Below are 57671 nucleotides of genomic sequence, written 5' to 3'. Positions count from 1 at the left end.
GCACCACCTTTAACGACACGGATAGCTGGTTTGCTGTTGCTGTCGAACAATTCTTTACCAACGAACTGGGCGCGCCAGTTCGGGTTCTCGATCTCACCACCAAGTCCAGGCGTTTCACCCTGCTCGTAGTAAGTGATACCCGCAAGCGTGTTACCGTCAGTTTCTACGGCGATAAATGCGTACATCATTGACCACAGACCACCACCGTGTACTGGCAGGATAAGTTTCTCGATGTTATCGTTCGCATCTTTCACTAGGTAAACTGTTGCAACATTTGCACGACGAATGATCTTCGCTAGATCTTGGTCACCTGATAGGCGAATAGACTGAGCTGGATCTTTCGCTGCGTCACGCTGGCTGTACTCAGATGCCGTAGCACCTTCTTCAGTTTGCTCGACAAATTCACCGGTTTCTAGGTTAACAAGCTTAGGTTCGATGAACTGGTCATACGCTTCAGTAATGTTCGTGCCATCTTGAAGAAGGCCCGCTACTGAAAGGATATTGCGCTGAACATCAAGCACCGCATTCTTCTGCTGCAGTGGACGCAGAGCAACCGCCGCTGCTGATACCACGATTGAGCACACTAGGCTCAGTGCGATAACAACAATTAGCGTCTTTTTAATGCTATCGTTATTACTTGACATGACGAGCTAGTCTCCGCTTGATATTGCCCTGAACTACTAGGTTGTCAAATAGAGGTGCGAATAGGTTAGCAAATAGGATTGCTAGCATCATACCTTCTGGGTACGCAGGGTTAACCACACGAACCATAACAGCCATTGCACCGATTAGCGCACCGTACCACCACTTACCTTTATTGGTAAATGAAGCAGACACTGGGTCGGTTGCCATGAACATCATACCGAATGCAAAACCACCAAGAACTAGGTGCCAGTGCCATGGCATGCTGAACATTGCGTTAGTATCAGAACCAATAATGTTGAATAGCGTCGCTGTCGCGATCATACCGATAAGCGTACCCGCGATGATGCGCCATGAAGCAATGCCCATGAACACGATCATTGCGCCACCAAGGATGATAGCTAGCGTTGAAACTTCACCGATAGAACCAGGGATACGGCCGATGAACGCGTCCATCCAGCTTACTGCATCGCCAGTTACAGTGTTCATCACTGACGCTTGACCACCGTTTGCCCACTGGCTTAGTGCAGTTGCACCAGAGAAGCCATCTGCCGCAGTCCATACTAGATCACCAGAGATCTGAGCTGGGTATGCGAAGAATAGGAACGCACGGCCTGCCAAAGCAGGGTTAAGGAAGTTACGACCAGTACCACCGAAGATTTCTTTAGCAACGACAACACCGAAGGTAATACCTAGTGCTGCCTGCCATAGTGGTAGTGTTGGCGGTACGATCAGTGCGAAAAGGATTGAGGTTACGAAGAAGCCTTCGTTAACTTCGTGCTTACGCACCATACAGAATAGAACTTCCCAGAAACCACCTACTGCAAATACAACAGCATAAATAGGTAGGAAGTAGGTCGCACCCAGTAGCATTTTACTACCCCAGCCAGCGTCTGCTGACATGGTGCCGCCTAGCATTTCTGTTAGCCAGTAGTGCCAGTCACCTGCAACAAGCGTTGCCAGTTGCTCACCCACATACATGTGGTTAAGCGCAGTGATAGCCTGGTGGCCTGTGTTGTACATACCCCAGAACATTGCTGGGAAAACCGCAAACCACACCATGATCATGATGCGTTTTAGGTCAACGCTGTCACGAACGTGTGCGCTTGTACGTGTTACTTGGCCTGGCGTATACATCAAAGTTGCAAACGCTTCGTAAAGCGCAAACCACTTTTCATGCTTACCACCTGGCTCAAAGTGGTGTTCAACCTGCTCGAGTAAATTCTTGAGGCTCATGAATTACCCTTCCTTCTCAATTGTGTCCAGGCACTGACGTAGCATAGGACCAAATTCATACTTACCTGGGCATACGAACGTACATAGTGCTAGATCTTCTTCATCCAGCTCTAGTGCACCTAGCTGCTGAGCACTGTCAACGTCACCTGCACACAGGTCACGAAGAAGCAGAGTCGGCTCGATATCAAGCGGCATTACTTTTTCGTAGTTGCCGATTGGCACCATCGCACGCTCAGAGCCGTTCGTCGTCGTGGTCATGTTGAATAACTGACCCGGGAAGAACTGGCTTAAGAAAGAGCGAGTAACAGAGAATTTGTTTTTACCTGGTACGATCCAGCCCAAGAATTCTTTTTCACGGCCTTCGCGAAGAGCAGAAATCTGCAGGTGGTAGCGACCAAGGTAGGCATGAGGGCCTGCGGCATTAACACCGTTCAGTACAGAACCAGAAAGAATACGCAGTTCGCCTGGCATCATTTCAGAGTCTGTGATCTGCTCGATAGACGCACCAATTTGAGTACGAACTAGACGAGGGTTGTTAACAACAGGACCAGCCAGAGATACCACACGATCAGTGAATAGCTCACCAGTCAGGAACAACTTACCGAATGCGATAACGTCCTGGTAATTGATGTGCCATGCTACGTTCTCGATGCTTGCACCGAACAACGTGTGGATGTGAGTACCGACCAGACCCGCAGGGTGCGGACCGTTGAATACATGCTCTTCCACATTGGCTTCACTGCAGCGAGGTAGGCTTGCACCAGACTTACAAACCAATACTTTACCGCTCGTTAGGCGAGACAATACTGTCAAACCTGCGATAAATGCATCGTTTTGCTCGTTGATAACAACTTCTGGGTTAGCTGCTAGAGGATTGGTGTCTAGAGCCGTTACAAAGATAGCCTGAGTCTCAGCATCGATCGCAGGGACCTTGCTGAACGGACGCGTACGAAGCGCTGTCCACATACCAGACTCAACAAGCTGATCTACTAGTACAGAGCGCTCAAGTTGAGCAATCTGACCAGCGTCATAGCTGTTGAATGTAACCTGCTCGTCGCCTTCTACATCAATCACTACGGATTGTAGAACACGCTTTGCACCACGATTGATTTCTGCAACCTTGCCACTGGCTGGAGCAGTGAACTTAACGCCTGGGTTCTTCTTGTCTTCAAAAAGAACCTGACCTTTTTTCACTACATCCCCTACGCGGGTATGCATTGTAGGACGCATACCAACATATTCTTCGCCAAGCAAGGCGACACGTGTGATGGCCTTGCCATCATTTATCGCCTGGGTAGGAGTCCCTGAAATTGGGATATCCAGACCCTTTTTTATTGTAATCATACGCACTTGCACTACATTAACGGGAAAAAAATTTTCTATTGCGCAATTTAGACACGACTTTCCTTCGTCCGAAGCCGGTTTGATCCAAAACCAGCAACGCAACATCCTATTCACTTACTCATCACACTTTAAGTGTCGAGTAATTTTGAGGCCAGAATTTTAGCACTATTTGGTTGGATTTTACCATGGCAAACAGCGCTAATCGGACTGAAAATCGGCTAACTCTTTAAACGCAATATCCTTGTTGGGTCATTATTTTGAACTGACACACAAAAGTGACAATCCTGTGCGCTTATCATTTCCATTACAGCCACACCAACAATTTAATAAGAAACCAACAACTGTCACACGGTCACAACAATGGGGCGAAATGCCCCATTGTTATATGTTTCAAATATGTCGCAATGTTAACCATCGTTAACATCTACTAAGGCATAAATAACCCCTTGGCGGTACGACTCTTTCCACCACAAAAACGGACAATTATCCTAAATTTATTCAAAGTCAGGCTCACTTGCCTATTGGGCTTGGTCCACACTGCAGCCATTGGTTTTTCGTTATATTTTTTAATGGCAACCTTTCGCTTTGCGAACTGACAGACCCAATTATAGACAGCAGAAGTCAAGTTATAGGCTCGAGCTGTCATTGCTGGAACGAAATCAAGCCAATATCCCCAAATCACGCCTAGGTGCTTGGGTATAATAGGCGGTATCTTTGCAATAGTACGAAATTGATTGAAGAAATGATGCGCCAAGTCTCAAACTTCAGTGTGAAAAAAAGCGCAATCATTGTGGTTTCATATCTAGTTCAGCTGTCAGTCAGCCTAATTTACTGCCACCACGGCACGCCGGCGATGCTGGCGCCCCTTCTTGCTGGCTCTGCCACTCACTTTCGGTATAGGTGTGAATCGCCAAGGCATGAATATGGTTGGCAAGCTCGTCAGCCAAGGCCGAGTTCACAGCGCGATGACGGCCAATAAGACGCATCCCCGTAAACTGCTCACTGACTACAATCACTTTGAAATGGCTCTCTGAACCTTCCGGTACATTGTGCATGTAACTTTCATTGATCACTTCAAGATGAAGGGGTGAGAACGCGTGCTGTAGTTTATCTTTTATACGCTCTTGGATCATGGTGTACCTTTTACAGAGAAATATCAGTACTACTGACGGCAACTTATGTGCGGTAGTAATATAAAGACTGACATAAAATGTGTTTTAAGTAGTGGCTGGTTTTGCGAAAATACCAGTCAATGAGTAAACATACCGTAAAGTAACCGTTAATGAAACCAGAGCTAACCCTTCATGAGCGTACGCTGATTCTACAGCGATACCCAGTAAGGAACACCGAAACCCTGCAGGCATGGGACGCAGCAGACGAGTACCTGATCAACCATGTCAAAGAGGCTGATATCACCCTCGACCCAGCGCGTCCGATCCTGATCCTGAACGATAGCTTCGGGGCACTTAGCTGCTGGTTTGCCAACGACGGTAAGATCACAACCGTCACTGATTCATTTATATCAGCACAAGGCTGTATGGCCAACCTTGCAGAGAATCAGCTTCCTGAAGTAAACATCATCGACGGCCTCGCGGAGCTACCAGAAAAACCACAACTGGTTTTGATGAAGTTGCCAAAAAACAACCGCTTTCTGGTATGGCAGTTACAAAAGCTTTGCCAATTACTGCCTGCTGACTGTACGGTGATTGCAGCAGCCAAAGCGAGAGACATCCATTCCTCGACCTTGAAGCTGTTCGAAAAACACCTCGGCGAAACCAAAACCTCGCTAGCCGTGAAAAAATCTCGGTTAATTTTCTGCCAAGCCAATCCTACACTTGCCCAGCCACTACCGGCTCCGCAGCAATGGGGTGTCCCAGAGCATGACATCACATTGAGCAACCATGCCAATGTATTTTCCAGTGATAGCTTAGATATCGGTGCCCGCCTGCTGCTCGAGCATATCCCAAGTGGCAATCAATATCAGGACATCGTCGATCTCGGTTGTGGCAATGGTGTGATTGGCATCAAGGCTGCTCGCCTCAACCCACAGGCAAATGTGGTATGTGTCGATGAGAGCTACATGGCTGCCGCATCTGCCCGCATGAACGCGGAGGCAAACCTTGATAATCCATCGCAACTGACAGCGAGAGTCAACAACTGCCTAGACAACTTTCCAGCCCAGAGCGCCGATTTAGTCTTGTGCAATCCTCCCTTCCACCAGCAGGCGGCTATCACTGACCATATTGCTTGGCAAATGTTTTGCGACGCCAAGCATGTGCTGCGCGGTAGCGGCAAGCTGATTGTTATTGGTAACCGCCACCTGGGATACGGTGGCAAACTCAAACGTTTATTTGGCAATGTCACCGTCATAGCCCAAAATAACAAATTTGTCGTTTATCAATCAGATAAGTAAATTACAATATCACTTTTTACGGGGAGCTTGCGCAGCCCCCGCCTATACCCAAGGATAGAATGACTATGAAGAAGCTTCTTGTTGCTGCCTCCGTGCTTGCCCTGACGGCCTGTTCTACCCCGTCTGAGCCTCAGCTGTCCATCAGCCCGGAACCGGTGATCGCCTCACAACCTCTGGTACAAGGCAAGAGCATTAATCTCGATAGCCGCGATCTTCGTACGGCGCAATTCATTGCTGTTGTCGATAATGGCCGTGAAAATGTTCAGCCGCTACACAGCAACGAAAACCTCCGTACCACAATGGAAGGTGCGCTATCACGTCAGTTGACCGCCCAAGGCTATACCATTGCTGAAGACAGCGAGGGGACCTTGCGCCTTGATATCCTTGAAGCGATGGTCAACGTCAAGCACAGCGTAGTAAGCCACGAACTGAGCAGCAAGCTCCAGCTGCAACTTGTCGTGGAAACGCCAAAAGGTAAATTTGTTAAACGCTATTCCGGCAAATCGGCCCGCAATGGTGCAATGAGCGCATCGGTTGAGGATATGGAACAGTCAATGAACCATTTAATCACAGCGGTACTTAAAGACATCTATGCTGATCCTGAGTTAAATGCTTATATGCAGGAGAACCTATAATGCGTCGCTTGCTATCTACCCTATTACTTTGCCTGGCAATTCCGGTCAGTGCTGCCACCCAAGTTTCGGTCACAACTAACCTGGGTGAGTTCGTCATTGAACTTGAACAAGAAAAAGCCCCGATTTCGAGCGAAAACTTCCTTCGTTATGTGGAGGATGGCAGCTATGAAGGAACGATTTTTCACCGTGTTATCCCGGGTTTTATGGCTCAAGGCGGTGGTTTTGACAAAGATCTCAAACGTCGTTCAGGCTATGAGCCTATTAAGAATGAGTCCACCAATGGCCTGAGCAATGCCAAAGCCACGGTCGCGATGGCCCGCACCCAAGATCCGGACTCAGCAACTCGCCAGTTTTATATCAACTACCAAAATAATACCTTCTTAGATGCACAAGGCAGCCGCCCGGGTTATGCGGTATTTGGCAAAGTTGTGAGCGGCTTCCCAGTTATTGAAAAAATGACCGAAATTCCCACGACAACTATCCGCTCTATGGGTATGAAAGATGTTCCTGAGCAGCCTATAGTTATTGAAAGTATCAATATTATTAAAAATTAGACACAAGCTAATGTCACCTGATCATTAGTTTGTGATCAGGTGACTGCTATGCTCAAACTTGTCTCTTCCAATCATGCAACCCATGCTGAGTTAATCAGCCAGCATATTGCCGACCATGCTCCGGCGATTGCACTCAGTGCCTTGGGGACGATTAACGGCGACGTCAATTATGACGCCATGAAAACGACCATCACCGAACATCTTCATGAATGGTGGCTGCTCTCTGTCCCTTCTGGCTCCCCAGACGATCACTACGAGTCTACCTACTGGTACTTAGTCCACTTACTGGAATCGTTGGAAGAGCATGAATTGCTGGGCAATAACTTTTTGCAATACAAAGTAGCTTCGGCTGCACAGTTTCTGCTCGGGCTCGGTGAACGGCAGGAAAAAATGCAGGGGATCCGTCCTTAATCTTCGCCCTATCTCTCCCCTTCCCACCGTCTCACCCAGCCGTGTTTCAGAGATATACAAGTTTCATACTTTGCGACCACCTTTTACTGTATTTTTACTTAATTACTCGGTAGCTTGCGGGTATACCTGTATATACTACTGGCTGCTAATTCAGAAATACCTGAGGGATCCATGGAGCAATCGATTGAAAATGAAAAACTTGGCTGGCGAGTATATCTAGAGAAAAAAGTCCTGATCATGTTGGCACTGGGCTTCTCTTCCGGCCTGCCTTTGCTACTGGTATTTGGGACCTTATCTTTCTGGCTTCGGGAAGCCGAAGTGAGTCGCACCGATATCGGTTTTTTCAGCTGGGTGGCACTGGCCTACGGCTTTAAATGGATCTGGTCACCGCTTATCGACCGCTTCCCAATTCCGATCTTGTCATCACTGCTAGGAAGACGCCGAGGCTGGATGATCTTCTCGCAGCTACTGATCATTGGCTCCCTGATCGGAATGGCGGTCAGCAATCCACAGGGCGACTTGGTTCAATTGGCTATTTTTGCCGTCATCGTCGCTTTTTCTTCGGCGTCACAAGACATTGTGATTGATGCTTATCGCATTGAATTAGCTTCCGAGCGATTACAGGCGGCACTCGCTGCTGCCTACATGACCGGTTATCGTCTCGCAATGATCATGGCGGGAGCTGGGGCACTGGCATTTGCTGCTTGGTTTGGTTCGAATACCGGCTACGATCCTGAAGGCTGGAAGTATGCCTATTTCATTATGGCAAGCCTGATGTCGGTCGGTCTTATTACTGCGCTATGTATTCATGAGCCGACCATTGATAGCTCAGCCATCGATAATGTCGAGAAAGAATTCCGCCAAAGCCTCATAGCCAAAGGGACCTCACCGCGCAAGGCAAGGCTCATCGCTTGGTTCTATGCCGCCGCTGTGATGCCATTTAAGGATTTCTTCGATCGCTATGGTAAACAAGCCCTGCTGATCCTGGCCCTTATCAGTTGCTACCGGATTTCCGATGTCGTCATGGGTGTGATGGCCAATGCCTTCTACGTCGATATGGGCTTTACCAAAACCGAGGTGGCCTCGGTGTCAAAAATCTATGGCGTTATCATGACACTATTAGGGGCCGGCCTTGGCGGGATCTTGGTCAGCAAATACTCCACCATGCGCATTCTTGCCTTGGGGGCAGTGCTCGCTGCTCTCACCAATTTGGCCTTCATGGTATTTAGCTATATCGGCAATAGCCTACCGATGCTGACCTTGGTCATTTCACTGGATAACCTCAGTGCCGGCATAGCGACTGCCGCTTTCATTACCTTCATGTCGAGCCTGACCAATGTGGCTTTCTCTGCCACACAATACGCGTTGTTCAGTTCCATCATGCTGTTGTTCCCGAAATTCATTGCCGGTTTCTCAGGCTTGTATGTCGACATGTACGGATACAACATCTTTTTCCTCACCACCGCCCTTATCGGTCTGCCAGTACTGGGGTTGATCTACATCGTCAACAAGCACAGTACCAGCTTCAGCACAAAGAACGACTAGCAACACAATTGCGCCTCCCCTAATATTCGGTAGCGCCTAAAGGAAGTATTCTGTTGAGCAGAAATACTTCCTTTTTTATTTTCTGCACTTTTCATCCCCATTTGAGATAGCAAAACCGCGCTTAGAGTACCCTCTTCACACTTAGTTCAGAAAATTTACTTTAAAACGCACAAAAAACACGCTAAAGATCACTTTTTCTTCAACTTGAAATCGATTACAGTCGATCGAGATCACATTTAGCAAAGGATTGCGCAATCGTTACATTCACAAAGGTGACATAAAGCAATACACTCTCCGCCAACAGAACACGGACAGACAAAAGTCCGGTCTTAAAACACAATTAGCGAGAGTTCACCCCATGCGTAAATCACTAGTAGCACTAAGCGTTCTAGCTGCCTCTGCTGTTCCAGCAGTTAATGCGGCTGATTACTCTGACGACATCCACAAAAACGACTACAGCTGGTCTCAGTTCAACCTGATGGCAGCCGTTGACGAGAAAGGTGCAGGCCCAGAGTCAACTCACGATTACCTAGAGATGGAATTCGGCGGTCGTTCAGGCATCTTCGACCTATACGGTTACGTTGATGTGTTCAACCTAACAAGTGATTCAGGCAGCGACAAAGACGGCGCTGAAAAAATCTTCATGAAGTTCGCACCGCGTATGTCTCTTGACGGTCTAACAGGCAAAGACCTGTCTTTCGGTCCAGTACAAGAGCTATACCTAGCGACTGTTATGGAGTGGGGTGGCAACTCTGGTGTTAACTCTCAGAAAATCGGTCTAGGTTCAGACGTAATGGTTCCATGGTTGGGCAAAATTGGCCTAAACCTATACGGTACTTACGATTCAAACGAGAAAGATTGGAACGGCTTCCAAGTATCTACCAACTGGTTCAAGCCTTTCTACTTCCTAGACAACGGTACGTTCATTTCTTACCAAGGTTACATCGACTACCAGTTCGGTATGGAAGATGACGCTGCATACCAGTCAAGCCACGGCGGTGCAATGTTCAACGGTATCTACTGGCACTCTGACCGCTACGCAGTGGGTTACGGTCTGAAACTATACAACAACGTATACGGCTTTGAAGACGGTGCAGCTCTACCATGGGCACCAGAAGCTGAGTCTTCAGGCGTTGGTCACTACTTTAGCGTAACTTACAAGTTCTAAGTTACGGCTCTCGTAGCTGATAGAAAAAAGCACCTTCGGGTGCTTTTTTTATGACTTTTGCATTACCCCGAACTTCCCCTCTCAAATCTAAGATAGAAATTACTTTCGAGACACCCTGTCTTTGTTATTCATTTTTGGCACATTTTTCCAGCAATAAGATTTCCGCACGCAAGAACCTTGCCGTAGTTGCAAGACAGGCCGCCCCCAAAGCACTAATCCGCTAACCTTTACTTAACACTGGACTACGCCAGACAACATGGTCGTTCAGTGCCCATAAGCAATGGCAAATGGCTAGCGAGACACTATCATGCATAAAACCCTGACCGCTTTAAGTATCAGCGCAGCAGCAATGCTGCCAACTGTCAGCTTTGCTGTCGATTATTCAGATGATATCCATAAAAACGACTATAAATGGCTTCAATTCAATCTCATGTACGCCCTTGAAGAGCTCCCAAGATCACCTGACGCACATTCCGGTCATGATTATTTGGAGATGGAATTCGGCGGACGCTCCGGTATCTTTGACCTTTATGGTTACGTTGATGTTTTTGATTTAACCGATCACGATGCCAGCGATAAGAATGACGGGGTTAAAATCTTTATGAAATTTGCCCCTAGGCTTTCCCTTGATGCCATGACCAAAAGAGATCTTTCAATCGGGCCATTCCAAGAATTTTACATCGCCACCTTGTTCAATTGGGATGGTGGCTATGCCAAAGAAAGTGATTTTCCCCCGGTCAACAACTCCTTCTGGGGCATAGGCTCAGACGTTCAGGTTCCTTGGTTTGGCAAAGTCGGCCTCAACCTTTATGGCCTCTATGATATTAACAACAAAGACTGGAACGGCCTGCAGTTATCAACTAACTGGTTCAAACCCTTTTATACGTTCCCCAATGATAGCTTTATTGCCTACCAAGGCTACATCGATTATCAGTTTGCAGCCGATGACACCTTCAAGGGTAATTCACAAGCCAACCATGGTGGGGTAATGTTCAACGGCTTCTACTGGCATTCTGACCGTTATGCCGTGGGCTATGGCTTCAAACTCTATAATGATGTTTACCTCATAGAAGATACCAGTAGCTTCGAATCCACTGGTATTAGTCATTACTTCTCTGTCACCTATAAATTCTAAAGCCACCTTTATCCGCTCAGGGAGGAGCGGACTAAATCTCTTCTTCCCCGCTTTAACGGTGTTATTATCCCGACATAGTCATCCAATACACGGAAGCAAATTGTGAACATCACCATTCTAGGAGCCGGTGCCGTCGGTAGGCTATGGGGCTGCAAACTCGCTAATCAACACAACGTCCATTTCTGGACGCGCGACAATCACCAAAAGTTAGCTATTCACCTAACAGGCACTGATGCGACTGCCAAGCTCACGCCGAAATCCACCTCTCTGTTTGAGGCTAACCAACCCCCTTTATTGGCGAGCAGTGATCTGGTGTTAGCCACCGTCAAAGCCTTTCAGGTCGGTGCCGCCATTCAAGCGATCAAACCGCACCTGAATCCCGAGACTGCAGTAGTGATCATGCACAACGGCATGGGTAGCCAGCAAACCGTATTGGACCTACTGCCCAACAACCCGATCATTTATGCCACCACCGCCCAAGCCGCTTTCCGCCCTAGTCAGGATGAAGTGCACCACACAGGTATTGGCCCTACCCTGCTGGGAAGCATTACGCCACACGGCATCCAGCACCAGCAACTGGCACACTTACTTGATGATGCCCTGCCCCCTTGCCAATGGGAGGACGATATTAACCAACCGTTATGGAACAAATTGGCTATTAACTGTGCTATCAACCCGCTGACAGCACTTCATCTTTGCAAGAACGGCAAACTGGCAAGGTCAGAATTCGATACCGAACTAGACGCTATTTGCCAAGAAGTCGCTTTGGTTATGTCCGCAGAGGGATACCCAGTTACCGCCTCAGTGCTCAGACAACGGGTCGATACGGTAATAAATGCAACGGCTGACAATTTTTCTTCCATGAATCAGGATGTTTGCCATCAAAGGCAGACAGAAATCGACTATATTAGCGGGTATCTCATTGCCCGGGCGGCAACACATAACATTGAAGCCCCTCACAACCATCGCCTGTGGCAGGCTATAAAAGAATTGGAGAGAAAATACCATGACCAATGACAGCACCAGCCCGAACCCTATCAAGGTCGCTGTATGCATTGCACCAGGAACGGAAGAGATAGAAGCCATCACGACTATCGACATGTTGGTTCGCGCCAATTTTTCGGTAACGACGGCCAGCGCTGCGTCCGACGGGGCGTTGATCATGGAAGGCTCGCGAGGGATCAAACTGGTTGCCGATACAGCCTTGGTCAATATTGCCGATGAACCGTTTGACTGTGTGGTACTTCCCGGTGGGCTTGGCGGGGCGGAATGCTTTCGTGACAGCCCGCTGTTGGTTGAGTTTGTCAAACAGCACAAATACGATGGTAAGTTAGTTGCGGCTATATGTGCTGCTCCAGCCCTTGTGCTTGAACACCACCAGCTCTACCCTGAAGCCCTGATGACATCGCACCCTAGCTTCCATGACCGTATTCCGGCAGAGCGTCTTCGCACCAAACGCGTGGTCTATGATGTCAACAACCGCTTGCTAACCAGCCAAGGGCCGGGCACCGCAATGGAGTTTGCGTTTGAAATCATCAACCACCTTGCCGGCAAGGAAAAGTCGGCCGAGGTTGCAGAGCCAATGGTGGTATGGCCGAACATGCACTACACGGTGTTACCAAGAAAATAGGTAAAACATAAAACTACCGACATAAAAAAACGAGAGCCAAGGCTCTCGTTTTTATACATACAGTTTTTACTGATTTAAGGACGGTAGACCTTCACGTTGTCAAAGCCGTTCTCTTTCAGGTAAAGCGCCTGTAGGCGACTCATGACACCACGGTCACAGTACAGCAGATAGGTTTTATCCTGCGGCAAGTCACCAAACTGGGTCGCCAGTTTGTAGAACGGAAGGTGCTTCACATCGACATTGCCGAGCTCAAGCGGGTTCTCGTCTTCTTCATCCGGGCTACGGATATCCAGTACCACAGCGTCCGTTTCGATCTGGTCTACCAGCTCGATTTCCGGAGCCTGCTCTTGGCTTTCTTTCTCAATATCTCGGATATCAATCACACGCGCCTCAGAAACCACTCGCTCTAGAACAGTGTAATCGAACTTCGCTTCCTCGGTTTCCAGCTTATGCAATACCGCTTTCACCGTCGGGCTCTTGGAGATCACACCGCAGAATTCCGGCATAGTCTTGGCAAAATCTTCGGTACCGATTTTACGGGCAACATCGATGATGTCTTCTTTGTCCCAGTTGATCAGCGGACGCAGGATCAGCGTATCGGTCACGTTATCAATATGGCGCAGGTTAGTCAGAGTCTGGCTCGATACCTGACCCAAAGCTTCACCAGTCACTAATGCTTGAATACCAAAACGCTCAGCAACCATACCTGCAGCACGCATGAACATACGTTTAAGCACAACGCCCATCTGGCCGTCATCAATGTTTTCAAGGATTTCGCCAACAACAGGTTCGAAGTCGATCGCAATAAACTTCACTTTAGCGGATGAGCCATACTTCTTCCACAAGAAGTGAGAAACCTGCTTTACACCGATTTCATGCGCTGGGCCGCCCAAGTTGAAGAAGCAATAATGCACTTTACTGCCGCGCTTGATGTGAAGATAACTTGAAACACCAGAGTCAAAGCCACCAGAAATCAAGCTCAATACGTCTTCCTGAGTGCCCAACGGGAAACCACCCAAACCTTTATGGCGGGCAAGGATCTGGTTCAGCTTCTCATTTTGCACTTCGACACGGACAGTCATATCCGGGTTCTTCAGCTTCACCGACGCCGACTCAACAGCTTGGTTGAGTCCACCGCCCACATAGCGCTCAAGCTCGATCGAAGTAAAATCATGCTTACCGGTACGTTTAGCACGAACACAGAAGGTTTTGCCTTCTAGAGTGTTACCAACATGTGCGAGAGTCTGCTCGTAGATGTCGTGCAAATCGGTGAAGTCAGTCTGCTTAACTTCCAGCACATGGTGGATCCCCGGAGTCTGGGTCAAGACGGTCAGTATCGCTTCACGCTGGCTGTCGTCTTTTGGCACCACTTCAATATGGCTGCGGCGATTGATCACCGCAATAGACTCACATGAACGCTGAAGGATAATGCGAATGTTACATTCTAAGATTCTGGTAAAACGCTTACGTACAGATTCACTCTTTACGAAAATCTCAGGATGGGGTTTAACAATAAATTTCATAACACGCTTCGCTACACTGGGCCAAACAATACCAAAAAGGCTGAAAGGCGCGGATTATACAGCAAGCAGGCTGTTGCTGAAACAAGGATATTATATCTAAGTAACTTCAAGGTGCTTAAATATAGTGTAGGCATATTTTCATTTGTCGTTAGGCAGTTGCTTAACGACGGATAAAACAAAGACCGCCTCCTACTAAGGAGACGGCCTGTAAAATCACGTCAAACATGGCTTACTGAGCACTTCGGCTAGAGATTTCTTCACTGTAGTGAGGTTCGCCTTGCATGATGGAAATTTCTACCCGCCGGTTGGCTTTGCGCTCTTCCGGTGTAGCATTCTCATTCAGAGGCTGGGTGCCAGCCAGCCCAACCACACGCAGACGCTGGGGATCAAACCCTTCAACCTGCTCCATTTCCTGAGCTACCGACACTGCCCGCTGGGCAGATAAATCCCAATTGGAGCGGTAGAGCTCGGAGTCCAGTTTCTGGTTGTCGGTATGGCCACTGATCCTGATCCCCCCGGGAACATCTTTCACCAAATCAGCAACCTGTCGGATCAATGGACGGAATTTGGGTTGTAGGAATGCCGAACCTTCAGGGAAGGCCCCTTTTTCCTTAACCCGAATCACCACTTGCTGGCCGAGGTTTTCCACCTCGATTGCCCCTTCGTCTATTTCACGGTTCAGGGCTTGCTTTAGCACTTCCAATACCTGCTCTTGGGCTTCGGTCATTTCCGATTCGTTATTCTGATTTTGCTGGGTCGCTACCTCAGCGCTCTGACCGCCAGTCATCTTTCCAGCATCTCGCTTGGTGCCGCCGGCACGGTCTGAATCACCGTCATGAAAATCCAACGTCCGTTGGGTCATATCAATGGTCTGCTGCATGATCACCTCAATCGGTGTCGGCTCTGGCCTGCCAGGGCGGAACTCCTGGGCGATCACACTGGTCCCTTTAGGGATGTCTTTCACTTCCAGCATGTTTTGTACACCAAAGGCGAATTTCATCGAACCGGCGATCTGCTTGAATTTCAGTACATCCATTTCGGAAAATGACAACAACAGAACAAAGAAACACATCAGCAGCGACATCAAGTCAGCAAAGGTGCCCATCCACTGTGGCTGACCCGGAGGGGGACATTTATGTTCTTCTTCCATCAGCCCTCCTTAATCATCAACGTTAATGGTACGTTTTTTCTCGTTGAGATAGTTTTTCAGGTAGCTGTCGATAACCCGGGGGTTCTGACCATCCTGAATAGCCAACACCCCATCAAGGATCAGACGGCGGTTAAGTTTTTCTTCATCTTTGCGCAGACCCAATTTTGCCGCTATTGGCAACATCACCATGTTGGCCATAATGGCACCATATAAGGTTGTCAAAAGGGCAACGGCCATCGCCGGGCCGATTGATTTAGGGTCGTCCATGTTTGACAGCATGGCCACCAGACCGATCAGGGTACCTATCATCCCCATCGCAGGAGCGACATCGCCAAGCGCTTTGAAGATACCAATCCCAAGCTCATGACGTTCATTGGTCAAGGCGATGTCTTTTTGCAGTGTCGCCCTTACCACATCGGCATCATGACCATCCACCAGCAAATCGACGCCTTTGCGCAGGAAACTATTATCCACTTCCATTTCTTCAAGCGCGAGGAAACCGCCTTTACGTGCGGCATCAGCCATCTCGACAATTTTTGCAATCAAATCTTCCGGATTGTCGTTCTTGAACATAAATGCCTTAACGGCAATTTTGGTGGCCCCCAAAAACTGGCCAACGCTGTATTGCATCAAGGCTACAAACAACGAACCACACAAAACAATCAAAATCGACTGGGTGTCAACGAACATGCCAAAGCTGCCGCCGAGCACCATGGCCATAATGACAAAAGCAAATGCCCCAATTAATCCTATAAGGGTCGCCAAATCCACTTGGTAGTCTCCAGTTCGTTGCACTTGTGAATCAGTATTGAACGGTACATTGTATCGAGCCCCTTGTGACCTTTCAAAGACACAATGCCAAAAGGGCTGCATTCGTTCATTATTCGTGCTTCAGGTGACCTCAATATGAAGCTAACACCAGCATTTTTCGTTATTGAAAGTTATTATCGGCACTTTGCTGCTTAGGTTTAGCTTTGTAGGGAGAAAAAAAGAAAAATCCTGTTTGCCACACAGATTACTGTGAGATAATTTGACCCAGATTACGCTCTACGCTATTTTTCGAGCACTTAGAAGAGAAATGACACCACTATGGCAGCCAAAAAACCTGAAAATATGGCCTTTGAAGCCGCACTGGATGAACTAGACGCAATCGTCAATGAGTTGGAATCCGGAGACATTGCGCTCGAAGATGCACTGAAAAAATTCGAACGCGGCATTGCCCTTGCTCGCACTAGTCAGCAGAAATTGACCCAAGCCGAACAGCGCGTTGAAATCCTGCTTCAGGCAGATGACGAAGCTCCCCTGACCAAGTTTGATACAAATAATGAATAACACGCCATCACTGTCGCAATCACTTCAGTTTTATCAAGCACGCAATAACCAACAGCTTGGACAGTGGATTGATGCCCAGCCTTTTGCTGAGCTACCACTTATCCAGGCCATGAAACATGGTACTCTTCTGGGTGGTAAACGTGCCCGTCCATTTCTGACTTACGTTACCGGAGAGATGCTAGGTGCCGATATTGTTGATCTAGATACGCCAGCTGCGGCGGTAGAGTGCATCCACGCTTATTCGTTGATCCACGATGATCTTCCGGCAATGGATGATGATGATCTGCGTCGCGGCCAGCCAACCTGCCATATTGCCTTTGATGAAGCAACCGCCATTTTGGCTGGTGATGCACTGCAAACTTTGGCATTTGATATTCTCGCTTCAGGCTCTCTAGGTACTGACGGTGAAGCCAATCGGGTCGCGATGATCCGCGAGCTGGCCAAAGCGTCTGGCGCCAGCGGCATGTGCATGGGCCAAGCCCTTGACCTAGATGCAGAAGGTAAACATGTCGGCCTTGAACAGCTTAAAAACATCCATCGTCACAAAACCGGTGCCCTGATCCGCTGCGCGGTCCGCCTTGGCGCATTAGCAGCTGGTGAAAAAGGCGTTGCCATTTTGCCTCAACTTAATGCCTATGCCGATGCAATTGGTTTGGCGTTTCAAGTCCAAGACGATATCCTTGACGTAATAAGTGATACCGAAACCTTGGGCAAGCCGCAAGGTTCGGATATCGAGCTGGAAAAAAGTACCTATCCTGCTCTTCTCGGGTTGGATGGCGCCAAGGCAAAAGCTCAGCAACTGTACCAACAGGCACTACACGCATTGAGTGCAATCCCTTACAATACTGAACAACTAGAAGTTTTTGCCCGATACGTCATCGAGCGCAATAACTAAAAACAGCAAAGCGCCGTGAATGTTATGACACTGGATATTTCGAAATACCCTCATTTGGCGTTGGCCAACACCCCAGATGAGTTACGCCTGCTGCCTGCAGAAAGCCTGCCAGCAGTGTGCGACGAGCTACGCACCTACCTACTGAATTCAGTCAGCCAGAGCAGTGGCCACTTTGCCTCTGGCCTGGGTGCTGTCGAGTTAACCGTCGCACTGCATTTTGTATACAACACACCGTTCGATCACCTGATTTGGGATGTCGGCCATCAGGCCTATCCGCACAAAATCCTGACTGGCCGTCGTGACCAGATGCCGACCATCCGCCAAAAGAACGGGGTGCACCCATTCCCGTGGCGTGAAGAAAGCGAATACGATGTGCTGTCTGTCGGCCACTCTTCCACCTCAATCAGTGCCGGGCTGGGGATGGCTATCGCGTCTGAAAAGGAAGGGATGGGTCGTAAGGTTGTCAGTGTCATTGGTGATGGTGCCATTACTGCTGGTATGGCTTTCGAAGCCATGAATCACGCAGGTGGCGTCCACTCAGACATGCTGGTGATCCTCAACGACAACGAAATGTCGATCTCAGAAAATGTCGGGGCGCTAAACAATCACCTAGCACGTTTGCTGTCCGGTAACCTCTATACCACTATCCGTGAAGGCGGTAAAAAAGTTCTGGCTGGTGCGCCCCCCATCAAAGAGTTGGTCAAGCGTGCCGAAGAGCATCTCAAAGGCATGGTTGTTCCGGGAACCATGTTCGAAGAGCTTGGCTTCAACTACATCGGTCCAATCGACGGCCATGATGTCGAGGAGCTGGTCAAGACCCTCAAGAACATGCGTAACCTCAAAGGCCCGCAGTTCCTGCACATTATGACCAAGAAAGGCAAAGGCTACGCCCCTGCCGAAGCGGATCCAATCAACTACCACGCAGTCCCTAAGTTTGATCTGAACCAGAATCCAATCCCGAAAGCGAAAAGCCAGCCAACCTTCTCCAATGTCTTTGGCGACTGGTTGTGTGACATGGCCGAGCAGGATGAAAAGCTGATGGCTATCACGCCAGCTATGCGTGAAGGGTCGGGTATGGTGCGCTTCTCCAAAGAATACCCATCACAGTATTTTGATGTGGCAATTGCCGAGCAGCATGCTGTAACACTGGCAACCGGTATGGCCATTGGCGGCTACCACCCGGTTGTGGCAATTTACTCGACGTTCCTGCAGCGCGGCTATGATCAGTTGATCCACGATATCGCAATTATGGATCTGCCGGTGATGTTTGCCATCGACCGGAGCGGCCTAGTTGGCGCCGACGGGCAAACCCACCAAGGAGCCTTCGATATCAGCTTTATGCGCTGTATTCCAAATATGGTGATTATGGCGCCAAGCGATGAAAATGAGTGCCGCCAGATGCTCTACACCGGCCACATGCACCAAGGCCCGAGTGCGGTTCGCTACCCTCGCGGCAGTGGGACGGGGATTGTGCCTAAGCGTGAAATGACGGCCCTGCCAATCGGTAAAGGAATGATTCACCGCGAAGGTGAAAAAGTCGCTATCCTCAGCTTCGGTACCATGTTGAGCTATGCACTGGAAGCCGCAGAGAGCCTCAATGCGACTGTTGCCGATATGCGGTTTGTGAAACCCCTTGATGAAGCCTTGATCCTTGAACTGGCCGCCAACCATGATGTGTTGGTGACGGTTGAAGAAAATGCGATTGCCGGCGGTGCTGGCAGTGGGGTCAACGAGTTCTTGATGAAACAGAAAGTACTCAAGCCGGTATTGAACCTTGGCCTACCTGACCGCTTTATTGAGCAAGGCACTCAAGCCGAGCTTCATGCAATGCTGGAAATCGACGGTCCAGGTATTGAAAAGCAGATCCGCGCTTATATCGACTAATCCTCAGCCGCACTGATTTACGTATAGACTCTGTGCCCCAAGCAATGTTCTATTGTTTGGGGCACTTTCTTATACCAATCTGGATAAGTAGTTGTTATGTAGGTTGGTATTAGGTTCAGTATTTATTTTTTCTCTATCGCCCTTTTCAATATCATTCCCTGGTAGCCACTGAGCGACACTTGGCTAACCGCGGGCCCTAGACTGCCATCAGCGTTCACCTGCTGATAATAGCCGTCAAGGCTAACTTCTCGCGGCTCGGTTGAAAAAAACGCCGCATTGTTACGCTCCCTTGCTCCTCGGTAAAGAACGAGTCCTTTGCTATAACGGCGGGCAATGACACCCTGTTCGGGAAGTTCACCAAACCAACCACTGCGTTGAAGCCAATACCACCCAGATGGCTGTAGCGGAATACCACCAATATTGGTTGCAGCAGAGTCAGCCTCCTTGCCTTTATCATCAAATACCACCAATTCAGCCCCTTCCGGCGCCGCTTCGGGAATGCCTATATCCACTTTAAGCATTGCCGTAGGTTGATAGGCGATATTCTTGCCGATACCGGCCTGATACCAATTATCAGGCGTAGTATTGCCACTACCATAGCGGTAACTCTGGTTCCAACTATGGTAAAAAGTCTGCCCGGGGACATTGAAGAGATAATACAATGTCAGCCCGGTTTCGATATCCTGCTGCCATGCCGCAGGCTCCGACGGTGAATACTGGCTTCGCCCCCCTTTCGTGGAGGCCATGATCAGGCTCTTGTCCTGCTGGCCCGCGAGCGCAAAACTATCCCAGTAACGCTGTAGGCGATCGAGCCCGATAGCTGGGGTCAGGTAGTGCTCACGCAACCAGACATCGATCACATCTCTGAGTTCTGGCGGCCAGGGTGCGTAGTGCCAAAGATTCAGCTCGGAAATATTAGCAGCCAGCCACTGTGTCCCGGTTAACGTTTTAACTTGCTTGAGGAAGTCGGCAAGCTGCTTGGCATACTCGTATTCTACCTGCTTGCTCCCCGCCATCATTGCAAGCTCTCGAACCTCGCCACCCGATATGACCTTGAACTGATTTTCCCCCAGTAGCTTCGCCATATCATCGTTGTATGCACCAGAAAGCCCTTGCTGCAGCCAGTCTTCTTGATACCACTGGACATGCAGCTTATTGAACGCACGATTGAGGAAGTTAACCCGATACCAGCATGTTCCCGGCCACATATAGCCTGCAGGGATCAGCCTCGCCTGATGGCGAAAGCGTGCCGATGCCTTTCGATTGGCTCTGGATGAGAACTCTCGCTGATTAATATAGCCATCACCATCAAGGTCGTTGGCAGGATCCCAGCCCGGAATGAACATGCGCTTCTGGCGTACCTCAAGCCATGGCGTTATAGCCAACGATTCAACCTCCGTGGGTTTTCGCCAAGCAAGCTCTAACATCCATACCCGCAGCCCGGCAGCGAGCCCCGGCTCGCCTGTGTTTAAATGGCGCCCTTGATACCATGCCTGGGCACTGTGCCATGCTCGCTCCAATTGGAGTTGCCCTTCATACCTGATCGCCAAATCATCTCTAGATTGTATGAGCCACTCCACCTCAAGTGAAAGCCACTTTTCAACACTCCCTTCATCGTTCGTCACGTGCCGAGCAATATCAGGGACCCCTCCGGCTTTGACCGACAATCGCTCAAACGGATAGGAAGCAAACATGACCAATTTATCATCCGGCTCTACCTTGATGGGTAAACGCGCTGTCGAGAACTGGCCGTTGCGGATCAGCAGTAAATGATAAGGTCGCCCTTCGAGCAAGTAATCCAACCCGTTATTGGGCCTATCCATTGCTAGTTGGGTATCTTCGGCAAAGTGCAGATAACCCTCTTCCACATCCATGCCTGAGTTCAAGGCTTGCTGACTCAGCCAGGCCTCTTGCTTGCTCGGCCGACAATCAAATTTATGGGCATACATGTATCCCATCGCATTCATCCGGCGGTTAATTTCAGGGTCCTGCATACTGCCAAACACCACATCGGCATGCTGACTTTCCCACGCTTTCACCTGGTCAGCAGTATGAGGCTTGCCGTCAATTACCGTCTCTTGCCAGCTGCCGGGCAACACCCACGCCGTCCCGGTAGAAGGATATACCTGGGCCAAACAGACCGGTGACAACAACATAAGCCCAACAAGCCAATAAACCCGATTCAGTACACTCAACCGCTGATCTCCCTATCTCTAGCCTCTAGCCTCTAGCCTCTAGCCTCTAGCCTCTAGCCTCTAGCCTCTAGCCTCTAGCCTCTTAAAGCTTAGTCCACTGAATTAGAAATAAAAAAGCCGCGCAATCGCGCGGCTTTCATCACAAGGTGTGGTAGGTAAGATTACCAGCCCAACCAATGGCCCAAGCCCCAAAGGGCAATCATCGCCATAAAACCGGCTAGGATATCGTCAACCATGATCCCCAAGCCACCGTGAACGTGTTTGTCCAACCAGCTGATTGGCCACGGCTTGACCATATCGAAGAAACGGAACAAAACAAAGCCCGCCAGCACCCACTGCCAGCTCACCACAGGGGCAATAGCCATAGTGATCCAGAAACCGACAAATTCATCCCAGACAATACTACCGTGGTCATGGGCACCCATATCATCAGAGGTTTTCTGGCAAATGGTGATACCGATAAGAGCAGCGACCACAATGATCACGAGGTAAGCAGTAAAGGGCAATTGTGCCATCAGCAAGTATAGCGGGATCGCTGCCACTGTCCCCATGGTTCCCGGAATGACTGGAGAAAGCCCACTACCAAAGCCGGTAGCCAAGAAATGCCAAGGGTTTTTCAGGTTAATTTTATCTTTCGGGTTTGCCACAATTTACTCCGCAAAATGATCATATCCGTGCAGTTTCCAGTTCAGCGGCTGGCGCTCGCGAACCAAGGTAATACCGTGTCCCGGCCGTAACTGGCCAATACAGGTTGCCCTTACGCCACTGCGAGCCAAGGCCGTGTCAACCGCGCCCCTGTTCTGCTCCGGTACGGTGAAGCACAGCTCATACTCTTCACCACTCGCCAAGGCCAACTGCAATGCTGCATCGCGCTCCGGTTCGAAGGCGATAAGTTCTGGCGAAAGCGGTAGTTTATCAACGTCAATTTCGGCTGCCACCCCAGATCGTTTCAGAATATGCCCAAGATCACTAATCAGGCCATCCGAAATATCTAACGCCGCAGATGCTAGACCTCGTAGCGCTTGGCCAGCAAGAATGCGTGGCTCTGCCTTATGATGCCGCTCAAGTAAGGTTGCTGCCAATTCAGGATCGTTGACTGTTTTCTGGCCAAGAAGCAACGCCAGACCCGCAGCGCTATCGCCGAGGTTACCTGTCACGTAAATCCAATCGCCAGAACGAGCACCACTGCGGGTCAGCGCTTTCCCTGTCGGGATAAAGCCATGCACTGTCAAGGTAATACTAAGCGGACCCTTGGTCGTGTCCCCGCCTACCAACTGGACATTGTAGTATTCCGCCAAGGCAAAAAAGCCGTTGCAGAACCCTTCTAGCCAAGCTTCATCTGGCTGTGGCATGGTCAGTGCCAGCGATACCCAGGCAGGGGTCGCGCCCATGGCCGCCAGATCACTGAGGTTAGAGGCCAGAGCCTTGTGGGCAACCCATGATGGTTCAGCATCGGCTAAAAAATGGGTTCCTGCCACCAGGGAATCGGTGCTCACAGCCAGTTGGCTACCATTAGGAACTTCCAGCAAAGCACAGTCGTCACCAATGGCCAAAGGAACATCTTTGCGTTTCACTGCCTGGTTTTCAAAATACCGGGCTATCAAATCAAATTCGTTTGCCATGTTCTTCTTTTTATAGATAGAAAAAAGGCCAGCATTGCTGGCCTTTTATAATAGCGATGTAATTACTTCTTGCGAAGTGATGGCGCAGCCTTATCCAGCACACCATTCACAAATTTGTGGCTATCTTCTGCACCGAAGGCTTTTGCCAATTCGATAGCTTCGTTGATAACTACCTTATATGGTACGTCATCACGCTTGGTCATCTCGTACATAGCAAGACGAAGTAGCGCTAGTTCCATCTGATCCAAGTCCTGTAGAGGACGCGACAGGTACGGACGCATTTTGCTGTCCAGTTCCTGATGGTTCAGCACTACACCTGTTAGCAGATCACGGAAATAAGCAACATCTGTATGTGGTGCTGCAAGTGCCGGGGCTTCCGCCTGGTGCTCTTCTTCTTCGAATTTATCGTCAGTAAGAAAATGTTGCTCGATATCAGCAACATTACCTTTGGTAATTTGCCATGAATAAATTGCTTGTACAGCAAAATGACGTGCATTACGACGTGCGGCTGGTTTCACACTAACCCCCATTAGGATTCAATTTGGGACAGGACATTAACCATTTCAAGCGCGCTTAGTGCAGCCTCTGCCCCTTTATTACCAGCCTTGGTACCGGCACGCTCAATGGCTTGTTCGATAGAATCTACAGTCAGAACACCGAATGCAACTGGAGTATTGTACTCTAGAGCAATCTGAGCCAGACCTTTGTTACACTCACCGGCAACATAATCAAAATGTGGCGTACCGCCACGGATCACAGAGCCAAGCGCAACAATAGCATCATAACGATCGCTTTTAGCAACTTGCTGAGCAACAAGCGGTAGCTCATATGCACCTGGGCAACGAACAACGGTGATGTTATCTTCACTTACTTGACCCTGACGTTTCAGAGCGTCTAGCGCACCTGAAAGTAGGCTTTCGTTGATAAAGCTGTTGAAGCGTGCGATTACGATAGCAACTTTTGCATTTGGTGCCGCGATGGCGCCTTCAATTACCTTCATGGGCCTTCCTGTGACTATGTCTTTTCCGGTATGAGAAACCGCGGGAGTCTATCACACTTTATGCGTTATACCAATTGGCATCTTCAAGCTCTTTCCCGCCCCATACCGGCAATGTTTGGGGTAAATTTTGAGTTATGCGTTATTCGCAAATATATTCAACCGCTTCGAGGCCAAAGCCTGATAGTGAATGGTAGCGCTGGGTGCTGGACGACAACAGCCGCATTTTGGAAACGCCTAAATCAGACAAGATTTGCGAACCCACCCCCACCTGGCGAGACTGATCCTTCGGGTTCAGCTTCACTCCAGGTTTACCTTCTTCCTTAGCTGCCATGCTCTGGACTTTGGTGATGATCGATTCTTGGCTTTCGGCCTTGCTTAACACCACTAATACCCCGCCTTCTTCAGCAATACGCTTCATTGCCGATGGCAGTGTCCACTGGGTAGCACCCGAGTGAAGAATATCTTTAAATGTATCTTGCAGGTGAACACGTACCAAGGTTGGTTCACCTTCGACCACATCGCCTTTTTGCAACGCGTAGTGGACTTCGTTGTCGATGGTGTCACGATAGGTGATCATCTCAAAGTCACCGAATTCTGTTGGCAGAGTACACTGCGCGACACGTTCGATAGTCGTTTCGTTATTGTTACGGTACTCAATAAGATCTGCGATCGTGCCCAGTTTCAGGCCATGCTGCTCAGCAAAGAGCTCGAGATCCGGACGACGTGCCATAGTACCGTCTTCATTGAGGATTTCGACAATCACACTGGCTGGTTCTAAACCAGCAAGGCGTGCAATATCACAACCTGCTTCTGTGTGGCCAGCACGGGCCAAGACTCCACCGTCTTGCGCCATCAGCGGGAAAATGTGGCCTGGCATCACAATATCAGCCGGCGACGCATTGGCAGCAACAGCCGCCTGTACGGTAACAGCACGATCGGAAGCCGAAATGCCGGTAGTCACCCCTTCTGCCGCTTCAATCGATACGGTGAAGTTAGTGCTAAATTGTTCGGTGTTATCTTGCACCATCAATGGCAACTTCAGTTGCTGACAGCGAGATTTAGTCAAGGTCAGGCAAATCAACCCACGGCCATGGCGGGCCATAAAGTTAATTGCTTCAGGCGTGATTTTTTCCGCCGCAATGATCAGATCGCCTTCATTTTCACGATCTTCGTCATCCATTAGGATAACCATCTTTCCTAGGCGGATATCTTCGATGATGTCCTTTGCGCTGCTTAGAGCCATATCGCTACCTTATTCTTGTTTATATTCTGTCTGTTTATCCAAGGAACCCGCTGCGGGCCAGCAAATCCATAGACACTTCAGTTTTTGGCTCCGCCGCCTTGTCACCCAGCATCAAGCGCTCGAGATAACGGGCGATCACATCCACTTCCAGATTGATCTTACGACCCGGCGTAAATGCTTCCATCGTGGTTTCCGATGCCGTATGTGGCACGATGGTTAGCTTGAACTCATCACCACGGATAGCGTTAACCGTTAGGCTGATCCCATCAACCGACACTGAACCCTTCTCCGAAATATATTTCGCCAAATGGGCCGGTGCCTTCAACCAAAACTCAATCGCACGACCGGTTTGATTGCGTTCAATGACTTCTGCCACATCATCAACATGACCAGACACCATATGGCCACCGAAACGTGTGGTCGGCAACATGGCTTTTTCTAGGTTTGCCTTCTGTCCCGCACGGTATTCCACAAATGCGGTACGCTTGAGTGTTTCCAATGACAAATCGGCTACGTAGCCTGATCCAGTCAGTGCAACAACGGTCAAACACACGCCGTTGGTTGCAATGCTATCCCCCAATTTTACATCGGATAGGTCTAGCTTGCCGGAGTCCACCGTCACAGAAATGTCTTTGCCTTTAGGGGTCAGGGCAGTAATTGTACCCACGGCTTCAATAATGCCTGTAAACATGTCAAACCTTTTGCTTTGTCTGATTGAGTATATCTGTTTGGATATGGGCTTGGACACGGGATGTGATACGAATATCCCCTCCTACCATACGCACATCCGTCACGCTCAGTTCGGGAACCTGATCCATCGACACCAAGCCATTGAGATCAATTAACCCGCGGCTATCGCTGCCCATCAATTTAGGCGCTTGGTATAGGATCAGCTCATCGACCAATCCAGCTTGCAACAAACCGCCCGCAAGGCCAGCTCCAGCTTCAACCCAGATATGGTGAATATTGTTCTTTACCAACTCAGCCATCAAGGCAGGAAGGTCAACGCCCTCCCCTTCTTTAATGACCAGTTGTTCAACATCTTGCGGCCATTGTTGCATGTCAGCCTGTTTTCTCGCCAGTACCGTTTTGCCCGGCAGGCTAACCAAATGATGCTGCGGTGTCACTCTATTCCGGCTGTCAATCACAACCCGAACCGGTTGGCGCAATTCTGCCTGCGGGTAGGCTTGCTGGACCTTATCACCCAGCTCTATCCAACGTACATTCAGCGATGGGTCATCAGCAAGTACTGTTGCACTGGTTGACAATATAGCGCCAGCTCTGGCGCGATAGCGTTGAACATCAGCCCTTGCTGCAGGGCCGGTGATCCATTTGCTTTCGCCATTCGCCAACGCGGTACGGCCATCAAGGCTTGCGGCCAGTTTCAGCTGGACAAACGGGAGGCCGGTTTTCATCACTTTGATGAAGCCGGGGTTTAGTGCTTCGGCATCTTGCTCGAGCAGGCCTGTTTGCACTTCGATGCCCGCTTGCTGCAGCATCGTAATACCACGACCAGCCACTTTCGGGTTGGGGTCAACCATGGCGCAAACTACGCGCTTCACTCCAGCTTTTACCAACGCTTTAGCGCATGGCGGGGTGCGGCCATAGTGAGAGCAAGGCTCCAAAGTGACATAGGCAGTCGCCCCCGCAGCTTTGCTACCAGCGGCGCGAAGGGCGTAGACTTCAGCGTGAGGTTCGCCTGCACGGTAATGATAGCCTTCACCGACAACTTCATCGCCATGAGCGATGACACAGCCAACATTGGGGTTTGGGGTAGTCGTGTACTGACCGTTCTTCGCCAACGTAATAGCACGTAGCATCATGGCGTGGTCGATAGATGAGAACATGAGACTTCAGTATTGGTTAGAAAAGCCGGCACATCACGTCCGGCCTCAATTATTTTTCTAGTTTAGCGATTTCTTCACCAAACTCACGAATGTCTTCAAAACTACGGTAAACAGAAGCAAACCTGATATAGGCGACTTTATCTAGCTCTTTCAGTGCTTCCATCACCAAATTACCAATCATTTCCGATGGTACTTCTCGCTCACCGGTCGCACGCAGGCGCGACTTGATAGTATTGATAGCACTCTCGATATCATCGGCGCTGACTGGGCGTTTTTCCAACGCACGCTGGATCCCACCGCGCAATTTATCTTCATTGAACGGATCACGGTTACCATTTGTCTTGATCACCCGTGGCATCACCAACTCAGCGGTTTCAAACGTTGTATAACGTTCACTACATGCTAGGCACTGACGGCGACGACGAACCTGATGACCATCGGCCACCAATCGAGAATCTATTACTTTGGTGTCATTAGCACCACAAAAAGGACAATGCATCTTGCCTCCTCAACTTCGTCGCACCAGTGTAACCCATTTCAATAACAGGGGGAGACTATTACCATAAAATTTCTCCTTTATATTCCGCCAAAAAATACATAAAAAAGGGCCTGTTATCTGCAGGCCCTTTTTATATTGGGTTATCGTCGCCAAATGGCATTGGAGATTACGCGTAAACAGGTAGGCGTTTACAGATTTCCAGCACCTTGACTTTAGTCGCTTCAATCACTTCTGGGTTGTCGATGTTATCCATCACATCACACATCCAGTTAGCCAGTTTCTTGGCATCTTCAACCGTAAAGCCACGGCGAGTGATCGCTGGCGTACCAACACGGATACCAGAAGTAACAAACGGGCTACGCGGGTCGTTCGGTACACTGTTTTTGTTCACCGTAATATTCGCTGCGCCCAGTGCCGCATCCGCTTCTTTACCTGTAATACCTTTGTCAATCAGGTCGACCAAGAATAGGTGGTTCTCAGTGCTACCAGACACGATCTTATAACCGCGCTCAAGGAATTCACCCACCATCGCCTTGGCATTTTCAACCACGCGTGCTTGGTAATCTTTGAACTCAGGCTCCATCGCTTCTTTGAAGGCCACCGCTTTTGCTGCAATCACGTGCATCAGTGGGCCACCCTGGCCGCCAGGGAATACCGCAGAGTTCAGTTTTTTGTATAGGTCTTCGCCCGCCGTTGATAGGATCAGGCCACCACGAGGACCTGCCAGTGTCTTGTGCGTCGTTGTTGACACAACGTGTGCATGTGGCACCGGGTTAGGATAAACGCCTGCGGCAATCAAACCGGCAACGTGCGCCATATCAACAAAGAAGTACGCACCGACTTTATCTGCGATTTCACGCATGCGCTTCCAGTCAACAATCTGAGAGTAGGCAGAGAAACCACCGATGATCATTTTTGGCTTGTGCTCAAGCGCCAGAGCTTCCACTTCGGCATAATCAATCTGGCCAGCTTCATCAATACCGTAAGGAATGATGTTGTACAGTTTACCCGAGAAGTTGACTGGAGAGCCGTGAGTCAGGTGGCCACCGTGTGCCAGGCTCATACCCAATACAGTATCGCCGGCATTCAATAGCGCCATGTAAACAGCGTTGTTCGCCTGAGAGCCTGAGTGAGGCTGAACGTTGGCGTACTCAGCACCAAATAGTTCGCAAGCACGGTCAATAGCTAGTTGCTCAGCCTTGTCGACGTACTCACAACCACCGTAGTAACGCTTGCCCGGGTAGCCTTCCGCATACTTATTGGTTAGCTGGGAGCCCTGGGCTTCCATCACGCGTGGGCTGGTATAGTTCTCAGAAGCAATCAACTCGATGTGCTCTTCCTGACGCGCCGTTTCTTCCTGAATCGCTGCAAATAGTTCAGCATCGTAATCGGCAATATTCATGTCGCGCTTTAGCATCTGTCTCTCCTAACTCAGATTGTTTTTAGTCCTTTTTGTCTCTGTAAACCCGTTAATAGCCGCGCTGACAAAAAGGCAGTAAACACACAAAATTGGCGAAGAACGGAAAAGCCTCAAAGCTAGGCGCCACGGGGACGCAAACGTTTTCGTCTCGCCTGTAGATAACGCAGTATTTTACATAATTTGATCTAAATCAGATACCCCTAATGTGACTTTTTATTGGTATTTATTTCATTTTTGATATGAATTGTTTTCAAGTTGTTCACCTCCCCCGCATGGACAACCAGAGTTAAAATACCCACATTACAAGTAATACATGAAATTAAATTTTTACGACTGCGTAATATATTTTGTACACCTTCGAGTAAACAGATTTGCCTCCTTCTATCACGCTCGTCAGCAATGGTCTATATCATGCGCGTATAAACATAAGGAGTGTTGTCTTGAGCGGTTATCATCATTCACTGAAAGAAAATATCATTGCTATTCTTACCGGTACTTTCATCGTTGCCCAAGGGGTTTTCTTTCTCCAACAAGCCGACCTTCTTACCGGAGGTACAACCGGTCTGGCCCTGCTGGTCAGTCAGTTTGTCGATCTGTCTTTTGGCCAGCTGTACTTTATGATGAACTGCCCGTTTTACCTGATGGCCTGGTTCAGAATGGGTAAAAGCTTTGCTATTACCAGCATTATTTCTGGTGGACTGGTTTCGATTATTACCGACAACATGCACCATGTGCTGGAGATCAGCCGTCTCGAACCACTTTACTGCGCATTGATCGGCGGTTTATTGATGGGGCTGGGTATGCTGATCCTATTTCGCCACAAAACCAGTCTTGGCGGCTTTAACGTCTTGGTACTGTTTCTACAGGAAAAAATGGGGTGGTCAGCCGGCAAATTGCAGATGGGCATTGATATGACCATCCTGGTCGCCTCCTTCTTCCTTGTCAGTCCTATGGTATTGCTGTTCTCGATCGTCGGCGCATTCGTGCTGAATTTGGTTTTGGCGATGAACCACAAACCGGGTCGTTACAGTGGCGAACTGAAGCCGCAAGCAAGTTAAGATCTCGGCTAGAGGCTAGAGGCTAGAGGCTAGAGGCTAGAGGCTAGAGGCTAAAAATAAAAAAAGAGGTCGCTTCCTGCGACCTCTTTTTTGTGTTTATTTAATGGCTGTATGCATTAAGTATCCACATCAACTTTTCTTGCTCGCGGATATAATCGCCCATGATTGCGGCAGTCCCCTCATCACAGCGATGGGCGACTCAGGATTGTGGAATAACTTTCCCCAGTCAAGCTCTTGCTCCTGCCCTTTGCTCTTCCACTGGCCGATAGCCACCTGCCAATGGCCAATTGAGATGAGGGCAAAGGGATTTCGCTCAAGAACGCAGAGGGAGCGCGGAGTTTATACGCATAAATGAGCACTTCCGATACCGCCAGAGGATGAAACTGTGACGACAGAGAGGATTTTAGATGGCGTCCTCGTCCTCTTCGCCAGTCCTGATCCGCACCACGCGCTCAACATCAAATATGAAGATCTTACCGTCACCGATCTTGCCGGTTTGTGCGGTTTCGATAATGGTATCGACACACTGCTCGGCAACGTCATCGGCGACAACAATTTCCAGCTTCACTTTCGGCAAGAAGTCGACCATGTACTCTGCGCCGCGGTATAGCTCGGTATGGCCTTTTTGACGGCCGAAACCTTTGACTTCGGAAACGGTCATGCCGCTAATACCGACATCGGCTAGCGCTTCACGAACATCATCAAGCTTAAACGGCTTGATAATGGCTTCAATTTTTTTCATTCTCATCATCCTTTGCTGAGCATGGTGCTGTTGGCAGAAATAAGATTGGGGCTCTGCCAGCGACCTGATTAATTTAAGTGAAGTATATCAAAAGCCTGATGCTGAAAGATCAGCGTTTCAGTATTTTTCTATCGAGAATATGACATCATTGTCCATCATTTTCAGTAACAGCAGAACAGAAAAAACTAGCACACTGCTATTGAGGAAAAAGATCGCCATTCCCCTAAACTCAGGGCTAAACAACTGAGGCAGATAGGGGATTATGCTGTAGTTGAAGAACATGGTGATTGCGGGAATAAAAAAGTAGAGCGGGATAAATCCCCAGCGATTTCCACGGCCAAGACCGAGTATCGCACCGACACCAGAAAGCAGAACCAAGATAGCGATATAGCTTGGTACAATTCCGACCTGATTTAAGCTAAAAATCAGGGCAAAACTGTCGGCATATCTTACTAGGCAGATCATTACTAGTACTGCGAGGCCCTTGGCAGCCAGGAGCAGTCCACGACGTGTTACATCCATTATTGTCTCTCTTCCATGAAAGCGGTAATGATAGTCTGAAAAAATAAGCGCATATTCTATGCGGGTATTTTATCCAGTACAACAACTATTCAATTTTTGAACGATTGAGTTTTTTTCCTCCATATTTTAGACCCTGTTATAGCAATAGGTTCCCAGTAAACCCGAGATGGTCCTAACCCTACTGGCTGCAGTGGCAGCATGGGTGATTGCCGATATGCCAGTACGCTAGGCGGCTCCGACCTGCTCTTCACTGAGCGGGCAACGGAACAAGGCACTGACCCTTGCCCGGTGCGGGCCTTCAATATTGAGTGCTACAGTCCACCTTTGGGCTTATGCCAAATGAATAAATCACCGGGTGGATAACTTCAGCTTAATCATACAATTGCATTTAGTACTAACTTTTTTTCCTAAAAATGATACCGACAATAAAAAACCGCTCACTGGGAGCGGTTTTTTTCATCAATATTAAGCGATTAGCTTAGCCGATATTCACTCGGGCATTGCGGAACATGCGCATCCATGGGCTGTTCTCGCTCCACTCATCTGGGTGCCAAGAGTTCGCTACAGTGCGGAATACACGCTCTGGGTGAGGCATCATGATAGTCACACGACCATCTTGCGTTGTCAGACCGGTAATCGCATTCGGTGAACCATTCGGGTTATTCGGGTACTGCTGCGTTGGGTTACCGTGATTGTCCACGTAACGCACCGCGACTGTACCAGATGCTTCAATCGCTGCTAGGTGGTCTGCATCACGAACTTCTACACGCCCTTCACCGTGAGATACCGCGATTGGCATGCGAGAGCCGGCCATGCCGTCGAAGAAGACAGAATCAGACTTTTGTACTTCAACCAGGCTGAAGCGTGCTTCAAAACGCTCTGATTCATTGCGAACGAATCGTGGCCATAGGTCAGCGCCTGGGATCAGCTCTTTCAGGTTCGACAGCATCTGACAACCATTACACACACCTAGCGAGAAGGTGTTGTCACGGTTGAAGAATGCCTGGAACTGGTCGCGAGCTTGTGCGTTGAACAAGATAGACTTCGCCCAACCTTCACCTGCACCCAGTACGTCACCATAAGAGAAGCCACCACAAGCCACTAGGCCGTGATACTCATCAAGGGCGGCTTGACCAGTCAGGATATCGCTCATGTGGATATCGGTTGCTTCGAAGCCTGCACGGTCAAAGGCTGCTGCCATTTCAACGTGTGAGTTAACACCCTGCTCACGCAAGATTGCCATCTTAGGCTTGGCACCGGTGTTTACCATCGAACCGGCAATGAACGGCGCGGCAACATCTTCGTTGATATCAAAGCTTAGCTTAGCGTTCAGACCTGGATCGGTGTTGTCTTTCTTCGCCGCGAACTCTTGGTCAGCACAAGCTGGATTGTCACGCAGGCCTTGCATCTTGTGTGTGGTTTCAGCCCAAATAGTGCGTAGCTCGATACGTGAACGTTCTAGTACCACAGCGTCGCCCGAGGTGATCACTACGTTATCCGATGCTTCTACGCTACCGATAACGTGAGTACATGTCGCCAGACCGTTCGTTGCCAATACCGCTTTCACCGCGTCTAGGTCGTCATTCTTAACTTGAACAACGGCACCTAGCTCTTCGTTAAACAGCGCCGCTAGCGTGTCTTCGCCAAGACCCGCAATATCAGCTTTCACACCACAGTGACCGGCAAATGCCATCTCTGCCAGCGTGACGAATAAGCCGCCATCGCCTTTATCGTGGTAAGCAACCAGCTTGTCATCACGAACCAGTGTTTGCATTGCATCAAAGAAGCCTTTTAGCTGCTCTGCGTTATCAACGTCTGCTGGCTTGTCGCCAAGCTGCTTGTAAACCTGTGCCAGTGCAGTCGCACCCAAACGATTCTTACCGTTACCCAGGTCAACCAGAACCAGTGAAGAGTCACCTTTATCGGTACGCAGCTGAGGCGTGACCGTTTTGCGGACATCTTCAACACGGCCAAAGGCAGTGATAACAAGCGAAAGTGGAGACGTCACTTCTTTGTTTTCGCCGTTCTCTTCCCACTTGGTCTTCATCGACATGGAGTCTTTACCCACAGGGATAGTCAGACCCAATGCTGGACAAAGCTCTTCACCGACCGCTTTAACAGCTTCGTAAAGGCCAGCATCTTCACCTGGGTGACCCGCTGGCGACATCCAGTTGGCAGACAGTTTAATGTGCTTGATATCACCGATATCAGTACCAGCGATGTTGGTTAGCGACTCACCGACAGCTAGGCGTGCAGACGCACCAAAGTCTAGTAGTGCAACTGGCGTACGCTCACCCATCGACATTGCTTCGCCGTGGTAAGAATCGTAGCTGGCCGCGGTTACAGCACAGTTAGCGACCGGCACCTGCCATGGACCAACCATTTGATCGCGAGCCACAAGACCCGTTACGGTACGGTCACCGATAGTAATAAGGAATGTTTTCTCAGCAACGGTAGGAAGGCGCAGTACGCGTTCAGCCGCTTCGTTGATTTCAATACCATCGCGAACAATCGCCGGGCTATCAACTTTTAGCGTCGTTGCATCACGGTGCATCTTCGGCGTTTTGCCCAATAGGATGTCCATTGGCATGTCGATTGGCGTGTTGTCGAAGTGTGAATCTTCAAGTTTCAGCTCACGCTCTTCGGTGGCAACACCCACAACGGCGTACGGTGCACGTTCACGCTTACAGATAGCATCGAATGCTGCCATATGCTCTGGCGCAACAGCCATTACATAACGCTCTTGCGATTCGTTACACCAGATCTCGAGTGGGCTCATGCCCGGCTCATCGTTTGGTACGTCACGCAGTTGGAAGATACCACCACGCTCGCCATCGTCGACAAGCTCAGGCAGTGCGTTAGAGATACCGCCCGCACCTACATCGTGGATAAATGCGATTGGGTTATCATCACCCAGCTGCCAACAACGGTCGATCACTTCCTGACAACGGCGTTCCATCTCTGGGTTTTCACGCTGTACAGATGCGAAATCTAGGTCTTCTGCAGATTGACCTGACGCCATTGACGATGCAGCGCCGCCACCAAGGCCGATGTTCATCGCAGGACCACCCAGAACGATTAGGCTTGCACCTACTGGGATCTCTTTCTTTTGCACGTGCTCGTCACGAATATTACCCATACCACCAGCAATCATGATTGGCTTGTGGTAACCACGTACTTCGACACCGGCGTGAGAGTTCACTTTTTCTTCGTAGGTACGGAAGTAACCCAGCAGGTTTGGGCGACCAAATTCGTTGTTGAACGCAGCACCACCCAATGGGCCTTCTAGCATAATGTCTAGTGCGTTAACGATACGACCCGGCTTACCGAAATCCGTTTCCCATGGTTGTTCGAAACCAGGGATGCGTAGGTTAGAAGTCGTAAAACCAACAAGACCGGCTTTTGGCTTACCACCGATACCTGTTGCGCCTTCATCACGGATTTCACCGCCAGAACCAGTAGAAGCCCCCGGCCATGGAGAAATAGCCGTTGGGTGGTTGTGCGTTTCAACCTTCATCAGGATGTGCGCATCTTCGTTATGGTAGTTGTACTGACGAGTCTCAGGATCTGGGAAGAAACGACCCACTTTAGAACCTGTCATTACGGCGGCGTTATCTTTGTAAGCAGACAGAACATGGTCCGGCGTGGTTTCGAACGTGTTCTTGATCATCTTGAACAGAGACTTTTCTTGCTTAACGCCGTCAATTGTCCAATCTGCGTTGAAAATCTTGTGACGGCAGTGCTCTGAGTTCGCTTGGGCAAACATCATCAGTTCGATGTCTGTCGGGTTGCGTTCAAGCTTAGTCACAAAACTTTCTAGTAAGTAGTCAATTTCATCTTCAGCAAGGGCAAGGCCTAGCGTCACGTTGGCCTCTTCAAGTGCTTTACGGCCGCCAGAAAGGAGATCGACATCAGCAACAGGCGCTGGTTCAGCAACTTGGAAAAGGGCGACTGCTGAATCAAATTCAGTAAAAACAACTTCCATCATGCGGTCATGAATCAGGCCTTTTAGCACGACCACTTGCTCAGCTGATAGCTCAACCGAGGTTTCGATGTAGTAAGCCGTACCACGCTCCAGGCGCTTGATCTGCTCAAGGGCACAGTTGCGGGCGATATCAGTGGACTTCGATGACCATGGGGAGATTGTTCCCGGACGAGGGGTAACCAGCAGCAATAGGCCAGACGGCTCGTGCTCTGCAATCGTAGGGCCGTAAGTCAGCAAGCTTGTTAGCTTTTCTTGCTCTTCCGCACTCAGTGGCGAAGACAAGTCTGCAAAGTGCATGAACTCAGCATAAATACCTGACACAGGCAGATCCAATTCACGGCAACGCTCTAGTAGCTTATTAACGCGAAACTCAGACAGTGCGGGTGAACCACGCAAAATTTCCATGTGCGAACGTCTCTCGATTAGCAGTTGAAGAAAGGTGATATTGGCCTAACCCCCGGCCAGATGCCGAGACAATTACGTCAATGTCACCTCATTTGCCATTACCCGTTTAAGGCGAGCAGCTCATGATGGGGCGTAGTATAAGGGAATTTTTTTTGTGACGTAACACCTGACGCAACCGTTTGCGTGTTTTTTTTTCAATCCGAGCCAAAAACAGAGAGATATGAGGGGCAGCAGATCCGTTATGGTTCTTTTTGCAGCGGTTTGTGGTCATATTCTGACAAGTCGGCCTTGTTATGAGAGTGCCGCGCTGACGTCAGTAAGCGGTAATGCCGACGAAAAGCGCCACGAGAACCGCCCGTTGTAATTACATTTTTTTACGATTTATGATTTAAGAAATGTGCCATACCACGGAAAACCTGCCGCCAAAACACTGTGATTATTTTGCGGATCGGACGAGCTTTGGTATAAAGGACGTCCTGTTTTTATCAAGAGCATACATCGTTGAGCACTCTTCGACCGAATCCAAGTTTTAAACAATTCATTGCCTTACTATTGAGCCTCTTCATGCTCAACGGTTGCTTGTGGCAGGAAGATCCCCGCACGGAACTAGAACGGATCCGCGAAGAAGGCGTCTTGCGCGTCGGAACACTCAACAACCAACTTTCTTATTATATTGGTAATGAAGGTCCAACCGGGTTGGATTACGAACTGGCCCACCGCTTTGCCGACAAGCTTGGCGTCAAGCTGGAAATGAAGGCCATGTTCACCCTATCCGGCCTGTTTCCTAACCTCAATCGTGGTGATGTTGATATCCTGGCCGCTGGCCTGACCATGACCGATGAGCGCTTGGCGCACTTTCGCGCCGCACCGGCATACTATTATGCCAGTCAGAAAGTGGTCTACAAAAAAGGCCAATGGCGCCCTCGCAGTGTAGAAGATCTGGCCGAAAACAAAGGTTCGCTAGCTGTGGTCAGCGGCTCTAGCCATGAGAAAACATTACAAGCACTCAAGCAAGAACACCCTACCCTTGAATGGCAGTCGCTTGAAGAAATCGACAGCGACGAGTTACTGCGCCAAGTGGCTATCGGTGAGCTCGACTATACCTTGGCCGATTCAGTCGATATTGCTCTTAACCAGCGGATCTTGCCGGATGTCACCACTGCACTGGAACTGACCGAAGATGAGCCTATCGCTTGGTTCGTCAACCAGAATAGTGATGACAGCCTGTATGCTCTGCTGATCGAGTTCTTCGGTGAAATCCAGCAAAACGGTGAGCTGGCCAAGTTGGAAGAGAAATACCTTGGCCACGTCGACAAGTTCGACTATGTCGATACTCGAGCCTTCCTGCGTGCTGTAGAAGGCAAGCTGCCAAAGTGGGAAGGTTTGTTCAAACAATATGCCAACGAATTTGACTGGCGTTTGATTGCAGCCCTGTCGTATCAGGAGTCACACTGGAATCCACGCGCAGTATCACCAACAGGGGTTCGCGGGATGATGATGCTGACCTTGCCGACAGCACGCTCGGTTGGGGTAAAAAACCGACTGGATCCGGAACAGAGTATCCGCGGCGGTACCGAGTACCTGCGTAAGATGATAAACAGGATCCCGGACAGTATCGAAGAGCACGAAAAGGTATGGTTTGCCCTGGCGTCATATAACGTAGGCTTCGGCCACTTAATGGACGCCCGCCGCCTCACCCTGTCACAGGGCGGTAACGCAGATGCCTGGAGTGATGTGAAGCAACGCCTGCCACTGCTGCGCCAGCGCAAATACTACAAACAAACCCGCTATGGCTATGCCCGTGGTGATGAGGCGCTACATTATGTCGAGAATATCCGTCGTTACTACCAGAGCATTATCGGCTACGAGCAAGCCCACAGCCAAGAGCCGCAGCTTGATGACATCGAATTGATTGATGGCTTGCATACCATAACGCCATCAACAGAGGTGCTTGCCCTGCAACTTCCAGACGGTGAAGAAATAATACCGTCTGATGCGACAGCACCGAACAAAACAGCCAGCAACTAATCTGCACTTCCCCCCTGCTCTGGCAGGGGGATCTTGCTCACACCTTTCTGTTCTTATGTGTGAAAAATGATCGAAAAGCGTGACCGCTACCGTTAGAGAGATAACAGGGAATAAGAGATACTAGCCCTAATACGGTTTTTACTCGCTCCTATTCCGAGCGGCTCTAATACCAACCTACATAAATATTTGATCAGTCTTGCAGGTTAAAATCGCTGTTCTCTGCGTTAGATATTTTGTAATTAGAGCCACTAGTTACTGCAATATCTGCCTTAATAACAACGATTTTTCCAGTGCAAATACTTGATCAACGACTTATCCAGATTGGTATAAAGGAGAGGCTCTATGCGCTTTTCGAACAAGAAAATCAGTAATAACATGCGCATGCGGATAGCATCCGCTGCCACTCGACGCAAGCGACTTAACGCGAATACCCGCAAGAAAATTCTTTGGCGTCAACGAAGCTATATCATTAACAGTTCGGCAGGGATCTAATCGCTTCAATCGACTGAAAAATATGGGGGGAGTGGTTAGCTAGATTTATCAGCGGCCTGCTGGCGCGCTTTCTTTTCAGCTTTTTTCTCGGCCCGACGGCGCTTGAAAAAAGCCTGCAACTGATGACGGCACTCATCGGCTAACACCCCAGACTCAATTAACACATGATGGTTGACCTGCTCGTAGCTAAGCAAGTTCATGATGCTGCCTGCTGCGCCAGTTTTCAGATCATGGGCACCAAAAACCACCTTGCCTATACGGCTGTGCACCATGGCACCAGCGCACATAGGGCATGGCTCTAGCGTCACATACAAAGTGGCATCGATCAGACGGTAGTTCTGCAGCACCTGACCGGCTTGGCGCAGAGCCATGATTTCGGCATGGGCAGTGGCGTCATGCTGGGTAATGGATCGATTCCAGCCCTCCCCGACAACCCGCCCCTGATAGACCACCACAGCACCGACCGGCACTTCACCGGCCTCTTCGGCACGGGATGCGAGCTCCATGGCACGGCGCATAAAGTCTTCATCGTTAAATTCAGGGGCTGCATCTGTCCTGGTTGGCTCTGACATAGATCGCTCTGACATGAATGATTTTACTCGCTATTACTTGTGGCCGCTGATTATACCCAAAAGCCCGAGGGATGCGAGGTATTGGGCCTCCCTGCGGTTATCCTACGCCAATGATTCGGCCAAAAAATCCACCAGTAAACGAACCTTAGGCGATAAGTGCCGGTTATGGGGATAGAGCGCCCAGATCCCTTCATCAGGCTCACGGAACGTATCCAACACCGTAACCAATGCACCTTTCTCCAGATCATCACTGATGTAGTAATCAGGTAACTGCACCAAGCCAATTCCCTTCAACACGGCATCACGCAAAGCATGTCCACTAGCACAACGTAAAGTACCGTCAACCCTCATACTGCGCGCTTTACCTGCTTCTTGAAAACGCCAATGATCATAATTACCCATCAAGCAATTATGGTGACGAAGTTCAGACAGCGAGTGCGGTACGCCAAATTTTGCCAAATAAGCCGGTGAAGCACAGACAAACTGAGTACGACTAGCCAAGCGCTTGGCCATCATGGTCGAGCTACTGAGCTTGCCAAGACGGATCGCCAAGTCATATCCCCCCTCAACCAAATCCACCGTTTGATTAGTCAGCACCATATTTACATCTACTTCGGGGTACAGCTGCATAAAATCGACCACCAGCGGCATGATGTACTGCTCACCATAGGTATAAGGTGCCGTTAGTTTAAGGCTCCCCTGTGGGGTATCGCGTCGATCGCTGATCGCCCTTTCGGCTTCTTCCAGCCCATCCATCAAACGGCGGCAATGCTGGTAGTAAATGGTGCCTTCTTCGGTCAGCGAGACCTTACGGGTTGTACGGTAAAACAACTTGGTATTGAGTCGGTTTTCCAACGCACTGACCTGGCGACTAACTTGGGCCGTGGAGATACCGAGCTGCTTGGACGCGGCCGTAAAACTCTCGGATTCTGCTACCGCAACAAATTCACTCACCCCTTCCCACAAAAACATACCCCACCATTATTACACAATGGAAAAAGTTATTTGCATTATAGAGCAATTATCATCCACCAAGAAACAAATATACTAAGCCCATCACAACGAAGCAGCACCACACACACTCGCTGCACCATCGGTAAACATTCTCTCCTACTGTTATAGCAACCGTAGGAACAACATAGGGCTTAGCCCAACGATCATAAGAGAGAAATGAAATGTCTGAGCAATTTATCAAATCCAAAGCTGCCATCGCATGGGGTCCGAACCAGCCTCTTTCTGTTGAAGAAGTTGATGTGATGCTGCCGAAAAAAGGCGAAGTACTGGTTCGCATTATCGCAACAGGTGTCTGCCACACTGATGCATTTACACTATCAGGCGATGATCCAGAAGGGATCTTCCCGGCAATCCTCGGCCATGAAGGCGGCGGTATTGTTGAAATGGTTGGTGAAGGCGTGACGAGCGTAGCAGTCGGCGACCATGTTATTCCGCTTTACACCCCTGAATGCGGCGAGTGTAAGTTCTGTAAGTCAGGCAAAACTAACCTATGCCAGCAGATCCGCGAAACCCAAGGGAAAGGCTTGATGCCCGACGGTACCACCCGTTTCTACAAAGATGGCCAGCCAATTTACCACTACATGGGCTGCTCGACGTTCTCCGAGTACACGGTACTGCCTGAGATCTCACTGGCTAAAGTCAACAAAGAAGCACCATTGGAAGAAGTCTGCCTGCTAGGCTGTGGCGTCACTACCGGTATGGGTGCAGTGCTGAAAACAGCCAAAGTACAAAAGGGCGATACTGTTGCTATCTTTGGTCTTGGCGGGATCGGCCTATCGGCAATCATTGGTGCAACGATGGCTGGTGCAAGCCGAATCATCGGTGTCGATATCAACGAAAGTAAATACGCATTGGCGAAAGAGCTCGGTGCGACAGACTGCATCAACCCTAACGACTACGACAAGCCTATTCAGGAAGTGATTGTCGAAATGACCGATGGTGGCGTGGATTTCTCATTCGAATGTATCGGTAACGTCAACGTCATGCGCTCAGCCCTTGAGTGCTGCCACAAAGGTTGGGGCGAGTCGGTGATCATCGGTGTTGCCGGTGCTGGTCAGGAAATCTCTACCCGTCCGTTCCAGTTGGTAACTGGTCGTGTATGGCGCGGCTCTGCGTTCGGTGGTGTGAAAGGCCGCTCAGAACTACCTGAGATTGTTGAACGCTACATGGCAGGTGAGTTCAAGTTGGATGACTTCATTACCCATACCATGGGTTTGGATGCCATCAACGAAGCCTTTGATCTGATGCATGAAGGTAAGAGCATCCGCTCAGTCATCCACTACGACAAATAATGCTACCGGCTAGGCTCCCGCGGGAGTCTAGTCTAGTAACTTAGGCTACGAAAGAGACGCTAATGACTATCGAAAACATAAGTTGGAACAAAAGCTTTGGCGGCTGGCACAAACAATACAGCCATCACTCTGCAGTACTGAACTGCGACATGCGCTTTGCCATTTTCCTCCCGCCGCACATAGCCCAAGGGGCAAAAGTCCCAGTACTTTACTGGTTGTCGGGCTTGACCTGCACCGATGAGAACTTCATGCAAAAAGCCGGTGCCCAGCGCCTGGCAGCAGAACTAGGTATTGCTATTGTGACGCCGGATACCAGCCCACGCGGTGAAGGGGTACCGGATGATCCCGAAGGGGCCTACGACTTCGGCTTGGGAGCAGGCTTCTATGTCAATGCAACCCAGGCACCATGGAACCGCCACTACCAAATGTATGATTATGTCGTGAATGAGCTACCGGCGTTGATCGAAGAACACTTCCCGGTGAGTGATAAGAGAGCGATCAGCGGCCACTCAATGGGTGGTCACGGCGCTTTGATGATTGCCTTGCGCAATCCATCTCGCTACAGCTCAGTGTCTGCCTTCAGCCCGATCAGCAACCCGGTAAATTGCCCTTGGGGTGAAAAAGCCTTGAGTGGATACCTTGGTGACGATCGCACCAGCTGGCTGCAATACGACACCACAGAGTTGCTCAAGAATAACCAGCAGCCCGTTCCTGCGCTAGTTGACCAAGGGGATCAAGACAGCTTCCTAGAGGAGCAGTTGAAACCTGATTCTCTTGCTGAAGCCGCTCAAAGCATCGACTACCCGCTCGAACTGCGTATGCAGGAAGGCTACGATCATAGCTACTATTTCATCGCCAGCTTTATTGACGATCACCTGCGCTTCCATGCCCAGCATCTCCTGTAAGCAGGTGCCTGAGGTTATCGACTGACATAAAAAAGCCCCAATCAAGGGGCTTTTTGTTCAGCAAAGTAAATTACATGCCGTAAGTATAAGGTGCTTGGATACCTAGAGGAATACCGATTGCCCAGTAGATAAGTAGGAAGATAGTCCAACCAATCAGCATTGCAATCGAGTAAGGCATCATCATTGAAGCCAGAGAGCCGATACCTGAGCTCTTCACGTAACGCTGCATGTAAACAACAACTAGCGGGAAGAACACCATCATTGGAGAAATGATGTTAGATACAGAATCACCAACACGGTATGCCGCCTGAGTCAGCTCAGGAGAAATACCAACTGCCATTAGCATCGGCACCATGATAGGACCGATCAAGGCCCACTTCGCAGATGCTGAACCAACCAGTAGGTTAACGAATGCTGTTAGTAGAATCATACCAACGATAGTTATCTGACCTGGTAAGTTCATCGCTTGAAGAAGCTGAGCACCAGAAAGAGCGAGTAGCGTACCAAGGTTAGATTGAGTAAAGGCAACAAGGAATTGCGCGATGAAAAACGCCATAACCATGAAGCTACCCATGCTGCTCATCGTGGCAGACATTGACTTGATAATATCGTCACTTGCTTTGAACGTACCCGCAACCTTGCCGTAAACCACACCAGGGATCACAAACAAGATAAAGATTAGCGGTACGATAGACTGCATTACCGGTGCGTTGAATGCGGTGATTTCACCTGCTGGGTTACGCAGTGGTGATGTCTCAGGGATCAGCGCCACAATCAGTACGGCAATACCGGCCATCATCGCCCAACCAGCACGAGAGAAAGCTTTACTTTCTAGCTCTGTGAAAGAGCCCATATCCGGTGCTTCTTCTGCATCATCATCAATAGCCGTCTGAGATAGACGAGGCTCGATAACGCGATCAGTGATGTACCAACCAATGCTCACAATAAGCAGTGAAGACAAACCGGTGAAGAATAGGTTTGATAACGGGTTAACAATATACTCAGGGTCAAGAATTTGTGCCGCTTCTTGGGTGAAGCCAGCCAATAGTGGGTCGATACCTGAAGGAATAAAGTTTGCTGCAAAGCCACCTGATACACCCGCAAATGCAGCTGCAATACCCGCTAGTGGGTGACGGCCTGCTGCGTGGAAGATGATACCACCCAGAGGGATTACCAGTACGTAACCTGCATCAGCAGCTGTGTGCGATACGATAGCAACTAGAATCAATACCGGAGTAATGAATTTAGCTGGTGTTACGTTCAGCATCTTCTTCAAGCCAGTATTGATAAAGCCAGAGGCCTCAGCAACACCCACACCCAGCATTGCTACAAGCACAATACCCAGTGGTGCAAAACCGGTGAAGTTAGTCACCATGGTCGCAAGGAAGTTTGCAAACGCTTCACCCGTCAGTAGGTTGTTAACTTCTACTGCTTGGCCAGAAACGGGGTGAATTAAGCCAAATTCGAACTGAGAGAAAACTGCAGATAAAACCCAAACAAGGATCAATCCCCAGAAGAAGAGCAAGGCAGGATCAGGGATCTTGTTACCTGTACGCTCGATAAAATTAAGAAACTTATTCATCGCACTTGGCGATTCATTCGGTGTCTTGTTGACAGCTTGATTGCTCATGGGAACTCCATGGTCATTAGTGATGTTGTAAGTTTGCGGCGTTAGATTGTGGTTTTATCGCCGTCAATCCGTTTTTTCTGCAACAGAAAAAGCTTGCGGCGAATTGTAATGAAAAGTTCAAACAAAAACGCACGATTCACCATGCATTCGGCAAATTCAACAATAGCATATTGTAATAAAATATTAACGCAAAACATTACACTAACAAGCACGTTACAAGCCCCATCCCAAAGCACAACAATACTTTCATTTGTGTAAATTATTTCCTTATCTCATTCCTAAGTCATCCCCACGGGTATCACATCTATTCGAATACCACACAAAGCAACTTTTCGTCACTACAGTTTAGCCAAAAAAAAGAAGCACCCGAGGGTGCTTCTTGTTATTCAGTCAATCTAAGCAACGCTTAGTATTCGCGAGAGGATTATTCCCACTCGATCGTCGCTGGTGGCTTACCCGATACATCGTAAACAACACGTGAGATGCCGTCGACTTCGTTGATGATACGGTTAGACACCTTACCCAGGAAATCGTATGGTAGGTGAGCCCAGTGTGCCGTCATAAAGTCGATAGTCTCAACCGCACGCAGTGACACAACCCAATCGTACTTACGGCCGTCGCCCATTACACCCACAGAGCGAACAGGTAGGAACACAGTAAATGCCTGCGAGACTTTGTTGTACAGATCCGCTTTGTGCAACTCTTCGATGAAGATAGCATCAGCACGACGTAGCAAATCACAGTATTCTTTCTTCACTTCACCCAGTACACGTACACCTAGGCCAGGACCCGGGAACGGGTGGCGGTAAAGCATGTTGTAAGGCAGGCCAAGCTCAAGACCAATCTTACGAACTTCATCTTTGAACAACTCTTTTAGCGGCTCAACCAAGCCCATTTCCATATCATCAGGCAGGCCACCAACGTTGTGGTGCGACTTGATAACATGCGCCTTACCGGTTTTCGATGCTGCTGATTCGATAACATCTGGGTAAATCGTACCCTGTGCCAACCACTTCGCATTGGCTAGTTTCTTCGACTCTTCATCGAACACATCAACAAATACGTGGCCGATGATCTTACGCTTAGCTTCCGGCTCTGCCTCACCCGCAAGTGCATCGAGGAAACGATCTTCGGCTTTGACGTGTACAATCTTCAAGCCAAAGTGATCGCCAAACATTTCCATTACCTGCTCACCTTCGTTCAAACGAAGCAGGCCATTGTCGACAAACACACATGTCAACTTGTCACCAATCGCACGGTGGATAAGCATCGCAACAACAGAAGAATCAACACCACCTGACAGGCCAAGGATCACTTCATCGTCACCCACTTGCTCTTTGATACGCGCAACAGCGTCATCAATGATGTTCGCCGACGTCCATAGCTTCTCACAACCACAGATGTTCAGAACAAAGTTTTCAATAATGCGCATACCCTGACGAGTATGGGTAACTTCTGGGTGGAACTGCACACCGTAGAAATTTTTCTCTACATTGGCCATTGCCGCGTAAGGACAGGTTTCAGTTTCCGCGACCTTAACGAAATCAGATGGGATTTCGACCACTTTGTCACCGTGGCTCATCCATACATCTAGCAGTGCCTTGCCATCTTCAGCAATTGAATCTTCGATATTTTGGAAGAAAGCAGTTGGCTCAACCACTTTAACCTGAGCATAACCGAACTCACGTTCAGTTGAACCCGCTACTTTACCACCAAGCTGCTCGGCCATTGTCTGCATACCGTAGCAAACACCGAATACAGGTACACCAGCATCGAACACATACTGCGGTGCGCGAGGGGAACCTTCTTCAGTCACACTTTCTGGGCCACCAGAAAGAATGATGCCGTTAGGGTTGAAGTCGCGAATATCCGCTTCATCAACGTCCCAGCTCCATAGTTCACAATAAACACCAATTTCACGGATACGGCGTGCAATAAGCTGGGTGTACTGGGAACCAAAGTCCAGGATCAGGATACGCTGGTCATGAATATTTGTGGTCGTGGTCATTCGAGCTGTCTCAAAAAATAATGGAAAGGTGGGGGCATAAAAACGCCCCCGATCTTATACAAGTTTCGCGTTTAGGCAAACGTTTTCGTCAGTTGCTGGTGCAGCTGATGAAAATTAACCCAAGCGGTAGTTTGGTGCTTCTTTGGTGATCGTCACATCGTGAACGTGTGATTCATTCAGACCGGCACCTGAAATGCGAACAAATTCAGCTTTGGTACGCAGCGCCTCGATAGTCGCAGAGCCGGTTAGGCCCATGCTTGAACGCAGGCCACCCATTTGCTGGTGAACGATTTCTTTCATGTGGCCCTTGTAAGCAACACGGCCTTCGATACCTTCAGGAACCAGCTTATCAGCTGCGTTATCCGTCTGGAAGTAACGGTCAGAAGACCCTTTCGACATTGCGCCCAAAGAACCCATGCCACGGTAAGATTTGTAAGCTCGGCCTTGGTACAGCTCAACTTCACCCGGTGCTTCTTCCGTACCTGCGAACATTGAACCGACCATGACACATGATGCGCCAGCAGCAATGGCTTTACACATATCGCCAGAGAAACGGATACCACCATCGGCAATAACAGGGATATCGAACTGGTCAGCCACAGCAACCGCATCAGCGATAGCCGTTACCTGAGGTACACCCACACCGGTAACGATACGGGTAGTACAGATAGAGCCTGGGCCAATACCCACTTTCACAGCGCTTACACCAGCGTCGATAAGCGCACGAGCACCTTCAGCCGTAGCGACATTACCACCAACAATTGGCAGATCAGGGAACGCTTCGCGCGTTTCGCGGATTCGGGTAAGTACGCCTTCAGAGTGACCGTGTGAAGAATCGATAAGCAGTACGTCAACGCCTGCTTCTACCAGCGCCTTAACACGCTCTTCGTTGCCTGCACCAGCACCTACGGCTGCACCTACGCGAAGACGGCCACGCTCATCTTTACATGCATTAGGCTTACGCTCTGCTTTCTGGAAGTCTTTCGCGGTGATCATGCCACGAAGCTGGAAGTCATCGTTGACTAGCAGTACTTTCTCAACGCGGTACTGCTGCATGATAGCTTCAACTTCTTCACGCGATGCGCCTTCTTTAGCAGAAGCCAGTTTATCTTTTGGCGTCATCACTTCTTCAACCTTCATCGAAAGGTCAGTCACAAAACGAACGTCACGGCCAGTGATAATACCAACAAGCTCATTGGTATCAGAAACAACAGGGTAGCCGGCAAAACCGTTTTCAATTGTCAGACGCTTCACATCTTCAATGGTGTTGTAAGGCTTCACGGTAACAGGTTCAGAAACCACACCGGCTTCGAATTTTTTCACCATGCGAACTTCATTGGCTTGTTGCTCAATGGACATGTTCTTGTGGATAAAACCAATGCCGCCTTCCTGGGCAAGGGCAATTGCCAGGCGACCTTCTGTCACTGTATCCATTGACGCAGACACCATAGGGATGTTCAGCGTAATGTCTTTCGTCAGGCGGGTGCGCAGATCGGCAGTGTTAGGCAGTACAGTAGAATGGGCTGGAACCAGTAGGACATCATCGAAAGTCAAAGCTTCTTGTTTGATTCGTAACATTGCAATATCTCACACCAAGTAGAGGTTTAAAGAAGGATAAAATATTGCGGACGAATTATACGGGTGAAGCAATCGATTGGCTAGACTTTTTTTAATTTATTTAATTGACAAATTTGTCTTGCTGTGTAGTATCTTTCTGTTAAGTTTCCGGTGCTGCGGTCAGCATATTACGACCAAGATCTGTCCATAGATCTGCCCAGGCTTTGTTCACCACGTCCTGTCGCCCGTCTACCGCACACCCCAGCCTTCCAATACAGGTATCTTGTCTCGTGACGTTATTTGCTCAACAGAACCAGACCAATGACCGTATCTACACCGTTTCCAGCCTCAATGCCCAAGTTCGTTTGATCCTTGAAAACGAAATGGGAGTGGTTTGGCTGGTCGGTGAGCTATCGAATCTCTCCATGCCCGTTTCCGGCCATTGGTATTTCACCCTTAAAGACTCACGCGCCCAAGTTAAATGCGCCATGTTCAAAGGCAGCAACCGACGTGTGACCTTCAAGCCGGCAAATGGCACTCAGGTACTGGTCAAGGCCCGCCTTTCACTCTACGAACCACGTGGTGATTATCAGTTGATCATCGAGAGTATGCAGCCCGAGGGGGATGGTCGCCTCCAACAGCAATTTGAACAGCTAAAAATGAACTTGGCTGCCGAAGGTCTATTTGCCCAATCACTCAAGCAGGCACTGCCAGAGCAACCACAACGTGTGGGGATTATCACTTCCAAAACCGGTGCTGCCCTACATGATATTCTTAATGTCCTGCAACGCCGCGATCCAAGCTTGCCCATTGTCATCTATCCAACAGTTGTCCAAGGGGAAGGTTCCGCAATCTCGATCGCCCAGGCCATTGGCCGTGCCAATGCCCGCCGTGAGTGTGATGTGCTGATTGTCGGGCGAGGTGGCGGTTCACTGGAAGATCTCTGGGCCTTCAACGACGAAATCGTGGCGCGGACCATAGCGGCCAGCCAGATCCCAATTGTCAGTGCTGTGGGCCACGAAGTCGATGTCACTATCGCAGATTTTGTTGCAGATGTTCGAGCACCAACACCATCAGCGGCTGCAGAACTGATCAGCCGAGATATGGGTTTCCAAACCCAAAAAATCAGCCAAAAAAAGCAGCAACTTCAGCATGCTATGCGTCATTACCTATCTGCTAAGCAAGCACAAACAATCCGTCTGCAGCATCGCCTTGATCGGCAGCACCCGCAAGTGCGCCTCAACCAGCAGCAACAGCAGTTGGACGAATTGTCAGGCAAACTAGAATTGGCCATGAAACAGCGTCTGGGACGTCACCAACAGCACATTGACCGTATTGACTACAAGCTGGCTCTCAACTCACCGGCACAAGTTGTCAAAGCGCAACAGAATCGGCTTGAGAGATTGCAGCAACGACTTCAAGATGGAATGGATCGCCGCCTGCTCAATGCCAGCCACAAGCTCGCTATGGCAGCTGAAAAACTGGAGACAGTTAGTCCACTGGCGACCCTAGGCCGCGGCTACTCAATTACCCGCAATCGCAAGGGACAGGTCGTCCGTAGTGCTGGGCAAGTCAAACATGGTGATAGCCTGCGGACAACCCTCGCCGACGGGGAAATCCATTCTATTGTGTCTGAAACAGCAGACTAGCGGCCGTAACACGCTGGTAAGTACAACGCGTCAAATCAAAAATGCCGCCAGTAATCACACCTGGCGGCATTTCTATTTCAGCGACTTATTCCGATTTATACCAATCTGGATAAGTATTTGATCAAGTATTTATGTAGGTTGGTATTACGCTTGTTCAAATATAATTCTGACCCGAGATTTGGACTTCAGCTCATTGCAGCTATTGCAGAAATAGCTCGCCGCCCCGCACGCCTGAAGCTTATCCAACTCGGCCTCGCAATCAGGACAAAAAGCCTTTTTGATAAACGTCGTGCTGCAGCACCCGCAATGGTACTTCCCTTCCTGCCACTCGAGATCTTGTTGACAACTCGGACAAATATTCTGGTTCATTTTCTCTCCCTTAAGCCCAATAATAATTCAATTTGCCAGCCTGCGCCTTTGATCCGGCTCAGCAACCGTAAAGATGCGCTGTAATACAAAACTCAGTAATAACCCGCATCCTGATCGTACTTCAAACCGGTGATCAACGCTAAAAGCCACGGTGATCAGCGATCAGGTACCAAAAGAACATTTATCAATACGCATCCCGAAAGCATAAGTTACATGTTCTGTCTTTCAATTTTTAACGATATTTAACACTGAAGCTTCCGCTATAAATCCAGTTGATCAAGAATATTAGAAATCAGCAGTAAAAAGATCGTACTTATAACAAGCGACTCAACCAAAAAATATAATTAACTGATAAATATAAAAAAATCGCCATTAGGCGATTTTTCCTGTCTTCAGACGGTTGATCAAGCTGGATTGCTATATGTTAACATCACCAGTTCCTGATCGCTGTCTATACGGAACTCTACCCGCAATGCCGCATATTCTGCGAGTGAGCGGACATGAGTACCGCCACAGGGGATCTCCACTACTTGGCCTTCCTGCAGATCACAGCGCCAGTAACGTGAATCGGTCAGCGCTTCCCCTTCCCTTCGCAAGTGCACCGGATAACCCGCCTCACACCACAACGCAAGTTGCTGATTGATTTGCTCAGTGATAACAGGCAAAGCTGCCAGCATATCGGCCGCGTTGAGCCCACGTTTGCGTAGGGTTTTACCAATACGATAGGTATCTGTACTGCAATCTTCGGTTACCCTGCTCTCTGTCTGCGCGTAGCTATGAAAATCATAATGCCCGAGTTCATCTTTACGTGATGCGTCCTTACGCCAAAAGTCATGGTGCAGCACCTTATTCAGAGCGAGTGACGACAGGTGGCCGCCACTGTGGCCCCGGCTCAGGGCGAGCTGATAGTGCTCATCAACATTCAGCATGACCTTGCAACCTGCGTGAAGATCGACAACTTCAGCCAACTGATGCACCACCACAAACACCCATCCTGGCTCATCGCGTTTCACCGGGATATCTTTACCAACGTGCAGCTGACCGCTCTGCTGTTCAACGGCGCCAACGAGGCAATCGACCACCTCATACGCCTGCCCTGCTAGTGTCAATGTACCGCGATCAGCTGGGTGATCTGGCCAGATATGGCTAACAGGATGGAATGGCGTCTTATCGGTAACAACGTAGCAGCCCTGGGACGGAGTGGCCACTGCTGTCAGTTGTACGTCCGCTTCACATTGGTAGATACGCTCAGGAAAAAGTACATGGGTCGCGCTGATCACAATGATGGATATCCTTGCAGGTAGATGGAAAGGTGTAATATCAATCTGGATAAGTCGTTGATCAAGTATTTATGTAGGTTGATATCATAACAAAAAACCCGACCAAGTGGCCGGGTTTGTCTATACAGCTTAACAAGTAACTTGGCGCTACTTCAGCAGTAATTAACTGTCGCTGTCGCGATCACGGTTCTTCAGAGCTGTTGCCAGACGCTTGCGCTGACGCTCCTGAGAAATCGTTAGCTTTTGCTTCTTGGTTTCGAACGGGTTCTCGCTGTTCTGGAACTGAATACGGATTGGCGTACCCATCATTTCCAGTGACTTGCGGTAGTAATTCATCAAGTAGCGCTTGTACGAGCCCGGCAGTTCATTCACCTGGTTACCGTGAATAACAATAATCGGTGGGTTATAACCACCAGCGTGGGCATACTTCAGTTTCACACGGCGACCACGGATCATTGGTGGCTGGTGATCGTCCTGAGCCATCTGCATAATACGGGTTAGCAACGATGTACTGATACGTTTGGTCGCAGACTGGTAGGCTTCCTGTACTGATTCGTAAAGGTGACCAACACCAGTACCATGCAAAGCCGAGATAAAGTGAATACGGGCAAAGTCGACAAAGCCCAAGCGACGGTCCAGTTCTGACTTCACACGCTCTTTGACTTCGTTATCCAAGCCATCCCACTTATTCACGGCAATAACCAGTGAACGACCGGCGTTCAAGGCAAAACCAAGCAGGCTCAAGTCCTGATCAGAAATGTTTTCACGCGCATCGATGACCAGCAGAACAACGTTGGCATCTTCCACCGCTTTTAGCGTTTGGATCACCGAGAATTTTTCTACCGCTTGACTCATGTTCTTACGACGACGGATCCCTGCCGTATCAATCAGAACATACTCTTGGCCTTCGCGCTCCATCGGAATGTAGATGGAATCACGGGTCGTACCCGGCATATCGTATACAACAACACGCTCTTCACCCAGAATACGGTTCGTCAGTGTCGACTTACCCACATTCGGGCGGCCAATAATTGCCAACTTAATTGGCTGCTCTTGCAAACGCTTATACGCTGCTTCCGCATCCGCTTCAGACAGATTGGCTTTCTCGATATCTTCAACCGACGTAAGATCTTCGATGAACACTTCATCGCTTTCTTCATCTGTTGACTCGTTCAGGCTATCTGCGAACGGGGCCAGTGCACGCTCCATCAATGCCGTCACACCACGGTTTTGCGCCGCAGCGATCTGGTACATGCCGTTCATACCCAGCTTCCAGAATTCAGCACATGCGCTATCGCCATCAACACCGTCAATCTTGTTTACCACCAAGAAAGTCGGTTTTTCGCGGCTACGCAGGTGCTTAGCAATCGCTTCATCTGACGAAGTCAGGCCAGCACGACCATCTACCAGAAACAGAACAACATCCGCTTCTTCAATCGCCGCCAGTGACTGCTCGGCCATTTTGGTTTCGACGCCTTCTTCAGTTCCGTCGATACCGCCGGTATCAATCACAATAAATTCATGCTCTTCGAGCTCAGCCTTACCGTATTTACGATCCCTTGTTAGGCCAGGAAAGTCAGCTACCAGCGCATCCCTTGTACGGGTAAGACGGTTAAATAACGTCGATTTACCCACGTTTGGGCGCCCGACAAGGGCAACAACAGGAATCATAAGTACCTCTTACTTTTCATAGTCATAATGACATATTTCCATTCATTCTTGCCTCCAGCCAGGCCAGCGGCCTGTACCTTCATCCGACAATAATATCGCGAACGGATATAACAACAACGGCTCCTGACTGTGTCCACAGCAGGAGCCGAAAATAATAATGGCGCGTATTATAACGGCAAATTACGGCATTTGCATTTTGTTAATACGTCCATTGCGGGTGATCACCAAGTAACCATCACTCATCCGGACCGGTGGTACCGCAATACCGCTGCCGTCAGTTTCCTGCTGGGCAACAAAATCACCGCTGTAAGGGTCAAGCCAGTGCAAGTAACCTTCACTATCACCCACAGCCAGGTAACCACCAATCACAGCGGGGGCGCTAAGCAAGCGGTGCTCCAGTTGGCTATTCGACCACAGCTCCGTGCCACTGCGTGTATCTACCGCAACAACATGGTCTTTATCTGTGATCAAATATAGCTGACTACCGTCAATAGCAAAATCAGTGGCCGAAGAATAGTTGCGTTTCCATGCAGGCTGACCGGTACGCAAATCAATCGATACCAAGCTACCATTGAAGCCAAGGGCTAACAGGCGCTCGCCATCAATAACTGGGGTCGCATCGACATCAACCAGACGGTCAATTTCGGTACCACCTTTTGGCGAACCAATCGGCTGTTGCCATAGCATCTGGCCATTGCCCATCAGGGCTCCCGCCAAACGCCCATTGGCCTGTCCCCAGAATACACCACCAGAGATCGACACTGGCGAGCTGTCGCCGCGCAGAGTCAAGGTGGGCACTTCACTACCTAGCTGCCAGCGGCTTTCACCGCTGTCTGCATCCAGTGCCTGCAAAATGCCACGGCTGGTATTAACCACCACCAAGCCTTCATCGACCAATGGCTTTGATAATACCTCGCCTTCTACCGTCTGACGCCAAATGACTTCACCGGTTTCTTCATCGAGGGCAATAACCTCGGCATTTTCCGAGCCAATGAACACTTTGCCGTAAGACAAGGTCATACCGCCAGCCAATCTTGCGGGTATATCTCCTTCAAGATCCTGCTGCCAAATTTCCTTCCCTGTATCAGGCTCCAGCGCTTTGACCAAACCATTACGGTCAGCAACAAACACCTTACCGTAACCTACTGCCGGGCTCAGCTTGGAAAAGAAATGGCCAACACCATCCCCTACCTTGCTGCTCCATCCCTGCACTGGGGTAAACGTGCTTTCAACCACAGGCAACGGTGCCATCTGGATAGTGTCTTCCTCACTGGCACAACCGGCAAGTAAACCGACGGCCAATGCGACCGACACTGCTTGCTTCAACACCTTCTGCATACGCTCTACCTTACTGTGCCAAGTCGTCTAGCTTGATCTGCAAGGCCGGAGATGCACCAAGCTGCTGTGCGCTAATATAAGCTTCACGTGCCGCTTCAGCATCACCTTTTTGCAACAGAACATCACCACGTAGCTCAGCCACTTTGGCCTGCCAGCTTTCAGCTGTCACTTTGTCCAGCTCTGACAAGGCCTTATCGAAAGTATCCTGCTCGGCGTAAATACGTGCCAAGCGGGTTTGAGCAATTGGCAAGATCGCAACATCTTTGGTATTGGCGATAGCCCAGCTCAACTGCTCGGCGGCACCATCCAAGTCACCACTATCAACCTGCGCTTTCGCTAGTTGAAGTGCAGCCAAAACAGAGTACTGGCTGCTTTCATGGGCTGCGATAAATGCTTGTACATCTGCAATGGCTGACTCATTACCACTTTCCAGGCGGTTAACCACTTGGGTATATGCATCGGATGCCTGCTCCTTGGCTGACTGAACTTCCGACTGGTAGTAACGCCAGCCAAACAGCCCCCCCAAACCAATCACAGTACCGAGAACAACGGCTTTACCGTTTTCTTTCCACCAAGCCTTTATCTGTTCAACTTGTTGTTCTTCTGTGATATTGCCGTCCACTTCCTGTCCTCTCTTAAATCAATTCGGCCAGCTTCGCTGCCACTTCGTCTTGCGCCATCGTGGTTTGCTCACCGCCGCGAAGATCTTTAACTACCACGGTATTTTCAGCGATTTCGTTTTCGCCCAGTACCAATGCTACTGCTGCGCCGACATTGTCAGCGCGCTTGAATTGCTTCTTGAAGTTACCACCACCGAAGTGGCTCATTACACGCAGGCCAACAACTTCTTCGCGTAGCTTCTCAGCCAGCTTCATGCCTGCCATCATGGTGCCTTCGCCCGCCGTTACCATGTACACGTCAACCGGACGGCGTACATCAGTCAGCTCTAGGGTTTCCATCATCAATACCAGACGCTCTAGACCCATAGCAAAGCCAACGGCCGGTGTCGCTTTGCCGCCAAGTTGCTCAACCAAGCCATCATAGCGGCCACCGCCACATACCGTACCCTGCGCACCAAGGCTCTCGGTGATCCACTCAAATACTGTACGGTTGTAATAGTCTAAACCACGTACAAGACGTTCATTTACCTGGTATTCGATACCAGCAGCGTCCAATAGTTCACACAAACCGGCAAAATGTTGTTTTGACTCGTCATCTAGGTAGTCAGACAGCTTAGGAGCATCAACCAACACAGTCTGGATGGCCGCGTTTTTGGTATCAAGTACACGCAGCGGGTTAGTGTGCATACGACGCTTGCAGTCTTCATCCAAAATATCGATGTGCTGCTCAAGGAAAGCAATCAATGCCTGGCGGTAGTCAGCACGGGCTTCAAGCGAACCGATAGAGTTCAGCTCAAGGCGAACATGCTTATCAATGCCCAGCTCACGCCACATGCGAGCAGTCATCATAATAAGTTCTGCATCAACGTCCGGGCCATTTAGACCAAAGACTTCCACACCGCACTGGTGGAACTGGCGGTAGCGACCTTTTTGAGGACGCTCGTGGCGGAACATAGGGCCGGTGTACCACAGACGCTGTTCCTGGTTGTATAGCAGGCCATTCTGGATGCCGGCACGTACACAGCCAGCCGTTCCTTCCGGACGCAAAGTCAGGCTATCGCCGTTGCGGTCCTCAAACGTATACATTTCCTTTTCAACAACATCCGTTACTTCACCGATTGCCCGACTAAACAAATGCGTCGACTCGACGATAGGCATACGGACTTCACTGTAACCGTAAGCGCTTACAACTTGTTTAATGGTCGATTCCACTTTCTGCCAAAGTGGAGACTGGGTTGGAAGGCAGTCGTTCATGCCTCGAATTGCTTGAATTTGTTTCGCCACGTTTATTCTCGTTAACCGATGGGGAATGGAGTTGAATATATAGGTTATAACGCAAATAGTGAACCGCCCCAACACGTGTAGGGACGATTCTTGCTAATTTCGTTATTTTTCTGTCACATCTATGCGGTTTGCTGTATCCAGCATCGATGCTTTCGCGCGAATTTTAGCTTCCAGCTGCTCAATCACGTTATCGTTATCGAAACGCTCTTTCTGGCGCAGGCCGTCTTCATAAAACGCACTTTTGCGGTTACCACCAGCAATACCAAGGTGTGACACTTCTGCTTCACCCGGGCCATTGACCACACAACCGATAACCGAGACATCCATAGGTATTGTGATGTCTTCAAGTCGCTGCTCCAGCTCGTTCACAGTGCCAATTACATCAAACTCTTGGCGTGAACACGTTGGGCAGGCAATAAAATTAATACCGCGAGAGCGGATACGCAGGGATTTGAGGATATCAAAACCGACTTTGATTTCTTCAACCGGATCGGCTGCCAAAGAAACACGCAAAGTATCACCGATACCTTCAGCTAGCAGCATACCCAAGCCAACAGCGGATTTCACCGAACCAGCACGTGCACCACCGGCTTCGGTGATCCCCAAGTGGAGTGGCTGTCTGATCTGCTGGGCCAACCTGCGGTAAGAATCTACCGCCAAGAAGACATCAGATGCCTTCACGCTGACCTTGAATTGGTCGAAGTTCAGACGGTCCAGTATATCGACATGGCGCATCGCCGATTCCACCAAGGCATCTGGTGTCGGCTCACCGTATTTCTGCTGGATATCTTTTTCCAGCGAGCCACCGTTCACCCCGATGCGAATAGGGATGTTGTTGTCACGGGCGCAGTCTACAACCGCACGGATACGATCTTCACGACCAATATTACCCGGGTTGATACGCAGGCAATCAACACCGTACTCGGCGACTTTAAGCGCGATACGGTAATCAAAGTGAATGTCAGCCACCAGAGGAATATTCACCTGCTGCTTAATTAGCTTAAACGCCTCAGCCGCGTCCATGGTTGGCACCGAAACACGGACGATATCAGCACCGACATTTTCCAATGCTTGGATCTGCGCGACGGTCGCTGCCACATCGGTGGTGCGAGTATTGGTCATTGACTGCACCGCAATAGGTGCACCATCACCGATTGGCACATCACCGACATAAATACGGGTGGACTGACGGCGTTTAATTGGAGACTCGTTATGCATTACATCTACTCTTTACTGCGGCAGTTTCAATCGCGCCACTTTACCTGCAGGGTACCTGCTAAGATCAACAGGTTTACCTTTATAGCTCATGGTGACGACGCTCGGTGCACCTAGCACCACACGGAAAGGCTCACTGCCATCAAGCTTCAGGACATCACCGGCTTTCTTAATACCAGTATCCAAGCGGCGACCATTGGCATCACGGATGTCGATCCAGCAATCACCGGTAAAGCTCAGTTCAAGATCAGAACTGGCGACGACGGTTTCCTCTTCAGAGACCACCTCGTTCAACTGCTCGGCAGCCAAGCTGTCAGCGCTGTCTACATCGGCATCTGCCTGCTCTTGTGGTTCGGTAAAGCTGTCTTCGAAGCTGGCCTGAGGCTCAGGTTCGATCGATGGTAGCTGTACCTGTTGCTCGGCATCGACCGTACTCACGATACTCGCATTATCGTCCGAACCCGGCTCGGTGACTGCCGTCAGCACTGCTGTACTGCTGCCGTTGCCAGCATTGGCAATCGCCTCATCCAGCGCCTGCACCTCTGCAGGATCGGCGGTAAGCTCTGCTTCTGGGGTCATCTGCAAGCTCTGCCACCACCAGATCCCGGTCAAGCCGACAAACAGGGCGCCCAGAGCCCAGGTCAATCGCATGATACGGCTATCGTGCGCTTCACGCTTGGTACGGCGTGAAAAGCTCTGCATCTCCTGCTCT

Annotated in this window: 52 protein-coding genes and 1 pseudogene (2 of these 53 cut by a window edge); 19 read left to right on the top strand and 34 right to left on the bottom strand. The window is 49.5% G+C overall.

Going from position 1 to position 57671, the window contains the following annotated elements; translation table 11 throughout:
- The 4 genes from NHN17_RS03240 to bolA all read right to left on the bottom strand — a co-directional run.
- A protein-coding gene (locus tag NHN17_RS03240) for a Na(+)-translocating NADH-quinone reductase subunit C (protein ID WP_255040696.1) crosses the window boundary here: on the bottom strand, positions 1-644 show its 5' portion. It extends 151 nt beyond the left edge of the window; the window shows 644 of its 795 coding nt (coding positions 1-644); the start codon lies at positions 642-644; the stop codon falls past the left edge of the window.
- Positions 634-1878, bottom strand: coding sequence for an NADH:ubiquinone reductase (Na(+)-transporting) subunit B (locus NHN17_RS03235; RefSeq protein ID WP_255040695.1), 1245 nt, complete (start codon positions 1876-1878; stop codon positions 634-636). Before NHN17_RS03235 ends, NHN17_RS03240 begins: the two co-directional genes overlap by 11 nt.
- A 3-nt stretch (positions 1879-1881) precedes the next feature.
- Positions 1882-3222, bottom strand: a complete 1341-nt coding sequence (locus tag NHN17_RS03230) for a Na(+)-translocating NADH-quinone reductase subunit A (protein ID WP_255040694.1) — start codon at positions 3220-3222, stop codon at positions 1882-1884.
- Between the two features lie 818 nt (positions 3223-4040).
- Positions 4041-4355 carry a transcriptional regulator BolA gene (gene bolA / locus NHN17_RS03225; protein WP_255040693.1) on the bottom strand — a complete coding sequence of 105 codons (315 nt, stop codon included), beginning with the start codon at positions 4353-4355 and terminating at the stop codon, positions 4041-4043.
- Between the two features lie 149 nt (positions 4356-4504).
- Here bolA and NHN17_RS03220 point away from each other — a divergent pair, with 149 nt between their 5' ends.
- The 9 genes from NHN17_RS03220 (at position 4505) to yajL (ending at position 12713) form a co-directional block, all read left to right on the top strand.
- Entirely contained in the window at positions 4505-5635 is a 1131-nt protein-coding gene (locus NHN17_RS03220) for a methyltransferase (protein WP_255040692.1), read from the top strand.
- A 65-nt stretch (positions 5636-5700) separates the two neighbouring features.
- Positions 5701-6270, top strand: a complete 570-nt coding sequence (locus NHN17_RS03215) for a YajG family lipoprotein (protein ID WP_255040691.1) — start codon at positions 5701-5703, stop codon at positions 6268-6270.
- Complete coding sequence (locus tag NHN17_RS03210) at positions 6270-6824, top strand: peptidylprolyl isomerase (protein WP_255040690.1); 555 nt, start codon at positions 6270-6272, stop codon at positions 6822-6824. The genes NHN17_RS03215 and NHN17_RS03210 overlap by 1 nt, the downstream gene beginning before the upstream one ends.
- Before the next feature lie 48 nt (positions 6825-6872).
- Positions 6873-7235 (top strand): hypothetical protein, encoded by a 363-nt coding sequence (locus NHN17_RS03205; RefSeq protein WP_255040689.1) that lies wholly within the window; start codon positions 6873-6875, stop codon positions 7233-7235.
- Between the two features lie 171 nt (positions 7236-7406).
- Complete coding sequence (locus NHN17_RS03200) at positions 7407-8780, top strand: AmpG family muropeptide MFS transporter (RefSeq protein ID WP_255040688.1); 1374 nt, start codon at positions 7407-7409, stop codon at positions 8778-8780.
- Between the two features lie 358 nt (positions 8781-9138).
- A complete protein-coding gene (locus NHN17_RS03195) occupies positions 9139-9948 on the top strand; it encodes a nucleoside-specific channel-forming Tsx family protein (protein WP_255040686.1) in 810 nt (269 codons plus the stop codon).
- A gap of 307 nt (positions 9949-10255) precedes the next feature.
- Complete coding sequence (locus NHN17_RS03190) at positions 10256-11083, top strand: nucleoside-specific channel-forming Tsx family protein (protein ID WP_255040685.1); 828 nt, start codon at positions 10256-10258, stop codon at positions 11081-11083.
- A 102-nt stretch (positions 11084-11185) separates the two neighbouring features.
- A complete protein-coding gene (gene panE, locus NHN17_RS03185) occupies positions 11186-12100 on the top strand; it encodes a 2-dehydropantoate 2-reductase (protein WP_255040684.1) in 915 nt (304 codons plus the stop codon).
- The gene (yajL, locus tag NHN17_RS03180; RefSeq protein ID WP_255040683.1) at positions 12090-12713 is read left to right on the top strand and encodes a protein deglycase YajL; all 624 of its coding nucleotides are present in this window, start codon (positions 12090-12092) and stop codon (positions 12711-12713) included. The genes panE and yajL overlap by 11 nt, the downstream gene beginning before the upstream one ends.
- A gap of 74 nt (positions 12714-12787) precedes the next feature.
- Here the strand turns inward: yajL and thiI are convergent, their stop codons facing one another.
- The 3 genes from thiI to pomA form a co-directional block, all read right to left on the bottom strand.
- Positions 12788-14236, bottom strand: coding sequence for a tRNA uracil 4-sulfurtransferase ThiI (thiI, locus tag NHN17_RS03175; RefSeq protein ID WP_255040682.1), 1449 nt, complete (start codon positions 14234-14236; stop codon positions 12788-12790).
- A gap of 229 nt (positions 14237-14465) precedes the next feature.
- Positions 14466-15386, bottom strand: coding sequence for a flagellar motor protein MotB (locus NHN17_RS03170; protein WP_255040681.1), 921 nt, complete (start codon positions 15384-15386; stop codon positions 14466-14468).
- 9 nt (positions 15387-15395) lie between these two features.
- Entirely contained in the window at positions 15396-16157 is a 762-nt protein-coding gene (gene pomA / locus NHN17_RS03165) for a flagellar motor protein PomA (RefSeq protein ID WP_255040731.1), read from the bottom strand.
- Between the two features lie 318 nt (positions 16158-16475).
- On the opposite strand from pomA, the gene xseB reads away from it, so the two are divergent.
- Genes xseB through dxs form a run of 3 tightly spaced genes read left to right on the top strand, consistent with a single transcriptional unit; the run spans position 16476 to position 19497 of the window.
- Complete coding sequence (xseB, locus tag NHN17_RS03160) at positions 16476-16718, top strand: exodeoxyribonuclease VII small subunit (RefSeq protein ID WP_255040680.1); 243 nt, start codon at positions 16476-16478, stop codon at positions 16716-16718.
- A complete protein-coding gene (ispA, locus tag NHN17_RS03155; RefSeq protein ID WP_373689535.1) occupies positions 16711-17613 on the top strand; it encodes a (2E,6E)-farnesyl diphosphate synthase in 903 nt (300 codons plus the stop codon). Before xseB ends, ispA begins: the two co-directional genes overlap by 8 nt.
- A gap of 24 nt (positions 17614-17637) precedes the next feature.
- On the top strand, positions 17638-19497 hold the full coding sequence (gene dxs, locus NHN17_RS03150; protein WP_255040678.1) for a 1-deoxy-D-xylulose-5-phosphate synthase: 1860 nt from the start codon (positions 17638-17640) through the stop codon (positions 19495-19497).
- 122 nt (positions 19498-19619) lie between these two features.
- On the opposite strand, the gene NHN17_RS03145 is transcribed toward dxs, so the two are convergent.
- From NHN17_RS03145 to glyA, 10 genes are all read right to left on the bottom strand, one after another.
- The gene (locus tag NHN17_RS03145; protein WP_255040677.1) at positions 19620-21692 is read right to left on the bottom strand and encodes a hypothetical protein; all 2073 of its coding nucleotides are present in this window, start codon (positions 21690-21692) and stop codon (positions 19620-19622) included.
- A 161-nt stretch (positions 21693-21853) separates the two neighbouring features.
- Positions 21854-22339 carry a phosphatidylglycerophosphatase A gene (gene pgpA, locus NHN17_RS03140; RefSeq protein ID WP_373689534.1) on the bottom strand — a complete coding sequence of 162 codons (486 nt, stop codon included), beginning with the start codon at positions 22337-22339 and terminating at the stop codon, positions 21854-21856.
- A gap of 3 nt (positions 22340-22342) precedes the next feature.
- A complete protein-coding gene (thiL, locus tag NHN17_RS03135; protein ID WP_255040676.1) occupies positions 22343-23314 on the bottom strand; it encodes a thiamine-phosphate kinase in 972 nt (323 codons plus the stop codon).
- Between the two features lie 62 nt (positions 23315-23376).
- Positions 23377-23844 (bottom strand): transcription antitermination factor NusB, encoded by a 468-nt coding sequence (gene nusB, locus NHN17_RS03130; RefSeq protein ID WP_255040675.1) that lies wholly within the window; start codon positions 23842-23844, stop codon positions 23377-23379.
- Positions 23844-24314, bottom strand: a complete 471-nt coding sequence (ribH, locus tag NHN17_RS03125) for a 6,7-dimethyl-8-ribityllumazine synthase (RefSeq protein ID WP_006646664.1) — start codon at positions 24312-24314, stop codon at positions 23844-23846. Before ribH ends, nusB begins: the two co-directional genes overlap by 1 nt.
- A gap of 139 nt (positions 24315-24453) precedes the next feature.
- Entirely contained in the window at positions 24454-25557 is a 1104-nt protein-coding gene (gene ribBA / locus NHN17_RS03120) for a bifunctional 3,4-dihydroxy-2-butanone-4-phosphate synthase/GTP cyclohydrolase II (protein WP_255040670.1), read from the bottom strand.
- 34 nt (positions 25558-25591) lie between these two features.
- Positions 25592-26248: a riboflavin synthase gene (locus tag NHN17_RS03115; RefSeq protein WP_255040669.1), complete on the bottom strand. Its 657-nt coding sequence runs from the start codon at positions 26246-26248 to the stop codon at positions 25592-25594.
- A 1-nt stretch (position 26249) separates the two neighbouring features.
- Positions 26250-27404: a bifunctional diaminohydroxyphosphoribosylaminopyrimidine deaminase/5-amino-6-(5-phosphoribosylamino)uracil reductase RibD gene (ribD, locus tag NHN17_RS03110; protein ID WP_255040668.1), complete on the bottom strand. Its 1155-nt coding sequence runs from the start codon at positions 27402-27404 to the stop codon at positions 26250-26252.
- A 49-nt stretch (positions 27405-27453) separates the two neighbouring features.
- On the bottom strand, positions 27454-27903 hold the full coding sequence (gene nrdR, locus NHN17_RS03105; RefSeq protein ID WP_255040667.1) for a transcriptional regulator NrdR: 450 nt from the start codon (positions 27901-27903) through the stop codon (positions 27454-27456).
- Positions 27904-28069: 166 nt separating this feature from the next.
- Positions 28070-29320 (bottom strand): serine hydroxymethyltransferase, encoded by a 1251-nt coding sequence (glyA, locus tag NHN17_RS03100; RefSeq protein ID WP_255040666.1) that lies wholly within the window; start codon positions 29318-29320, stop codon positions 28070-28072.
- Between the two features lie 443 nt (positions 29321-29763).
- Between glyA and NHN17_RS03095 the strand changes: the two genes are divergently transcribed.
- A complete protein-coding gene (locus NHN17_RS03095) occupies positions 29764-30381 on the top strand; it encodes a YitT family protein (protein WP_255040665.1) in 618 nt (205 codons plus the stop codon).
- A gap of 100 nt (positions 30382-30481) precedes the next feature.
- Here the strand turns inward: NHN17_RS03095 and NHN17_RS03090 are convergent.
- The 4 genes and pseudogenes from NHN17_RS03090 to purL form a co-directional block, all read right to left on the bottom strand.
- Positions 30482-30565: pseudogene (locus NHN17_RS03090) on the bottom strand (DNA starvation/stationary phase protection protein); the annotation flags it as partial.
- Positions 30566-30784: 219 nt separating this feature from the next.
- Positions 30785-31123, bottom strand: coding sequence for a nitrogen regulatory protein P-II (gene glnB, locus NHN17_RS03085; protein ID WP_255040664.1), 339 nt, complete (start codon positions 31121-31123; stop codon positions 30785-30787).
- A gap of 117 nt (positions 31124-31240) precedes the next feature.
- Complete coding sequence (locus tag NHN17_RS03080; RefSeq protein ID WP_255040663.1) at positions 31241-31645, bottom strand: hypothetical protein; 405 nt, start codon at positions 31643-31645, stop codon at positions 31241-31243.
- 478 nt (positions 31646-32123) lie between these two features.
- Positions 32124-36035, bottom strand: coding sequence for a phosphoribosylformylglycinamidine synthase (gene purL / locus NHN17_RS03075; protein WP_255040662.1), 3912 nt, complete (start codon positions 36033-36035; stop codon positions 32124-32126).
- A 241-nt stretch (positions 36036-36276) separates the two neighbouring features.
- Here purL and NHN17_RS03070 point away from each other — a divergent pair, with 241 nt between their 5' ends.
- From NHN17_RS03070 to NHN17_RS03060, 3 genes are all read left to right on the top strand, one after another.
- Positions 36277-36399 (top strand): hypothetical protein, encoded by a 123-nt coding sequence (locus NHN17_RS03070; RefSeq protein WP_255040661.1) that lies wholly within the window; start codon positions 36277-36279, stop codon positions 36397-36399.
- A 200-nt stretch (positions 36400-36599) separates the two neighbouring features.
- Positions 36600-38063, top strand: coding sequence for a membrane-bound lytic murein transglycosylase MltF (mltF, locus tag NHN17_RS03065; protein ID WP_255040660.1), 1464 nt, complete (start codon positions 36600-36602; stop codon positions 38061-38063).
- A 342-nt stretch (positions 38064-38405) separates the two neighbouring features.
- Positions 38406-38555 (top strand): hypothetical protein, encoded by a 150-nt coding sequence (locus NHN17_RS03060; protein WP_255040734.1) that lies wholly within the window; start codon positions 38406-38408, stop codon positions 38553-38555.
- A 35-nt stretch (positions 38556-38590) separates the two neighbouring features.
- On the opposite strand, the gene tadA is transcribed toward NHN17_RS03060, so the two are convergent.
- Positions 38591-39127 carry a tRNA adenosine(34) deaminase TadA gene (gene tadA / locus NHN17_RS03055; RefSeq protein WP_255040659.1) on the bottom strand — a complete coding sequence of 179 codons (537 nt, stop codon included), beginning with the start codon at positions 39125-39127 and terminating at the stop codon, positions 38591-38593.
- Positions 39128-39229: 102 nt separating this feature from the next.
- Positions 39230-40099: a LysR substrate-binding domain-containing protein gene (locus tag NHN17_RS03050; RefSeq protein ID WP_255040658.1), complete on the bottom strand. Its 870-nt coding sequence runs from the start codon at positions 40097-40099 to the stop codon at positions 39230-39232.
- A gap of 203 nt (positions 40100-40302) precedes the next feature.
- On the opposite strand from NHN17_RS03050, the gene NHN17_RS03045 reads away from it, so the two are divergent.
- On the top strand, positions 40303-41433 hold the full coding sequence (locus tag NHN17_RS03045) for an S-(hydroxymethyl)glutathione dehydrogenase/class III alcohol dehydrogenase (RefSeq protein ID WP_255040657.1): 1131 nt from the start codon (positions 40303-40305) through the stop codon (positions 41431-41433).
- Between the two features lie 62 nt (positions 41434-41495).
- Positions 41496-42338, top strand: coding sequence for an S-formylglutathione hydrolase (gene fghA / locus NHN17_RS03040; protein ID WP_274125119.1), 843 nt, complete (start codon positions 41496-41498; stop codon positions 42336-42338).
- 70 nt (positions 42339-42408) lie between these two features.
- Here fghA and NHN17_RS03035 read toward each other — a convergent pair whose 3' ends face one another.
- The 3 genes from NHN17_RS03035 to guaB form a co-directional block, all read right to left on the bottom strand.
- Positions 42409-43968, bottom strand: a complete 1560-nt coding sequence (locus NHN17_RS03035) for an AbgT family transporter (RefSeq protein WP_255040656.1) — start codon at positions 43966-43968, stop codon at positions 42409-42411.
- Positions 43969-44392: 424 nt separating this feature from the next.
- Positions 44393-45976 carry a glutamine-hydrolyzing GMP synthase gene (guaA, locus tag NHN17_RS03030; RefSeq protein WP_255040655.1) on the bottom strand — a complete coding sequence of 528 codons (1584 nt, stop codon included), beginning with the start codon at positions 45974-45976 and terminating at the stop codon, positions 44393-44395.
- Between the two features lie 114 nt (positions 45977-46090).
- Complete coding sequence (gene guaB, locus NHN17_RS03025) at positions 46091-47554, bottom strand: IMP dehydrogenase (protein WP_255040654.1); 1464 nt, start codon at positions 47552-47554, stop codon at positions 46091-46093.
- Between the two features lie 269 nt (positions 47555-47823).
- Here guaB and xseA point away from each other — a divergent pair, with 269 nt between their 5' ends.
- On the top strand, positions 47824-49182 hold the full coding sequence (gene xseA / locus NHN17_RS03020) for an exodeoxyribonuclease VII large subunit (RefSeq protein ID WP_255040653.1): 1359 nt from the start codon (positions 47824-47826) through the stop codon (positions 49180-49182).
- 144 nt (positions 49183-49326) lie between these two features.
- Here xseA and NHN17_RS03015 read toward each other — a convergent pair whose 3' ends face one another.
- The 8 genes from NHN17_RS03015 to rodZ form a co-directional block, all read right to left on the bottom strand.
- The gene (locus NHN17_RS03015) at positions 49327-49551 is read right to left on the bottom strand and encodes a zinc ribbon domain-containing protein (RefSeq protein ID WP_255040652.1); all 225 of its coding nucleotides are present in this window, start codon (positions 49549-49551) and stop codon (positions 49327-49329) included.
- Between the two features lie 404 nt (positions 49552-49955).
- Positions 49956-50837: an alanyl-tRNA editing protein gene (locus NHN17_RS03010; protein ID WP_255040727.1), complete on the bottom strand. Its 882-nt coding sequence runs from the start codon at positions 50835-50837 to the stop codon at positions 49956-49958.
- A 156-nt stretch (positions 50838-50993) separates the two neighbouring features.
- Positions 50994-52502: a ribosome biogenesis GTPase Der gene (gene der, locus NHN17_RS03005; RefSeq protein WP_255040651.1), complete on the bottom strand. Its 1509-nt coding sequence runs from the start codon at positions 52500-52502 to the stop codon at positions 50994-50996.
- A 180-nt stretch (positions 52503-52682) separates the two neighbouring features.
- Entirely contained in the window at positions 52683-53840 is a 1158-nt protein-coding gene (gene bamB / locus NHN17_RS03000) for an outer membrane protein assembly factor BamB (protein WP_255040650.1), read from the bottom strand.
- A gap of 10 nt (positions 53841-53850) precedes the next feature.
- Entirely contained in the window at positions 53851-54462 is a 612-nt protein-coding gene (locus NHN17_RS02995; RefSeq protein ID WP_255040649.1) for a YfgM family protein, read from the bottom strand.
- Positions 54463-54475: 13 nt separating this feature from the next.
- On the bottom strand, positions 54476-55744 hold the full coding sequence (hisS, locus tag NHN17_RS02990) for a histidine--tRNA ligase (RefSeq protein WP_255040648.1): 1269 nt from the start codon (positions 55742-55744) through the stop codon (positions 54476-54478).
- A gap of 102 nt (positions 55745-55846) precedes the next feature.
- On the bottom strand, positions 55847-56962 hold the full coding sequence (gene ispG / locus NHN17_RS02985; protein ID WP_255040647.1) for a flavodoxin-dependent (E)-4-hydroxy-3-methylbut-2-enyl-diphosphate synthase: 1116 nt from the start codon (positions 56960-56962) through the stop codon (positions 55847-55849).
- 12 nt (positions 56963-56974) lie between these two features.
- A protein-coding gene (rodZ, locus tag NHN17_RS02980; RefSeq protein WP_255040646.1) for a cytoskeleton protein RodZ crosses the window boundary here: on the bottom strand, positions 56975-57671 show its 3' portion. It continues 281 nt past the right edge of the window; only the last 697 of its 978 coding nucleotides appear in the window; its start codon lies off the right edge, out of view — the gene reads right to left on this strand; its stop codon occupies positions 56975-56977.

The organism is Photobacterium pectinilyticum, from assembly GCF_024357955.1.
GTDB classification, from domain to species: Bacteria; Pseudomonadota; Gammaproteobacteria; order Enterobacterales; family Vibrionaceae; genus Photobacterium; species Photobacterium pectinilyticum.
Note: the sequence above shows the minus strand (reverse complement) of the source record. Positions and strands in the feature narration are given on the sequence as shown.

Bases quoted from the DNA above. Each gene is read 5' to 3' on its own strand.
- guaA (WP_255040655.1), bottom strand. From the start codon at position 45,976: ATGACCACGACCACAAATATTCATGACCAGCGTATCCTGATCCTGGAC.
- NHN17_RS03060 (WP_255040734.1), top strand. From the start codon at position 38,406: ATGCGCTTTTCGAACAAGAAAATCAGTAATAACATGCGCATGCGGATA.
- tadA (WP_255040659.1), bottom strand. From the start codon at position 39,127: ATGTCAGAGCCAACCAGGACAGATGCAGCCCCTGAATTTAACGATGAA.
- thiL (WP_255040676.1), bottom strand. From the start codon at position 23,314: ATGGCAAACGAATTTGATTTGATAGCCCGGTATTTTGAAAACCAGGCA.
- thiI (WP_255040682.1), bottom strand. From the start codon at position 14,236: ATGAAATTTATTGTTAAACCCCATCCTGAGATTTTCGTAAAGAGTGAA.
- dxs (WP_255040678.1), top strand. From the start codon at position 17,638: ATGACACTGGATATTTCGAAATACCCTCATTTGGCGTTGGCCAACACC.
- NHN17_RS03215 (WP_255040691.1), top strand. From the start codon at position 5,701: ATGAAGAAGCTTCTTGTTGCTGCCTCCGTGCTTGCCCTGACGGCCTGT.
- der (WP_255040651.1), bottom strand. From the start codon at position 52,502: ATGATTCCTGTTGTTGCCCTTGTCGGGCGCCCAAACGTGGGTAAATCG.
- NHN17_RS03115 (WP_255040669.1), bottom strand. From the start codon at position 26,248: ATGTTTACAGGCATTATTGAAGCCGTGGGTACAATTACTGCCCTGACC.
- ispG (WP_255040647.1), bottom strand. From the start codon at position 56,962: ATGCATAACGAGTCTCCAATTAAACGCCGTCAGTCCACCCGTATTTAT.
- NHN17_RS03170 (WP_255040681.1), bottom strand. From the start codon at position 15,386: ATGGAAGAAGAACATAAATGTCCCCCTCCGGGTCAGCCACAGTGGATG.
- ispA (WP_373689535.1), top strand. From the start codon at position 16,711: ATGAATAACACGCCATCACTGTCGCAATCACTTCAGTTTTATCAAGCA.
- NHN17_RS03050 (WP_255040658.1), bottom strand. From the start codon at position 40,099: ATGTTTTTGTGGGAAGGGGTGAGTGAATTTGTTGCGGTAGCAGAATCC.
- NHN17_RS03070 (WP_255040661.1), top strand. From the start codon at position 36,277: ATGGTTCTTTTTGCAGCGGTTTGTGGTCATATTCTGACAAGTCGGCCT.
- NHN17_RS03220 (WP_255040692.1), top strand. From the start codon at position 4,505: ATGAAACCAGAGCTAACCCTTCATGAGCGTACGCTGATTCTACAGCGA.
- ribD (WP_255040668.1), bottom strand. From the start codon at position 27,404: ATGTTCTCATCTATCGACCACGCCATGATGCTACGTGCTATTACGTTG.
- bolA (WP_255040693.1), bottom strand. From the start codon at position 4,355: ATGATCCAAGAGCGTATAAAAGATAAACTACAGCACGCGTTCTCACCC.
- NHN17_RS03200 (WP_255040688.1), top strand. From the start codon at position 7,407: ATGGAGCAATCGATTGAAAATGAAAAACTTGGCTGGCGAGTATATCTA.
- NHN17_RS03080 (WP_255040663.1), bottom strand. From the start codon at position 31,645: ATGGATGTAACACGTCGTGGACTGCTCCTGGCTGCCAAGGGCCTCGCA.
- mltF (WP_255040660.1), top strand. From the start codon at position 36,600: ATGCTCAACGGTTGCTTGTGGCAGGAAGATCCCCGCACGGAACTAGAA.
- NHN17_RS03015 (WP_255040652.1), bottom strand. From the start codon at position 49,551: ATGAACCAGAATATTTGTCCGAGTTGTCAACAAGATCTCGAGTGGCAG.
- NHN17_RS03205 (WP_255040689.1), top strand. From the start codon at position 6,873: ATGCTCAAACTTGTCTCTTCCAATCATGCAACCCATGCTGAGTTAATC.
- NHN17_RS03195 (WP_255040686.1), top strand. From the start codon at position 9,139: ATGCGTAAATCACTAGTAGCACTAAGCGTTCTAGCTGCCTCTGCTGTT.
- nusB (WP_255040675.1), bottom strand. From the start codon at position 23,844: ATGGGGGTTAGTGTGAAACCAGCCGCACGTCGTAATGCACGTCATTTT.
- yajL (WP_255040683.1), top strand. From the start codon at position 12,090: ATGACCAATGACAGCACCAGCCCGAACCCTATCAAGGTCGCTGTATGC.
- NHN17_RS03190 (WP_255040685.1), top strand. From the start codon at position 10,256: ATGCATAAAACCCTGACCGCTTTAAGTATCAGCGCAGCAGCAATGCTG.
- glyA (WP_255040666.1), bottom strand. From the start codon at position 29,320: ATGCTAAAGCGCGACATGAATATTGCCGATTACGATGCTGAACTATTT.
- ribBA (WP_255040670.1), bottom strand. From the start codon at position 25,557: ATGGCTCTAAGCAGCGCAAAGGACATCATCGAAGATATCCGCCTAGGA.
- NHN17_RS03210 (WP_255040690.1), top strand. From the start codon at position 6,270: ATGCGTCGCTTGCTATCTACCCTATTACTTTGCCTGGCAATTCCGGTC.
- NHN17_RS03045 (WP_255040657.1), top strand. From the start codon at position 40,303: ATGTCTGAGCAATTTATCAAATCCAAAGCTGCCATCGCATGGGGTCCG.
- xseB (WP_255040680.1), top strand. From the start codon at position 16,476: ATGGCAGCCAAAAAACCTGAAAATATGGCCTTTGAAGCCGCACTGGAT.
- NHN17_RS03035 (WP_255040656.1), bottom strand. From the start codon at position 43,968: ATGAGCAATCAAGCTGTCAACAAGACACCGAATGAATCGCCAAGTGCG.
- nrdR (WP_255040667.1), bottom strand. From the start codon at position 27,903: ATGCATTGTCCTTTTTGTGGTGCTAATGACACCAAAGTAATAGATTCT.
- ribH (WP_006646664.1), bottom strand. From the start codon at position 24,314: ATGAAGGTAATTGAAGGCGCCATCGCGGCACCAAATGCAAAAGTTGCT.
- glnB (WP_255040664.1), bottom strand. From the start codon at position 31,123: ATGAAAAAAATTGAAGCCATTATCAAGCCGTTTAAGCTTGATGATGTT.
- guaB (WP_255040654.1), bottom strand. From the start codon at position 47,554: ATGTTACGAATCAAACAAGAAGCTTTGACTTTCGATGATGTCCTACTG.
- NHN17_RS03235 (WP_255040695.1), bottom strand. From the start codon at position 1,878: ATGAGCCTCAAGAATTTACTCGAGCAGGTTGAACACCACTTTGAGCCA.
- NHN17_RS03230 (WP_255040694.1), bottom strand. From the start codon at position 3,222: ATGATTACAATAAAAAAGGGTCTGGATATCCCAATTTCAGGGACTCCT.
- fghA (WP_274125119.1), top strand. From the start codon at position 41,496: ATGACTATCGAAAACATAAGTTGGAACAAAAGCTTTGGCGGCTGGCAC.
- bamB (WP_255040650.1), bottom strand. From the start codon at position 53,840: ATGCAGAAGGTGTTGAAGCAAGCAGTGTCGGTCGCATTGGCCGTCGGT.
- purL (WP_255040662.1), bottom strand. From the start codon at position 36,035: ATGGAAATTTTGCGTGGTTCACCCGCACTGTCTGAGTTTCGCGTTAAT.